44 protein-coding genes, 1 tRNA gene and 1 pseudogene (1 of these 46 cut by a window edge) are annotated in these 55,165 nt (G+C 52.1%); 25 read left to right on the forward strand and 21 right to left on the reverse strand.

Annotated features, from left to right (window positions below; genetic code table 11):
• Both CIK95_RS03240 and CIK95_RS03245 read left to right on the forward strand, forming a co-directional pair.
• Nucleotides 1-150: the 3' portion of an SAM-dependent methyltransferase gene (locus CIK95_RS03240; protein WP_371591359.1), read on the forward strand. The gene continues 1,086 nt to the left of window position 1, outside the view; 150 of the gene's 1,236 nt are visible here — the last part of the coding sequence; its start codon lies off the left edge, out of view; its stop codon occupies nucleotides 148-150.
• A gap of 62 nt (nucleotides 151-212) precedes the next feature.
• A complete protein-coding gene (locus CIK95_RS03245) occupies nucleotides 213-1,166 on the forward strand; it encodes an N-acetyltransferase (RefSeq protein ID WP_254046405.1) in 954 nt (317 codons plus the stop codon).
• A 1,973-nt stretch (nucleotides 1,167-3,139) separates the two neighbouring features.
• On the opposite strand, the gene CIK95_RS03260 is transcribed toward CIK95_RS03245, so the two are convergent.
• Entirely contained in the window at nucleotides 3,140-3,322 is a 183-nt protein-coding gene (locus tag CIK95_RS03260) for a hypothetical protein (protein ID WP_094389225.1), read from the reverse strand.
• 303 nt (nucleotides 3,323-3,625) lie between these two features.
• Here CIK95_RS03260 and CIK95_RS03265 point away from each other — a divergent pair, with 303 nt between their 5' ends.
• The 5 genes and pseudogenes from CIK95_RS03265 (at nucleotide 3,626) to CIK95_RS03285 (ending at nucleotide 9,011) form a co-directional block, all read left to right on the forward strand.
• Entirely contained in the window at nucleotides 3,626-4,993 is a 1,368-nt protein-coding gene (locus CIK95_RS03265; protein ID WP_094466241.1) for an ATP-binding protein, read from the forward strand.
• Nucleotides 4,994-5,326: 333 nt separating this feature from the next.
• Nucleotides 5,327-6,364, forward strand: a complete 1,038-nt coding sequence (gene ruvB / locus CIK95_RS03275) for a Holliday junction branch migration DNA helicase RuvB (protein ID WP_022311211.1) — start codon at nucleotides 5,327-5,329, stop codon at nucleotides 6,362-6,364.
• Nucleotides 6,361-6,807, forward strand: coding sequence for a pantetheine-phosphate adenylyltransferase (gene coaD, locus CIK95_RS03280; protein ID WP_094389222.1), 447 nt, complete (start codon nucleotides 6,361-6,363; stop codon nucleotides 6,805-6,807). Before ruvB ends, coaD begins: the two co-directional genes overlap by 4 nt.
• Nucleotides 6,804-7,223, forward strand: a pseudogene (ybeY, locus tag CIK95_RS13275) (rRNA maturation RNase YbeY); the annotation flags it as partial. The gene coaD and the pseudogene ybeY, both read left to right, overlap by 4 nt.
• A 51-nt stretch (nucleotides 7,224-7,274) precedes the next feature.
• Nucleotides 7,275-9,011, forward strand: coding sequence for an alpha-amylase family glycosyl hydrolase (locus CIK95_RS03285; RefSeq protein ID WP_173849859.1), 1,737 nt, complete (start codon nucleotides 7,275-7,277; stop codon nucleotides 9,009-9,011).
• Between the two features lie 180 nt (nucleotides 9,012-9,191).
• Here CIK95_RS03285 and CIK95_RS03290 read toward each other — a convergent pair whose 3' ends face one another.
• On the reverse strand, nucleotides 9,192-10,214 hold the full coding sequence (locus CIK95_RS03290) for a helix-turn-helix transcriptional regulator (protein ID WP_158215070.1): 1,023 nt from the start codon (nucleotides 10,212-10,214) through the stop codon (nucleotides 9,192-9,194).
• A gap of 438 nt (nucleotides 10,215-10,652) precedes the next feature.
• Between CIK95_RS03290 and CIK95_RS03295 the strand changes: the two genes are divergently transcribed.
• The 8 genes from CIK95_RS03295 (at nucleotide 10,653) to CIK95_RS03330 (ending at nucleotide 21,467) form a co-directional block, all read left to right on the forward strand.
• Nucleotides 10,653-12,230, forward strand: a complete 1,578-nt coding sequence (locus tag CIK95_RS03295; RefSeq protein ID WP_158215071.1) for a hypothetical protein — start codon at nucleotides 10,653-10,655, stop codon at nucleotides 12,228-12,230.
• 80 nt (nucleotides 12,231-12,310) lie between these two features.
• Nucleotides 12,311-15,391 carry a SusC/RagA family TonB-linked outer membrane protein gene (locus tag CIK95_RS03300; RefSeq protein ID WP_094389218.1) on the forward strand — a complete coding sequence of 1,027 codons (3,081 nt, stop codon included), beginning with the start codon at nucleotides 12,311-12,313 and terminating at the stop codon, nucleotides 15,389-15,391.
• Nucleotides 15,392-15,404: 13 nt separating this feature from the next.
• Nucleotides 15,405-16,805, forward strand: coding sequence for a RagB/SusD family nutrient uptake outer membrane protein (locus tag CIK95_RS03305; RefSeq protein ID WP_094389217.1), 1,401 nt, complete (start codon nucleotides 15,405-15,407; stop codon nucleotides 16,803-16,805).
• Nucleotides 16,806-16,812: 7 nt separating this feature from the next.
• Nucleotides 16,813-17,271, forward strand: coding sequence for a Calx-beta domain-containing protein (locus tag CIK95_RS03310; protein ID WP_022310115.1), 459 nt, complete (start codon nucleotides 16,813-16,815; stop codon nucleotides 17,269-17,271).
• 1 nt (nucleotide 17,272) lies between these two features.
• On the forward strand, nucleotides 17,273-18,787 hold the full coding sequence (locus CIK95_RS03315) for a hypothetical protein (RefSeq protein ID WP_094387607.1): 1,515 nt from the start codon (nucleotides 17,273-17,275) through the stop codon (nucleotides 18,785-18,787).
• Nucleotides 18,784-20,286: a calcineurin-like phosphoesterase C-terminal domain-containing protein gene (locus CIK95_RS03320; RefSeq protein WP_094466245.1), complete on the forward strand. Its 1,503-nt coding sequence runs from the start codon at nucleotides 18,784-18,786 to the stop codon at nucleotides 20,284-20,286. Before CIK95_RS03315 ends, CIK95_RS03320 begins: the two co-directional genes overlap by 4 nt.
• 83 nt (nucleotides 20,287-20,369) lie before the next feature.
• Nucleotides 20,370-20,690, forward strand: coding sequence for a metal-sulfur cluster assembly factor (locus CIK95_RS03325; RefSeq protein ID WP_094387609.1), 321 nt, complete (start codon nucleotides 20,370-20,372; stop codon nucleotides 20,688-20,690).
• A gap of 12 nt (nucleotides 20,691-20,702) precedes the next feature.
• On the forward strand, nucleotides 20,703-21,467 hold the full coding sequence (locus CIK95_RS03330; RefSeq protein WP_022310111.1) for a UDP-2,3-diacylglucosamine diphosphatase: 765 nt from the start codon (nucleotides 20,703-20,705) through the stop codon (nucleotides 21,465-21,467).
• Nucleotides 21,468-21,551: 84 nt separating this feature from the next.
• Here CIK95_RS03330 and CIK95_RS03335 read toward each other — a convergent pair whose 3' ends face one another.
• The 5 genes from CIK95_RS03335 to CIK95_RS13550 all read right to left on the reverse strand — a co-directional run bounded on the left by CIK95_RS03335 (nucleotide 21,552) and on the right by CIK95_RS13550 (nucleotide 24,728).
• Nucleotides 21,552-22,607, reverse strand: coding sequence for a cell wall metabolism sensor histidine kinase WalK (locus CIK95_RS03335; RefSeq protein ID WP_022310110.1), 1,056 nt, complete (start codon nucleotides 22,605-22,607; stop codon nucleotides 21,552-21,554).
• On the reverse strand, nucleotides 22,604-23,281 hold the full coding sequence (locus CIK95_RS03340) for a response regulator transcription factor (protein WP_022310109.1): 678 nt from the start codon (nucleotides 23,279-23,281) through the stop codon (nucleotides 22,604-22,606). The genes CIK95_RS03335 and CIK95_RS03340 overlap by 4 nt, the downstream gene beginning before the upstream one ends.
• An 18-nt stretch (nucleotides 23,282-23,299) precedes the next feature.
• Nucleotides 23,300-23,716, reverse strand: coding sequence for an EamA family transporter (locus CIK95_RS03345; RefSeq protein WP_022310108.1), 417 nt, complete (start codon nucleotides 23,714-23,716; stop codon nucleotides 23,300-23,302).
• A 77-nt stretch (nucleotides 23,717-23,793) separates the two neighbouring features.
• A complete protein-coding gene (locus tag CIK95_RS03350) occupies nucleotides 23,794-24,414 on the reverse strand; it encodes a DsbA family protein (protein ID WP_022310107.1) in 621 nt (206 codons plus the stop codon).
• Nucleotides 24,415-24,593: 179 nt separating this feature from the next.
• Entirely contained in the window at nucleotides 24,594-24,728 is a 135-nt protein-coding gene (locus CIK95_RS13550) for a hypothetical protein (protein WP_256387368.1), read from the reverse strand.
• Between the two features lie 140 nt (nucleotides 24,729-24,868).
• Here CIK95_RS13550 and CIK95_RS03355 point away from each other — a divergent pair, with 140 nt between their 5' ends.
• The 9 genes from CIK95_RS03355 to CIK95_RS03395 all read left to right on the forward strand — a co-directional run bounded on the left by CIK95_RS03355 (nucleotide 24,869) and on the right by CIK95_RS03395 (nucleotide 38,692).
• Nucleotides 24,869-26,443: a glycosyltransferase family 39 protein gene (locus tag CIK95_RS03355; RefSeq protein WP_144007705.1), complete on the forward strand. Its 1,575-nt coding sequence runs from the start codon at nucleotides 24,869-24,871 to the stop codon at nucleotides 26,441-26,443.
• 3 nt (nucleotides 26,444-26,446) lie between these two features.
• Nucleotides 26,447-27,553 (forward strand): NAD-dependent epimerase/dehydratase family protein, encoded by a 1,107-nt coding sequence (locus CIK95_RS03360; RefSeq protein ID WP_094466248.1) that lies wholly within the window; start codon nucleotides 26,447-26,449, stop codon nucleotides 27,551-27,553.
• Between the two features lie 87 nt (nucleotides 27,554-27,640).
• Entirely contained in the window at nucleotides 27,641-28,381 is a 741-nt protein-coding gene (locus CIK95_RS03365) for a glycosyltransferase (protein ID WP_022310104.1), read from the forward strand.
• A gap of 37 nt (nucleotides 28,382-28,418) precedes the next feature.
• A complete protein-coding gene (locus CIK95_RS03370; RefSeq protein ID WP_094466249.1) occupies nucleotides 28,419-29,081 on the forward strand; it encodes a lipid-A-disaccharide synthase N-terminal domain-containing protein in 663 nt (220 codons plus the stop codon).
• A 225-nt stretch (nucleotides 29,082-29,306) separates the two neighbouring features.
• Nucleotides 29,307-31,082, forward strand: coding sequence for an L-fucose isomerase (gene fucI / locus CIK95_RS03375; RefSeq protein WP_094387610.1), 1,776 nt, complete (start codon nucleotides 29,307-29,309; stop codon nucleotides 31,080-31,082).
• 134 nt (nucleotides 31,083-31,216) lie between these two features.
• A complete protein-coding gene (gene fucP / locus CIK95_RS03380; RefSeq protein WP_094466250.1) occupies nucleotides 31,217-32,521 on the forward strand; it encodes an L-fucose:H+ symporter permease in 1,305 nt (434 codons plus the stop codon).
• A 213-nt stretch (nucleotides 32,522-32,734) separates the two neighbouring features.
• The gene (locus CIK95_RS03385) at nucleotides 32,735-33,544 is read left to right on the forward strand and encodes a hypothetical protein (RefSeq protein ID WP_144007706.1); all 810 of its coding nucleotides are present in this window, start codon (nucleotides 32,735-32,737) and stop codon (nucleotides 33,542-33,544) included.
• 822 nt (nucleotides 33,545-34,366) lie between these two features.
• On the forward strand, nucleotides 34,367-37,063 hold the full coding sequence (locus CIK95_RS03390) for a SusC/RagA family TonB-linked outer membrane protein (RefSeq protein ID WP_094466252.1): 2,697 nt from the start codon (nucleotides 34,367-34,369) through the stop codon (nucleotides 37,061-37,063).
• A 12-nt stretch (nucleotides 37,064-37,075) separates the two neighbouring features.
• A complete protein-coding gene (locus CIK95_RS03395) occupies nucleotides 37,076-38,692 on the forward strand; it encodes a RagB/SusD family nutrient uptake outer membrane protein (RefSeq protein ID WP_094466253.1) in 1,617 nt (538 codons plus the stop codon).
• A gap of 89 nt (nucleotides 38,693-38,781) precedes the next feature.
• Here the strand turns inward: CIK95_RS03395 and CIK95_RS03400 are convergent, their stop codons facing one another.
• From CIK95_RS03400 to CIK95_RS03410, 3 genes are read right to left on the reverse strand one after another with little or no spacing between them, the layout of a single operon-like run.
• The gene (locus tag CIK95_RS03400; protein ID WP_022310097.1) at nucleotides 38,782-39,615 is read right to left on the reverse strand and encodes a CPBP family intramembrane glutamic endopeptidase; all 834 of its coding nucleotides are present in this window, start codon (nucleotides 39,613-39,615) and stop codon (nucleotides 38,782-38,784) included.
• Nucleotides 39,612-40,544, reverse strand: coding sequence for a bifunctional riboflavin kinase/FAD synthetase (locus CIK95_RS03405; RefSeq protein WP_094466254.1), 933 nt, complete (start codon nucleotides 40,542-40,544; stop codon nucleotides 39,612-39,614). The genes CIK95_RS03400 and CIK95_RS03405 overlap by 4 nt, the downstream gene beginning before the upstream one ends.
• Nucleotides 40,541-41,155: an HAD family hydrolase gene (locus tag CIK95_RS03410; RefSeq protein WP_371591360.1), complete on the reverse strand. Its 615-nt coding sequence runs from the start codon at nucleotides 41,153-41,155 to the stop codon at nucleotides 40,541-40,543. Before CIK95_RS03410 ends, CIK95_RS03405 begins: the two co-directional genes overlap by 4 nt.
• Before the next feature lie 305 nt (nucleotides 41,156-41,460).
• On the opposite strand from CIK95_RS03410, the gene CIK95_RS03415 reads away from it, so the two are divergent.
• A tRNA-Ile gene (locus CIK95_RS03415) sits at nucleotides 41,461-41,534 on the forward strand.
• Between the two features lie 220 nt (nucleotides 41,535-41,754).
• Here the strand turns inward: CIK95_RS03415 and CIK95_RS03420 are convergent.
• From CIK95_RS03420 to CIK95_RS03470, 11 genes are all read right to left on the reverse strand, one after another.
• Entirely contained in the window at nucleotides 41,755-43,188 is a 1,434-nt protein-coding gene (locus tag CIK95_RS03420; RefSeq protein WP_094466255.1) for an ATP-binding protein, read from the reverse strand.
• A 36-nt stretch (nucleotides 43,189-43,224) separates the two neighbouring features.
• Nucleotides 43,225-43,617, reverse strand: coding sequence for a (deoxy)nucleoside triphosphate pyrophosphohydrolase (locus CIK95_RS03425; RefSeq protein ID WP_094466256.1), 393 nt, complete (start codon nucleotides 43,615-43,617; stop codon nucleotides 43,225-43,227).
• Nucleotides 43,614-45,680, reverse strand: coding sequence for a DUF2075 domain-containing protein (locus CIK95_RS03430; RefSeq protein WP_094466257.1), 2,067 nt, complete (start codon nucleotides 45,678-45,680; stop codon nucleotides 43,614-43,616). Before CIK95_RS03430 ends, CIK95_RS03425 begins: the two co-directional genes overlap by 4 nt.
• 15 nt (nucleotides 45,681-45,695) lie before the next feature.
• Nucleotides 45,696-47,810, reverse strand: a complete 2,115-nt coding sequence (locus tag CIK95_RS03435; RefSeq protein WP_094466258.1) for an AIPR family protein — start codon at nucleotides 47,808-47,810, stop codon at nucleotides 45,696-45,698.
• A 1-nt stretch (nucleotide 47,811) separates the two neighbouring features.
• Nucleotides 47,812-48,732 carry a PD-(D/E)XK motif protein gene (locus tag CIK95_RS03440; RefSeq protein ID WP_094466280.1) on the reverse strand — a complete coding sequence of 307 codons (921 nt, stop codon included), beginning with the start codon at nucleotides 48,730-48,732 and terminating at the stop codon, nucleotides 47,812-47,814.
• On the reverse strand, nucleotides 48,725-51,592 hold the full coding sequence (locus CIK95_RS03445) for a Z1 domain-containing protein (RefSeq protein ID WP_094466259.1): 2,868 nt from the start codon (nucleotides 51,590-51,592) through the stop codon (nucleotides 48,725-48,727). The genes CIK95_RS03440 and CIK95_RS03445 overlap by 8 nt, the downstream gene beginning before the upstream one ends.
• A gap of 4 nt (nucleotides 51,593-51,596) precedes the next feature.
• The gene (locus CIK95_RS03450) at nucleotides 51,597-53,096 is read right to left on the reverse strand and encodes an ATP-binding protein (protein ID WP_094466260.1); all 1,500 of its coding nucleotides are present in this window, start codon (nucleotides 53,094-53,096) and stop codon (nucleotides 51,597-51,599) included.
• Complete coding sequence (locus CIK95_RS03455) at nucleotides 53,083-54,165, reverse strand: DNA cytosine methyltransferase (RefSeq protein WP_094466261.1); 1,083 nt, start codon at nucleotides 54,163-54,165, stop codon at nucleotides 53,083-53,085. Before CIK95_RS03455 ends, CIK95_RS03450 begins: the two co-directional genes overlap by 14 nt.
• Nucleotides 54,166-54,247: 82 nt before the next feature.
• A complete protein-coding gene (locus tag CIK95_RS03460; RefSeq protein WP_371591362.1) occupies nucleotides 54,248-54,469 on the reverse strand; it encodes a hypothetical protein in 222 nt (73 codons plus the stop codon).
• Nucleotides 54,469-54,696: a DUF3791 domain-containing protein gene (locus tag CIK95_RS03465; protein ID WP_094466263.1), complete on the reverse strand. Its 228-nt coding sequence runs from the start codon at nucleotides 54,694-54,696 to the stop codon at nucleotides 54,469-54,471. The genes CIK95_RS03460 and CIK95_RS03465 overlap by 1 nt, the downstream gene beginning before the upstream one ends.
• Before the next feature lie 9 nt (nucleotides 54,697-54,705).
• Nucleotides 54,706-54,912 carry a helix-turn-helix transcriptional regulator gene (locus tag CIK95_RS03470; protein WP_094466264.1) on the reverse strand — a complete coding sequence of 69 codons (207 nt, stop codon included), beginning with the start codon at nucleotides 54,910-54,912 and terminating at the stop codon, nucleotides 54,706-54,708.
• Nucleotides 54,913-55,165 lie beyond the last annotated feature (253 nt).

The following is a 55,165-nucleotide window of genomic DNA, read 5'->3' on the forward strand; positions in this document are numbered from 1 at the left end:
CGTGCCAACGTCTCCGTGCGCAATTTTCCCCTGTCGGCCGACCAGCTCCGCCGTCGCCTCGGCCTGCGCGATGGTGGCCCCGTATATATCTTTGGCACAACCCTTTCGGACGGAGGTCACGTAGTGCTTATCTGTGAAAAAATCCGCTGATTTCTGCCGTTGTCTCCGTTTTATTTGCTATTTTTGCACTCTTAAAGAGTTTTTTTGTTAATATGTCAGACATACGTATCAAGCGTGTGGAAACCAAGAAAGACCTCAAAGCCTTTATTGAGTTCCATTACGATTTATATGAAGGCAACGCATACGATGTGCCCAATCTTTATAGCGACGAACTGAACACGTTGAGCCCTGAGCGCAATGCTGCCTTTGACTTCTGCGAGGCCGAATACTATCTGGCCTACCGCGACGGTAAGTTGGCCGGTCGCGTGGCAGCCATTATCAATCACCGCGCCAATGAGAAGTGGAACCGCCGCGATGTACGCTTCGGCTGGATAGACTTCGTAGACGACATCGAGGTGTCCAGGGCGCTGCTCCAGGCCGTAGAGGACTACGGGCGGGCCAAGGGCATGTACAGCGTGGTGGGCCCCTTAGGCTTTACCGACATGGATCCCGAGGGCATGCTTACCTTCGGCTTTGACAAGTTGGGCACCATGCCCACCATCTATAACTACCCCTACTACCCCGAGCACATGGAGCGCCTGGGAGGCTGGAGTAAGGACAACGACTACGTGGAGTACTACCTGGAAGTGCCCGAAACCATACCCGAGAAGTACACCAAGATAGCCCGGATGATAGAGCAGCGCTACAATCTGCACGTGCGCAAACTTACTAAGAAAGACGTGTTCGAGGGAGGCTATGGCCGTAAGCTCTTTGACCTGGTCAACGCCACCTATAAGGACCTCTACGGTTTCTCCGAGCTCACCGACAGGCAGATAGACCAGTACGTCAACATGTACTTCCCTCTGGCCGACCTCAGTCTTATCACCGTCATCGAGGATGGCAATGCCGACAACCGCCTGGCAGGCATGGGCATCACCATCCCTTCGCTCTCGCGCGCCCTGCAGAAGTGCCACCGCGGCCGCTCTGTGGCAGTGAGGCGTCGTCGAGTCCGATGGCACTGGCTGATGCGTCCTTTCCAGACATCTCCTTCACGAGCAGTGTCATGATGGAGCGCAGCTGTTTGCGGGTCACGGGTTTGGTGTAGTCGTTGCCGAGCACGGCGTCGTCGATGAGGTTGTCGCACAGGGCGCGGTTTACGCCGTCCTGCGCCCACACGCTCATCTTGGCTTCCGACTTGCGTGGCAGTATGAACATCTGGTCGCTCGGCAGCTCCGTCTCCAGCAGGCATATATCTTCCTCGCTCTTCATACTTTCGAGCGTTGAGACTTTGAAATCTTCGAAAGAGCCTTCCATACCCATCATTTTCTGGTCTCTGGGTGTGAGGTGTCTCATGTGATAGCTGTGTGAGATGCCGCAATAGATGCAGCTCTTCCAGTAGAGGTGCTCACCGGCTGCGTTTACGCCGATGTATGCCTGGTCGTTGGCTATGTTCTCGTTCATGTCGTGCCATTCCAGTACTTCGGCTGCCGGTCTGGCGCTGAAGGTGTGCGCTTTGTTTCGTTCGCACTTGCCGCAAACCTTGCATGAGTAGTACCATTTGAACGGTTGCTTGCATGTGTTGTACTGGCACACGCGGTCGGCAGCCTCTATCTTGGCTGTGAACACATGCTTGGTGCAGGTGAGAAGTTTGGTGGCTGCCACGCCAGCCTTCTGTGCCTCAAACACATCGCCGCGGTATGTGCGTATGGTGTATGTCGGCTCGGTGGCGTCGAGAGCCAGACAGTCGAGCACAGCCTTGCCTGCGTTCTCGGGGATGAACAATGTGCCCTTGGCGGTGTAGAGCTTTGTGCTCTGTTCCATATAATTGCGTCCCCATTTTGACAGCCGCTCGACGGTGGCCTCGTTGAGGTCTTTTACGTATTTCACGGCATCCACCTTGGGGCTAAGCCACACCTCTTTCAGATTGAATGTGGTGGAGAATGGGGCACCGAGTGTATTTGCGAATTCTGAGATGTTGTAGTTTTCCGCCCCGTTGCTTACGTCGATTATCAACTTGGTCATCAGCAGGGTGTTGTGATTTTTGTATGCATGTCCGCTCGACGAGATGTATTTCTCATGCATGAATTCGTAGAGCTGATCGATCTTGTCGACTACGAGCACATCCAGCGGGTGGTGGTGTGGATACACTTCGTCGGCCTCTTTGCGCGATATGTAGGGCAGGGTGGAGCGGTATTCCTTCTTCAGCACGTCGTAGTCGGAGAAATTGTCATCTTTCTCCTGCGGTCCGGCCTTGCCGCCAGGTATGGTGAATTTCACTTCCATAATGGGGAAGTAAGGGGCGCTTGTGAGCACGCGTGCCGGTATCCCGTTCACCGTGGCCTTGAAGTTTTCGGTCGACAGAACGTTGGAACCGTCTCTCTTTACCCATTCGGTCTGGTAATCTCCGTCCGGGTCTATCACTATCTCAATTGTGGCTATGTAGGGGTATCCAGCCTTCAGTGTGGGGATGCCCTCCTTGTTCTCGCCGAACTCGCCATCCCATGAGATGTCGCGCATTGTGATGACACCGCTCTTGAACAGGTCGCCGTAGGCGGTGTTCACCGCTTTCAGGGCGAGTTTTTCGGCTTTCTCTAAGTCCATTCCTGGAGTAGGGGCGTCTATCGTTATCTCCACCGATTTTATTTTCTTCTTGGCTGTGTCGGCCCACAGCGTGGCTGGTAGCAGAAGCAGAGCCGCTGCAAATGTCAAAAACAGCTGTTTCATATTGTGATTAATTTGATTGTGTTATGTTGAATTGTTATTTATGGTGTTTGGTTACTGTTAGTTCTTGATGGATACTGGTCGCATATGCAAACTTATCCTTAATTCCGCAACACTATTACAAATTAAACTCTTTAAGTACCTGAGCAACAAAAAGTTCTCAGACAAGCCAAGCGGCAGAGCCGAGCGCCCCAGGAGTTTGCCATGTCAAAGACTTCACTTATTTTAGTGTTGCAAAAATAAACAAGAGAATCTGACGATAGACATGGTAAAAATACAAATTAAATCTGAGAAACTCATTCTTTTTGGAGGAATGTTTTCAAGTAGGAAACTTTTTTAATCGTTTTTTCAAAACTGATAGACACATTGTGGCTGTCTGCTTGCTGTCTCCACTCCATATACTATCGATAACCGAGCCGATGACAAAACCGGCGATGGCTCCCAGCACACTCTGTGTCTGGGCAAATCCGCTAAAGAGTCCTATCCATTTGATAAATCCCATAGTTGTACTTATTTTGCCTGCAATTATATCGGTTTCTCATGTCATATCCAAACAAATCACCCGAAATCGTCCTTTCCCCGTGCCTTTAGGCCCCGTGTCGGCGCCCGTTTATCCTTGTTTTGGCGCCGATTGCGGTCTCGCCGACGCCCCCTGGCTCCGTATTCATTGCTCCGCCGATGGCGCAAGTCGATGGATAATAGTTAAATAATGAAAGAAAAGTCCCTTTTTGTTTGTTATTATGTTCCGAAAACATTATTTTTGCAAAACATAATAATTGTAGTCAGATATAAAGAGCGTAGAGTTATGAAGTTTGTAGACAGAATTGACGAACAGCGACGTCTCCACGACGCCCTCCATGGCGACCATCCATCTGCCCTTGTCGTGGTGTATGGCAGGCGAAGGCTCGGCAAATCCACCCTCATCAAGAAGGTGCTCCGAGATGATGATGTCTATTTTATGGCCGACAACTCCGAGTCCGTTCAGCAGCGCAGGCTGTTGGCCAAGGCTTTGAGTTATCATTTAGCGGGATTTGACAAGGTCGAATATCCTGACTGGGAATCGTTGTTCCAGCAGCTTAACTACCGCACTACTGGGCATTTCACCCTCTGTATTGATGAGTTCCCCTTTTTAGTGAAGGTAGATAGTACCTTGCCGTCTGTCCTTCAGAAGCTCATCGATACCAAGGCTCTGAAATACTCCATACTCCTTTGCGGTTCGTCGCAGCAGATGATGCAAGGGCTGGTGCTCGCCGCCGCCGAGCCACTCTATGGCCGCGCCGACACCATCATTCAGCTGACACCCATCAAGATTCGGTTCTTGCAGGAAATCCTGCAGAGCGACGCCGTGGCCACCATCGAGGAATATGCCGTATGGGGAGGTGTTCCCCGTTATTGGGAGCTTCGCGAACGCGAACTTTCGCTGATGGAGGCGGTGCGTTATCATATCCTTGACGTCAACGGCACACTCTATGAGGAACCTTCCCGCCTCTTTATGGATGACCTCACCCAGACCACGCTCTCTTCCACGCTTCTTTCTCTTATCGGCAACGGCGTCAATCGCTTGTCCGAGATAGCCGGCAAGATGGGTAAGCCTTCCACGGAACTGAGTCGGCCTCTGGGCAAGCTCATCAACCTGGGATTTGTAGAGCGCGACATCCCCTTCGGGGAAAGTCCGCGCAGCACCAAGCGTAGCATCTACAAGGTCGCCGACCCGTTTATGAACTTCTTCTACCATTATGTCATCCCCAATCGTTCGTTGATAGCTTTGGGCAGGTCAGAGATGGTCTGCCGGATGATACAGTCGGGCCTGTCCGATTATGTGGCAGCCTGTTGGGAGATGCTCTGCCGTCGTGCCGTGAGCGGAAATGTCATTGACGGAACGATATGGAATGTCGCCGGAAGATGGTGGGGTAGCGTTTCCCGCGACAAGAGTGTGGAACTCGATATCGTGGCCGAGTCGCAAGACAAGAAGCGCGTGCTTATAGGCGAATGTAAATGGACCGAGGGCGAATATGCCGAGCGCCTGTTTGATGACCTTAAGGAGCGCGCTCGTCTCTGTCCTTTCATCAAGGGTCGGCAGGTGGTTTATGTCCTGTTCCTCAAGCGTCCGGCTAAGGATGGCATCACCACCAACGTGTTCCTGCCCCAGGATGTAATCAACGACGAGTTCTAATAAGTGTCTCGTTACTTGTAGACGCTATGCCCGTCGCCCCCACGGCTATCACCGTGAAGTTAGGCTGCGTCTCTGCAATAAAAATAAACGAGTTTATTTTGTATTTCGCTCGACTTGCGCACTTTACGGCTGTCGCCGTGAAGTTAGGCTGCGTCTCTGCAATAAAAATAAACGAGTTTATTTTGTATTTCGCTCGACTTGCGCACTTTACGGCTGTCGCCGTGAAGTTAGGCTTCGTCTCGGCAATAAAAATAAACGAGTTTATTTTGTATTTCGCTCGACTTGCACTAACTTTGCACCATACATTATTAATTATTAAAATAAGACTATACATTGAGAGACGATTTTGATATACGGGAGGAGTCGATGTCTTCTTCTGAGAAGGAGTTCGAGAACGCGCTCCGACCACTTCGCTTCGGCGATTTCTCTGGCCAGAAGAAGGTAGTCGAGAACCTTGAAGTTTTTGTCGAGGCAGCCAAGTACCGCGGCGAGCCCCTCGACCACACCCTCTTGCACGGCCCTCCCGGACTGGGTAAGACCACGCTGAGCAACATCATCGCCAATGAGTTGGGAGTGGGATTCAAGATTACCAGCGGCCCCGTGCTCGACAAGCCAGGCGACCTTGCCGGCATACTCACCTCTCTCGAACCCAACGATGTGCTCTTTATCGACGAGATTCACCGCCTTTCGCCCGTGGTCGAGGAGTATCTGTACTCGGCGATGGAAGACTACCGCATCGACATCATGATAGACAAGGGTCCCTCAGCCCGCTCCATACAGATAGACCTCAATCCCTTCACCCTCGTGGGAGCCACCACCCGCAGCGGCATGCTCACTGCCCCGCTGCGCGCCCGCTTTGGCATCAACGCCCACCTGGAGTATTACGACCCCGAGACCCTGAAGCGTATCATCAGCCGCTCGGCGGGCATCCTGCGTGTGCCCATCGACGATGATGCCGCCCTGGAGATCAGCCGACGCTCGCGCGGAACGCCCCGTATCGCCAACGCCCTGCTGCGGCGTGTGCGCGACTTCGCCCAGGTCAAGGGCAACGGACGCATCACCACCGAGATTACCCGCTTTGCCCTCAGTGCGCTCAATATCGACCAGTATGGTCTCGACGAGATTGACAACAAGATACTCCTCACCATCATCGACAAGTTCCGCGGCGGACCCGTGGGACTCTCCACCATCGCCACCGCCATCGGCGAAGACATGGGCACCGTCGAGGAGGTCTACGAGCCCTTCCTCATCATGGAGGGATTCATCAAGCGTACTCCCCGTGGCCGCGTAGCCACTCCATTAGCTTACCAGCATCTGGGCCGCAACCCTCTGGGTGGCGAACCCCTCATGCAAGACTTGTTCGGACAATGAAGACAGCACTATTCACAGGCACTTTCGACCCCTTCACCATCGGCCATCACTCTGTGGTGACGCGCGCCCTGCCCCTCTTCGACCGCATCGTCATCGGTGTGGGCGTCAATGAGCGCAAGCAGACCCGGCTCAGCGCCCAGGAGCGTCGCGAGGCCATCGAGCGCCTCTATGCCGATGACTCCCGAGTCGAGGTAGTCACCTACACCGGTCTCACCGTCGAGCTCGCCCATAGCGTGGGCGCCTCGTGCATCCTCCGCGGCGTGCGCTCTGTCGCCGACTTCGAGTATGAGCGCCAGCAGGCCGACCTCAACCGCCGCATCGGCCACATCGAGACCCTCCTGCTCTATGCCGAGCCCGGTATGGACAGCATCTCGTCGAGCGCCGTGCGCGAACTCGAGCATTTCGGTTATCCTACAGACTCTTTTATTCCCCATAAGCAATGATTACATACAATGTAGAGGGCGTGCGCATGCCCGCCATAAAGAAGCGCGCCACCAATGCCTGGATCAGGGCCGTAGCTGCCAGCCACGGACGTCGTGTGGGCGAGGTGGGATATATGTTTGTTGACGACGAGAAGATACTCGAGGTCAACAATGAGTACCTCGGTCACAACTATTATACCGATGTCATCACCTTCGACTACGATGAAGACGACGTCATCAACGGCGACATTGTCATCAGCCTCGACACCGTGCGCTCCAATGCCGAACTCTTCGGCAAGACCTACGACGACGAGCTCCACCGTGTCATCATCCATGGCATCCTCCACCTCTGTGGCATCGATGACAAGGGTCCCGGCGAGCGCGAGCTGATGGAAGCCGCCGAAAACCGTGCCCTCGCCCTGCTCAGCGACATGCAGCGTCAGGGCAGAGGCTCCCAGCCCCGCTCTGGCTTGCTTTATCCTTCTTCCATGAAACGACAGTTTCTCCCCATCCTGCTGGCGGCATTTCTTGCAGCCTCCGGCGTCCAGGCCCAGCCATCCGCCAAGGGCCCCGAATGGCTTTCACGCGCCATTTTCTATCAGATATACCCTTCTTCCTTCCAGGATAGCGACGGCAACGGCATCGGCGACCTGCCCGGCATCATCTCCCGCCTCGATTACATCCAGTCTCTTGGCGTCAATGCCCTTTGGCTCAATCCTGTCTATGAGTCCGGGTGGTTTGATGGTGGCTACGACATCATCGACTTTTACCGTATAGACCCCCGATTCGGTACCAACAGTGACATGGTGCGTCTCATCGACGAAGCCCACAAGCGCGGCCTGCGCGTGTGCCTTGACCTGGTAGCCGGCCACACCTCCGACCGTTGCCGGTGGTTTGTCGAGTCGGCCACCGCCGACCCCAACAGCCGCTACAGCGATTACTACATCTGGCCCGACTCCATCTCTGCCGACGAGCGCGAGCAGATACGCCTCCGCCATGCTTCTGCCCATCCCGCCAGCGACACCCGTGGCCACTATGTCGAGAGCCCCTATCCCCGTGCCCGCTACTATATGAAGAATTACTTTGAGTGCCAGCCCGCCCTCAACTATGGCTACGCCCACCCCGACCCCTCCTGTCCCTGGGAGCAGGCCGTCACCGCGCCCGGTCCGCAGGCTGTGCGCCGCGAGCTGCGCAACATCATGGCGTTCTGGTTTGACAAGGGAATCGACGGGTTCCGTGTCGACATGGCGTCGTCGCTCGTCAAGAACGACCCCGACCGCTCTGCCATCCGCCAGTTGTGGCAGGAGATGCGGCAGTGGCGCGACAGCCACTACCCCCATTGCGCCCTCATCGCCGAGTGGGCCAACCCCGCCATGTCCATCCCCGCTGGCTTCGATGTCGACTTCTTCATGCACTTCAACCGCCCCGGTTACCCCTCTCTCTTCTTCGACCGCGACACCCCTGCCGGCAGCCGTTCGCCCTTTGAGTACAGTTACTTCAACCGCAACGGCCGTGGGCGCATCGACCAGTTCATCGACAATTTCTCCGAGTGCTACCGCCTCACCCGCGACCGTGGCTACATCGGTCTGCCCACCGCCAACCACGACTTCCAGCGCCTCCGTGCCGGCAGCCGCAATACCCCCGACCAGCTGCGCGTGGCCATGACCTTCCTGCTCACCATGCCCGGCATACCCTTTGTCTACTATGGCGACGAGATAGGCATGCGCTACCAGCCCGACGCCCCCGATGTCGAGGGAGCCACCGACCGTGCCGGTAGCCGCACCCCCATGCAGTGGGAGCCAGGCCCCACTGCCGGCTTCTCCACCTGCGCCGTCGACAGCCTCTATCTGCCTGTCTCTACCGATGGCGGTCTCCTCACCGTCAGAACCCAGGAGGCCGATCCCCGCTCGCTGCTCCACTACGTGCGCCATCTGCTTCGTCTGCGCCGCGATGTGCCTGCGCTGGGCAATGATGCCGGCTGGACGCTGCTCAGCGACAAGATGCGCCCTTACCCCATGGTCTACCGCCGCTCCACAGCCGACGATGTCTGCATCGTCGCCGTCAACCCCTCTGCCGCCAGTGTGAGCGCCTCCATCCCCACGCTCTCGGCGCCAGTCGAGGCCATCGCCCAGAGCGGCAAGGTCAAGTACAAGCGCGGCGCCACCACCGACCGCATCGTTATGGGCCCCGTCTCGGCTGTCGTCTACCGTCTTTCCCGCCCTTAGCCACCGTCACCATACAAGTATGGGGGATGACAAACCGCCTTTTCTGGCGAGGATGTCATCCCCCATATTCTTTTCGTAAGTTTTGCTGTCGTTGAGGCTCCAGCCGCTTGTCGCTTCAGTCCTCCGCCGGAGACCACTGGTGGTACTGGCTGTTGTCTTTCCTTTTCTTAGGGGCGGTTTTTACCCCCCCCCGTCGGCCTCGCTCTGCAGGTTAATTCTGTATTCACTCGGCGACATGCCCGTCTGCTCACCGAATACACGGTAGAAGGTCTGCACGCTTGCCATTCCGCACTCCTGCGATATCGCCTCTATCGTGTAGTCAGGGTGCAGTTGCATCAGTTCGATGGCTGCATCTATGCGCAGAGAGTTGATATAGTTCTTGAAATTGGTGTGTACGTAAGTCTTGAACAGGTTGGCAAACTTGTTTTTGGGCACATAGACCTCTTTGATTATGTCTTCGCGCGAGAGGTTGGGGTTCAGATACATTTTCTTTTCCACGATAGCCTTCATAATCTGGGCAAACAGATGGTCTTCTTCTGTCGCCCCCGGGCGCATCAGCCACAGTTGCACAGCCGACTGGTCGCGTGGCGCTTCCACCAGTTCACCTCTCTCATAGCCGTAGAGCAGTCGCTTGTAGCGCTGCAGTCGTCCCAGTATCTGCATCTGCGCCTTGTCCTTGCGGCGGGCCCTGTGTATGTAGTACGAGAGGAAGCCTGTGGCCATCACAGCGTAGATGAGCGCCAGCGCGCAAGCCACGGCGAGCACATAGTCGATGTCGTAGTCGTCGCCCTCGTCCTCTGCCGCCTTTACCGGTGCTTTCGTCACCGCTTCGGTCTTCCTTTGTCGTGTCTCCCTATTGTTGGGCTGAATTTCCGACCGTGTTGCCTTCTTGCGGTTAATCATCATGATGCGGTAGCTTATGTAGGTGGCTTCCTCGTAACGCTTCATCATGCGGTAACACTCAAATTGAGGAGCCAGAAACACTACGATGAAGCTCGCTGTCAGCGTGTCGTTGTTTGCCGCATACGTCTTCTCGGCTTTCTGAAGCAGCTTCAGCGCCTCTTCATACTCCCCCCTCTCGATGAGTCGGTTGGCCTGGCTGCTCATAATCACGCTGTTGGCCTTGTCGTCCTCGCGTTGCTGCGCATACAGGTTGTTGGCAGTCATGAGGAAGATTATAATCAGTAGTCTCAGAGTGTACATGTGTGTTCTATTACGGATAAACAGTTCTCTTTGGATTGTAATTCTTACAAAATTAGAAAAAGATATCCTATAAACCGTTGTTTTTACATTATTTAAGAGTATCTCCTTCTGTTTTGCAGTCATCTTCATGTTTTTTGCGAGACTTGAAACCATCATTTCGCGTCGTGCAATACTGGTTTCGCATCGTGCATTATCCGTTTCGTGCCTTGAAATATAGATTCAGACCATCCCGGCGCAGCCCGCGGCGACCCCGCCCGTATCGCGCGTGCCCGCCCTGCTTCCGACAAGGGTCATCGTCGGCGCCCGAATTCACACTTTTTGTATGAAAAGTCGATAAATAATCAAGAAATGTACATAAAAACGGCGAAAATCTAACAAAAAATCATAAAAGTGCGTGAAATTATGTATCTTTGCATGGTCAATAGCAACTACAGGCATATGGAAAAGCTACCCGAGAGTAACAGTAACCGTTGGCCGAGGCCCGTCCAGATGCGCGGTGAGACACCTCGCACAGGATTGTTGGCGCTTCGCCGAGGCTGTAGGTGCATCGCTTTTCTTGCCGCTTGCTGTTTCGGTCTTACGGCTACAGCCCAGAACCCTTCAAGTTATGTTCCCACGAAGGGCGAGATAGTCTTCAGCCTCTACCAGTCGTCAGAGGGAAAGCCTATCCACACCCGGCCGAGCAACCCCTTCACCTCCCATCGCCGTGCCAACCAGTTCTACATAGACCTGGACAACGCCCAGGTCATGCAGACCTACGACGGGCTGGGCATAAGCCTTACCGACGCGTCGTGCTGGCACCTCTCGCAGTTGCCCCAAGCCCGTCGCGACAGCCTGTTGCGTATGGTCTTCACCGCCGACGGGCTCAATATGTCGATGATACGCCTCAACTGCGGTTCGAGCGACTATGCCACCCAGCCCTACAACTATGACGACCATGCCGGCGACGAGCGCATGCGCCACTTCAGTATCGGCCGCGACGCCATCTACATGATACCCGTCATCAGAGAGGTGCAGCGGCTGCGCCCCGACATCTTCACCTTCTCCTCGATGTGGAGTGCACCGGGGTGGATGAAGGACTCGGGGCTCATGTATGGCGGCAGCCTGCTCGACCGCTGGCTTCCCGCCTTTGCCAACTACTGGGCCAGCTATCTCAACGCCTATCGTGCCGCCGGCGTCAGGGTCGATGCCATCACCGTGCAGAACGAACCTATGACCGACCAGCAGGGCTTGAGCGTAGCCACCCTCGTGTCGGCTGCGCAGGAGGCCAAGCTCATCTCCCGCCTGCTCCCCGACGCCTTTGCCCGCTATGGTCTCACTCCCCAGATATGGATGCTCGACCACGACTACGACTATGCCGACAGAGTCTTGCAGACCCTCGCCGCCCCGGGCGTGCTGGAGCATACCGGCGCTGTGGCATGGCACCCGTACACGGGCAATGCCCGCGAGATACTGGCTGTGCGTGAGCGTTATCCCGACCTCAAGTTCCATCTCACCGAACGCGGGCCCGCCATCAATGAGCGCGACGTGCGCGACGAGAAGTGGTGGACCGACATGGTCTTCGACGCCTTCAACTGCGGTTGCAGTTCGTTCAGTGGCTGGAACCTCCTGCTCGACGAAAACGGCACCCCCAATATCGGTCCCTTCGGCTGTGGCGGCCTTGTCACCGTCGACAGTTCCACCGGCGCCCTCACGCCCGACTGTATGTGGACGGTGCTGCGCCATATCGGCCCTTACGTGAGCCGTGGTGCCCGGGTCCTCGACATAACCCCCACCCAGGCCGAGCACTGGGTAAGGATGGCGGGCGAGAAAGACGCCCATATGCGAAAATACAACGTACTGGCTTTCCGCAATCCCGATGGCAGCCATGTCATCGTTATCGGCGGCGGACACTACAAGTGGCCCCGCCAGGTCAATGTCAAGTATCGTGACCAGTATATGACCGTGCAGCTGCCTATGGGCACATGGTCCCTGACCACCATCGTCATCCCCGCTGCTGGGGACATGGCGTCGTGACACTTAGCACAATTAATGTATGACCCTGCATCGACGAGCGTCGGTGTATGGTCCAAGTCGAATTCAGTTTATATAATGTTATGAAGAAGATTGTTTATTTATTCTTGCTTCTCATGCTTGCTCTGGCATACCCGTCGGTATCGATGGCGTCGCCCACAGGCATGGAGACAGGCACCGACCAGGATGGCAACAATTCCATCTCGGGTATCGTGACCGACCAGAATGGCGAGCCGCTTGCCGGCGTTACCGTGCTGCAGCGTGGCACCCAGAACAAGACCATCACCGACCTCGAAGGCCGCTACACCATCCGTCTCAAGGCGGGTAGCGGGCGTACTCTCGTCTTTACCTATATCGGTATGGTGTCGCAGACCATCCCTGTCAAGGGCAGCGTGGCGCGTGTGATGATGAAGGAAGACGCCACCGCTCTGCAGGATGTGGTGGTAATCGGCGCCTATGGTACCGCCCAGAAGCGCAGCGACCTCGTGGGTAGTGCCTACCAGGTCAACGCCGACCAGCTCAAGGGCTTGCCCCAGCAGCGCCTCGACGTGATGCTCGACGGACTCATCCCCGGTGTCAAGATAGACCCCAATACCGCCGACCCCGGCAGCCCCCGTACCCGCTACGAGGTTCGTGTGCGCGGTGAGGCTTCGCTCAACGCCTCCAACGAGCCCCTCTGGGTTGTCGACGGCACGCCCATGTACACCGGCGACCGCACCAACCTGATGCCCGGTACCAGTTATACCGTGAGTCCGCTGTCATTCCTCAACCCCGAAGACATCGCCTCTGTGACCGTGCTCAAGGACGCCACCGCCACCTCTATCTACGGTGCCGACGGAGCCAATGGCGTAATCCTCGTCACCACCAAGAAGGGCCGTCAGGGCAAGATGCGCATTACCGTCAATACCCAGTATGGCATCGCCCATATCGACGAGAGCACTGCCCCCAAGGTGCTTGGCGCCAAGGAGTGGCTCTCGCTGGCTCGCGAAGCCTACGCCAACTCGGGCAAGGACATGCGCACCTTCCCCTTCCAGGACAATGAGCTCAACCAGTACTCCACCACCGATACCGATTGGCGCGACGTCTTCTACGACACTGGTACCACCTTCCTTACCAATGTGGGTGTAAGCGGCGGCAACCAGAAGTCAGACTACTACGTCTCGGGCCAGTACTACCAGAACGACAAGACCGTCAAGGGCAATACCCAGCAGCGTCTGTCGCTCGCCACCAACATCAACCTCAAGCTCAACAAGCGCCTCAAGGTGGGTGTCGACATCTCAGCCTCTTACAACAACAACGACCTCTTCGCCCTCGGCCGCGAGTATTATGAGCTGCTGCCCATCTATTCGCCCTACAATGCCGACGGCACTCTGCGCCTCTACAATATGGAGGTCGACGGTCTCAATGCCGACGGCACTCCCCACTTCACCAAGAAGCGCTTCATCAGCAACTCAGTCCTCGAGCGCGAGCAGAACGACAACAACCAGAAGACCTGGTACCTGCGTTCCAACTTCACGCTCAAGTATGAAATCCTCAAGGGCCTCACCTATACAGGCCAGTTTGCCTACGACTACAACAGCACCCTCGAAGAGACCTACAGTTCGCAGAAGAACTGGACCGGTATGGACTCCGACGGCACGCCCATCGGCTATGCCCGCCGCTCATCCGTAGACATCACCAACTGGAATACCATCCACCGTCTCAACTTCAACCGCACCTTCGGCCGTCACTCCGTGTCAGCCCTCGCCGGTTTTGAGGCCGGTTCGCGCGACTACACCACTATGTATGTCACCGGTTCGGGTTTCATCAACGACAATATCCGCGACGTGAGCCAGGCCAACACCACCAAGGGCTACAACTCGAGCAGCCGTCGACGCAAGGTGTCGCTGCTGGGTCAGGCCACTTACTCCTACGACCACCGCTACTACCTCACTGTCAACGCCCGTAAGGACGGTAACTCCCAGTTTGGCAGCGATGTGCGCTGGGCCAACTTCGCCTCTGTCGGCGCTTCGTGGAACGTGCACAACGAGAAGTTCTTCAACATCCCATGGGTCAACGTCCTCAAGCTCAAGGCCAGCTATGGTGCCAACGGTAACTCACGCCTCGGCTCTCAGGAGTCGCAGGGTACCTACGTCTACAGCAGCTCCTACTCCTACAACGGCGAGCTCGGCGGTGTGCTCGGCACTATCCCCAACAGCCGTCTGAGCTGGGAGACCACCTATATGACCAACCTCGGTCTGCGCCTGGCTGTGCTCAACCGCATCGACTTTGAAATCGAGTATTACCACAACCAGACCAAGAACCTCCTGAGCCGTCTGCCCATCTCGCTCCTTACCGGCGACACCCGTGCCTACCGCAATGTGGGCGAGATCGTCAACAAGGGTATCGAGATCAACCTCACCACCCGCAACTTCGTGCCCAAGAAGGACGGCGACTTTGCCTGGACCACCGACTTCAACCTCGCCCACAACCAGAACCGTCTCACCAAGTCGTACAACGGCACCCAGGTCAACTTCGGCGAAATCTCCTGGATAGAGGGACAGGACACCAAGACCTACTACATGGTGCGCTGGGCAGGTGTAGACCCCCTCGACGGCAGCCCCATGTGGTACGATGCCAACGGCAACATCACCAAGGTCTATGACAGCACCAACAACCGCGTGCGTGGCAAGAGTGCCAATCCTACCGTCACCGGAGGTATGACCAATACCCTCAGCTACAAGAACTTCTCGCTCCGCTTCCTGCTCAACTACCAGTTTGGCGGCTACGCCTACAGTTCGTTTGCCAGCATCATGAACTCCGACGGTTACAATGTGCTGAGCTACAACCAGGCCATCGAGCAGCGCAACTACTGGCGCAATCCCGGCGACATCGCCATGAACACCCGTCCTCAGGCGGGCGTCTCTACCGGTTCGTCGCGCACCTCTACGCGCTATCTCTACAAGAAGGATCTGGTGCGCCTGCAGAACGTGGTGTTCACCTACCAGCTGCCCCGCAGCCTCGTCAATGGCTGGAAACTCTCCAATGCCTCGGTATCGCTCATCGCCGACAACCTGTTGGCCTACAGCCCCTACTCAGGCAGCGACCACAACTCCTACAAGACGCTCATGAGCGGCTATCCGCTCGAGCGCACCTTCACCCTGTCACTCAATGTCGGATTCTAAACCCAGTATCACAATGAAGAAAACTATTATATATGTCGCTTTAGCGATGGTCACTCTGCTCACCTCGTGCGACGGCTTCCTGACCGTCGATGAGAAGGGCAAGGCCACCATACCGTCGTTCCTTTCCGACCCACGCGGTCTGCGTGCCGGTCTGTTGGGTGCCTACACCCAGTACTACAACAGCTACGACAACGAGTTCTTGAAGTATCCCGAGGTAGCAGGCAATATGACTTCGCTCAACCTCTCCTCCGGATCGTCCATGCTCGACCAGTACAACTATGTGCCCAACCCCGTGTCGGCTACTACCTCCTATTACATCTGGTACCGTATCGGCGAGGCTGTAGCCAATGCCAACAACATCATCAAGTATGCCCCTGCCGTGGCTGCCGACTATCCCACCCAGAAAGATGCCATCGACAATATCCTGGGTCAGGCCCTCGTGCTGCGCGCGCTCTGCCACTTTGACCTCGTGCGTGTCTACGGCCAGCCCTACAACTACAGCGCCGATGCCTCTCATCTCGGTGTACCCAAGGTAGACCGTCCCCTCGGCCCCAACGACATCCTCGGCCGCAGTTCGGTCAAGGACATCTACGCCTTCATCCTCGAAGACCTCGGCAAGGCTGCCGCCCTGCTCAGCGACAGTCACGCCGCCGATGTACACTACGTGTCGCTCCAGGCTGTCAATGCCATGTACTCGCGCGTCTATCTCTATATGGAAGACTGGGACAACGCCCTCAGGTATGCCCAGCTCGCCCTCAACGGCGAGAGTCTGGCGCAGGGTGCCGACTATATCAATATGTATGACAACCTGAGCACCCGTGGCGAGGCCATCCTGCGCCTGAGCGGTGCCGACCTCACCGGCCGTCAGAAGGAGTTCTATGCCAGCGAGTGTCTGCCCGCCGACACGCTGCTCTCGCTCTACGACGCTGCCGACCTGCGCCTGCAGCTCATCCACAAGGACGGTGTGAAGCAGTGTGTCAAGTACACCGCCACCACCATCCCCGACAATCAGCCCAAGCGCGAAGACCCCATCGTCTTCCGTCTCTCCGAGATGGTGCTCAATGCGGCTGAGGCTGCCTGCCACATCAGCGGCAAGCAGGGCGATGCCCGCCAGTATCTGCGCCAGTTGCTCGAGCGCAACGTGGGTGCCGAGAAGGCTGCCCAGGTGCTCGACGCCACCGCCGATGGCGACCTGCTCGCCCTCGTGCAGCGCGAGCGCGTCAAGGAGCTTTGCTTCGAGGGCCACAACTTCTTCGACATCACCCGCTGGAAGCAGAACCTCGTGCGCGAGCACAACACCAACTCTACCGTGCGCTCGCTCGCTTACCCCAACGATCTCTTTGTGCTGCCCATCCCTCAGTATGAGCTCGACGCCAATGAGAATATGAAGCCCAACCCCACTGTAAACAAGTAGAAACGTCATGAAGAAAATCATAGTAATGCTCCTGGCTCTTGTCGCCCTGTGCGGCTGCCAGAAAGAAGAGTTCGAAGGCTTTGATATGCCCTTCGTCAAGGTGACAACCACTACCGGCGCTTCACAGACGGTGGTGCTCTCCAATGTAAACAATATCAATACCTACGTGGTGTCGGTAAGCAGCAAGATGCTTACCACCGCCCTCGTGGTCAACTACGAGATTGTGGTGGGTGACGGTCTGCAGGAAGGTGTCGACTACGAACTCGTCACCACCGGCAACCAGCTCACCTTCGAGCCCGGTATCTACGACATGCCCATCCGCATCAAGTGGCTTGCCCATCCCGTCGATGAGACCAAGGACAATACCCTCACCATCCGTCTCACCGGCAACAGCCAGAACCTCCATTTGGGTGTTCCCGGTCCCGATGGTCTCCAGAAACAACTTGTAATCGAAAAAAAGAACTGATATGAAACACTTAGGATATATCATAGCGCTGCTGGTGGTGATGCTTGTCCCCGCCGCCTGTACAGACAGCAACAATTATGTATATAATGATGTCAACGCCCCCGCGATGCTCAGCTTCGGTTTCTACAAGGCCGACAACCCCGGTGTGCTTGGCTCCGACTATGTGGTAGAGCTCACTGCCGACCAGACAGGTGGCGCCGCCACCCAGACCGTAAGCGTGGCGCTGCCTCCCACGGTAGAGAAGGACAACCTCGTGGCACGCTTCACCACCAGCGAGGGCACCACCGTCAAGGTGGGTGGCGCCGAGCAGGTAAGCCAGACCACCGCCAACGACTTCAGCCAGCCCATCGACTACATCCTCACCCGTGGCAGCGTGAGCCGCCGCTGCGAGGTCACCGTCACCAAGGCTTCGCTCCGCTGGGTTGAGACTGCCCAGGTGGCAGGCATCACCACCTACGGCAACCCCGTGCTCAAGATTAGCCCCGTAGACCAGAAGCCCTACATCGGCTTCAAGACCCGTGCCGGCAACTCTGCCACCGCTGCCAACCACAGCACCGTGCTCACCCTGGGCGACGACGGCGAGTGGACAGCCGTGGGCGGCGAAGGTTTCGGCCACACTGTCAACTCTTCTTACTTCGACTTCGACATCGCCCCCGACGGCACACTCTATGTGGCTTATGCCGACCAGCAGGCCACCGTGCTCAAGAACGGTATGAGCGTGATGAAGTATAACGGCAGCGACTGGGAGTTTGTAGGCACCGACAAGGGCCTGCTCAAGGCAGTGTCCAACTATGTGGGCTTCTGTGCCCTCGACGGCGAGCTTGTGGGCGCCCAGGTCAACAACTCTTCCAAGGCCGACTATCCCAACCGTACCCTCGTCGTGTCCAACTATAAGGACGGAGCCTGGAACAGTCAGGTGCCCGGCGCCATCACCAACCAGGTGTATATGGCCAATGTGGCTGGCGGCAAGGACGCTGCCTATGTCATCAGCATCAACCGCGGCGCTGTCAATGGCGTCAACTATGGCTACAACGTGCTGCGATACCAGGGCGGAGAGTGGACACCGATGATTGTCAACTATCTCGAGCCCGGCAATGCCACCAACAACATCGCCATGATAGGCGTCACCGTGACCGCCGACGGCACCCCCTACATCTGGACTATGGACGACGCCAGCGGACAGCTCGGCGTGCGCGTCAAGTATTATGACAAGACTCAGGACGCCTGGCTCACCCTCGGCGGCAACGTGCTGCCCCTCGGATTCACCCCCGACCGCCATACCGAGGTGGCCCTCGACACAGCCCCCAACGGCACGCCCTATGTGGTCTATACCAACACGCTCGACCAGGGCTTCCCCTACATGATGTATCTTGACCCCGACACCCGCCAGTGGAGCAATCCTGCCAAGCTCGCCGACCTGGACGCTTCTGGACTTAACCTCAAGTTTACCTCCGACGGTGTGGGCTATGTCACCTTTACCAACAGCAATCACTTGCATACATTACGTACCGAATGACAAAGACTTTTTCAACCTTATTGATACTCGTGCTCTCGGTAGTGGAGGCTGCGGCGCAGCCCACTGCCGGGGGCAGAGTGTTTATAGACGCCAATGGCAACGGGCGCTACGACCGTGGTGAGACGCTGCTTGCCGGTATTCCCGTCTCCGACGGCTGCCGTGTGGTCACTACCGACGCCAAGGGCCGTTACCGCATCGAGGTGGGCGAGGGGAGCAGCCTCTTTCCCATCCTGCCTGCCGGCTACACCATGCAGGGCCACCGCCTGGTCAACAGTGCCTTCGTCTATCCCGCCGTTGCCGGCTCCCGCCACGACTTCGCCCTCGTCACCAAGCCCGTGAGACAGCGCTTCAGACTCAACGCTATCGGCGACATCCAGGTAGGCAACTCCCAGGAGCTGGAGTTTGCCTCGCGCACCATCCTGCCCGAGCTCATGACCAAGGACAGCACCGATGTCAATATTTTCCTTGGTGACCTGGTCAACAACAACCTCGCCCTCTATCCCCACCTGCAGCGCATGATAGCCCAGTTGCCCTCGCGCTCCTATACCGTGGTGGGCAATCACGACCGTGACGCCGACAGCCTGCTCTGGCGCCAGACCGCCACCTACAGCGCCTCCTTCGGCTCGCCGGTCTATGCCTTCAACGAGGGCGACGTGCACTTCATCGTGCTCAACAATGTCTATGGCCGTGGCGCCCGTGGCTATGAGGACCGTGTGAGCGAGCGCCAGCTCCAGTTTGTGCGTGCAGACCTCGCCCATGTCAGCCCTTCACGCCTGGTAGTGCTGGTGATGCACATCCCCCTCGCCGTGACCCGCAACCGCGACGAGCTCTTCGCCGCCGTGGGAGCGCGCCCCGTGCTGGCCCTCACCGCCCATCTCCACCGCGTGATGCGCGACTTCCACCGCTACGACGGCCGCACCATTCCCGAGTTGGGCGTCGGCGCCACCTGCGGCTTCTGGTGGGTCGGCGAGCGCGACTGGGAAGGCGTGCCTATGGCACTCCAGCAGGGCGGCACTCCCCGCAACTACTTTGTGCTCGACTTCGACGGTCCCCGCTACACCTTCCGCTGCAAGGGCGTGGGCCTCGACGACCACCGGCAGATGACGGTGCATGTCGTGGGCATAGACAGCCTCGACCACCGTCTGCGCGACCTTCGCGATGTGGCTCCCCGCCAGGCCCTCATCACCGTATGGGGCGGCTGCGACTCCACCCGCGTGCGCTGTCGCGTCGATGGTGGCGCCTGGACGCTCTGCCAGCGTGCCGACGTGCTCGACCCCAATGCTGCCCGTGTGCGCGAGCAGAACCTCTCCAAGGGTTATCCCACCCCCTACAGCCGCCGCAACCCCATCCGCCATCTCTCTTCGCCCCAGATATGGTCGCTGCCCCTCAGCGAGGCTCAGTGTAAGGGTGCCCATGTCATCGAGGTCCAGGCCGACGACAGCTACGGACTCCGGGCCCACGCCCTGCGCCCCTACTGCTATGTAGAGCCCGCCCGCTGACGCCGCTGCCGAAAAAACAAGCTGAAAAGTTTTGTCCTTTGGGCCTTTTCCACTAATTTTGTCGTATCAATCAATTCACAGCTATGACACAAGAAGAGAAAACCCAAATAGAGGAGCGCATCGTGGAGGTGCTCAAGACCGTGTACGACCCCGAGATACCCGTAGACATCTGGAACCTCGGCATGATATACAAGATAGATGTCAAGGACGACTACACCGTAGACCTCGACATGACCTTCACCGCCCCCTCGTGCCCCGCCGCCGACTTCATCCTCGAAGACGTGCGCACCAAGGTCGAGAGCCTCGACCAGGTCAAGACCGCCAATGTCAATCTGGTCTTCGACCCCGCTTGGGACCAAAGCATGATGAGCGAGGAGGCGAGGGTTGAGCTCGGCTTCGATTAAAACGGAATGGTTATGAAGAACGTCTATTTCCTCTCCGATGCCCACCTGGGCTCGCTCGCCATCCCCCACGCCCGTATGCAAGAGCGCAGGCTGGTGCGGTTTCTTGACAGCATCAAGGACAAGGCTGCTGCCATCTACCTCTTGGGCGATATGTTTGATTTCTGGAACGAGTACCGCTACGTGGTGCCCAAGGGCTACACCCGATTTCTCGGCAAGCTCTCCGAACTCACCGACAGCGGCGTAGAGATACACTATTTTACCGGCAACCACGACCTCTGGACCTACGGCTACCTCGAGCAGGAGTGTGGCGTCAAGGTTCACAAGTCGCCCATGACCACCGAGATTTACGACAGCGTCTTCTACATGGCCCATGGCGACGGTCTGGGCGACCCAGACCCCAAATACCGCTTCCTGAGACGCGTTTTCCACAGCCCTCTGTGCCAGCGGCTGCTCAATATGATGCATCCGCGCTGGGGCATGTGGCTCGGGCTCAACTGGGCCAAGCACAGCCGACTCAAGCGAGCCGACGGCCACGAGCCCCCGTATATGGGTGAAGACCGCGAGTATCTCGTGCGCTATGCCAAGGACTACCTCGCCACCCACAAGGATATAGACTACTTCATGTTCGGCCACCGCCACATCGAGCTCGACCTGATGCTCTCGCGCAAGACCCGCCTCATGATACTCGGCGACTGGATATGGCAGTTTACCTATGCCGTCTTTGATGGCGAGCACATGTTTATGGAGACCTATGTTGAGGGCGAGAGCCAGCCTTGACCCTTCCCCGAGAATTACATTTAACCAGATGCGCCATATATGCAGCGTGGTAACTGTTGCCACTGCATATATGGCGCATTTTCATTATACAAACCTTATTATAAAGCTGTGGATGCCTTCATGGTATTGGTATTCCACGCTCCAGCCATGATAGTCGCATATCGCCTTGACGATGGCGAGCCCCAGCCCGTTGCCGCCCTTCTTCTGCGTAGGGCGGTAGAACCGGTCGAAGATATGTTGGCCCGACAGTTTGGGTTCGTCCGACGTGTTGGATATGTACAAGGTGCCAGCGCCGATGCAGATGGTGATTTTCCCGTTTTCGTTGCAGTGCCTTACAGCGTTTACTATCAGATTGCTCATCATGCTCTCCAGCAGCGCACTGTTGGCCTGGACATACAGAGGTTGTGGCGAATACTGCCGTATGATATGCAGGTGGCCCGATATGCTCTCGAGCAGAGGCAGCAGGTTGTCGATAAAGGTGTCGAGTCTTATGCACTCGCGGGTGTCAAACTGTTCGTTGTCTATCTTTGCCAGCAACAGCAGATTGCGGTTCAGTCTTGACAGCCTCGAAATCATGTGGAAGAGGTCTTGTATTATCTCTGCCTGTTCGGCTGTCAACTCTGGCTGCTGCATGAGCAGCTCGAGTTTTGCCTGGAATATGGCTATGGGTGTCTGCAGTTCATGCGAAGCGTTCTCGGTGAACTCTTTTTGAGCCTGATAGCTGTCTATGTTCTTCTTCATCAGCCGCTGCAGCGACTCGTTGAGTTCTGCAAACTCCTTTATGTCTGTCTTTGGCAGTTCTATCAGCTTGGCCTGTTCCAGCTTGAAGGGCTCTATACTTCTGAGAGTGGCCTCGAATGGACGCCACAAGTTCTTGGATACGACTCGCATGGTCAGCACCACGCCCACGCTCAGCAGCACTGTGATGAGTATATACTGCAGCATGATGCCCGTCACGATGTCTTCTTCCAGGTCGAACGCCGGTAGGCTCTCTCCGGATTTGACTGCCTCGATGAGGTCTTCCATGTCCTCGGCGTAATAGTTCTTGGTGAGGTAGTAGAACGCAGGTGCAGCCAGTGCAAACAGTACGGCGATGCACAAGATGAACTGCGTCATAGACTTTCTGAGCAGACTTGTCATAATTCTATCCATTTATAGCCCATGCCATAGACATTCTGTATGCAGTTGGGCATACCTGTCTGAGCGAGTTTGGCCTTAAGGTTCTTGATGTGAGTGTATACGAAGTCGAAGTTGTCCATCATGTCGGCAAAATCACCGCTGAGATGCTCGGCTATTGCTCCTTTGGACAGCACCCTGTTGCGGTTGCCGATAAAGAAGAGCAGCAGGTCGTACTCCGACTTGGTGAGCGTCACAGGCCGACCGTTGGCCTCGACGCTCTTTTCGAGCAGATTAATTTTTATGCCATTGTTCTCGAGCGTATTGCTGGCTCCAAACTCCTTGCGGCGTATGATGGCGTAGACACGCATACCGAGTTCGGCCAGATGGAAAGGCTTGGGCAGATAGTCGTCAGCCCCAATCTCCAGCCCCTTGACCTTGTCGTCGAGCGAGTCCTTTGCCGACACGATGATGACGCCGGCAGGGTTGTTACGACGCTTGATGTCGCGCAGTATGTCGAGTCCGCTGCCGCCGGGCAGCATCAGGTCCAGCAGCACACAGTCGTAGTCGTAGCCGCGCACCTTTTCCAGAGCTTCGTTGTAGTCGAAGGCCTGCTCGCACAGGTATTTCTCAGATTTCAGATAAGTCACAATGCTGTCAGACAGCTTGTGCTCGTCTTCTACTATCAGTATTTTCATCTTCTTTATTGTTTATCCTTATTTGTAAAGCATCATTATGCTGCCCGCCGTTATGAACAGGGCGCCCACGATGACCCTCGCGCTGACGGTCTCCTTGAGAAATATCAGCGCCAGGCCGATGGTGATGACCACACTCAACTTGTCTATCGGCGCCACCCGCGCCACATCGCCCGTCTGCAGCGCCTTGAAGTAGAAGAGCCACGACAGCCCCGTGGCTGCTCCCGATAGTACGAGAAACAGCCACGTATGGGCCGTTATGCCTTTAGCCTCGCCGACATGGTTGCCAGCTACGACGATGCCCCATGTGATGCACAGCACTACACTGGTGCGGATGGCGGTGGCCAGGTCCGAGTTGATGTCCTTTACTCCTATCTTGGCGAAGATTGCCGTAAGCGCGGCAAACAGGGCCGACAGCAGTGCATAATATTTCCACATAGTCTATGTCATTAATTGTTATTGACAAATATACGGCGCAATTTTGGGGAAAGTCTGTAGAACCTCCCATTTTTCTGCTATTTGCCGTTCTCTGCCGGTTGGGCCAGGAAGTACACGCGCGAGTTGGCCGCTCCGTCCCTTCTCAGTACCCCCGTCTCGGTGAAGTGGCGCAGCCATTTCTGCGCAGTCGTCTCCCTCAACTTGAATTCCGTCTTCAGTACGCGCGCCGTGATGGAGCCGTTGGTGGCGATATAGTCCTTGATTTTTGCCAGCAGTTCGGCTTCGGTGTACTGCCGCGACCGGGTGGAGTATCGGGCACGTTCAAATCGCGCGTTGCGCTTCACGCGGGCGAGCAGTCTGGCTTCGGGGCGAAACTTGATGCCGTCTACCTTGATTTGGTTGCCCCTGACCTTGTCGTCGGCAGCGTCGTCGGCCTTGTCGAGCCTTGCGCCCAGCGAGAAGTAGCCTATGCCGGGCAGATGGAACCGCGTGCCCCCGGAGAGAGCGTGGGCCATGCAGTCGCCGAGGGTGTCGAGCACGCCATGCAGCGCTCCCGGAGTCAGCATGGTGTGGTTGCGGATGTGTTCTTCCAGTTGGTTAGGGTTCAAGGGCGCATTCTCATAGAGGCGTACATATCTGCGGTCTCTTCCGGTGCCCTCCGAGTTTTTGATAGATTCGATGTTGTACTTTATGTTCATTGTAATAGGTATTAATTGCCGCCAAAGTTAACAATTAATACCCAATCCACCAAATTGTCGATGGCCGTAAGAGCCGTTTTCTGTCATCGTTGCCGATGCGCTTCGGCCGGCATCGGCATCGCCGTTGTCCGACAGCGACATTGATACCGTCTGAAGCGGATGTCGATACCGTCCGATACTCATCGACGGGCGTAGTCGCCGTGGCGGCGATGCTGGTGGCAGCAGTCTGCGCTGCGGCTCACGCTGTCTTCAAAGTCTGCCACTCTTGTCGTGTGGGGCGTGGCTGTCGGCGTGTTGCCGGCTGCCGTGTCCATAGGGCTGTGGCCCACCGACTTGTCGGCGGTCAGGGCTTGTCGGCTTTATATTCCTGAAAAACTATTAACCTTTGCTAAAACCGCCAAATCTTCAATATTTCCACAAAGTCTGTTCCCAACTTTGCCGGCAGAACATAAAAATGACAAGTATGCAATCCAAAGGGCGACTTCTACTCTTTCTGGCTTTCCTGTCGGCCATCATTCCTGTAATGCTGATGCGCGATTTCACTCCCGGCGACGAACTGCGCTATCTCAGCATTGCCGACGAGGCGCTGCGCGACCATCATTTCTTCGCCTTCTACAATCACGGCTTAGCCTATGCCGACAAGCCCCCTCTCTATATGTGGCTCGTCATGCTCTCCCGTGTGGTCTTTGGCACCCACTCCATACTGGCCCTGTCACTGCTGTCGGTGGTTCCGGCGCTGGGCGTGGTCTGCGTGATGGACTCCTGGACCCGCAACGAGATGGACGGCCCCACCCGCAGCCTGGCGCGCATGATGCTGCTCACCTCGGGCCTCTTTACCGGAGTGGCTCTCATCGTGAGGATGGATATGCTCATGTGCCTCTTCATCGTCCTCGCTCTACGGTCGTTCTGGCGCATGTATACCGAGGAGTCTGCCTATGCCGGCGAGCGATGGCTGTTTCCGGTCTATCTGTTTCTTGCCGTGTTTACCAAGGGGCCGCTGGGCCTGCTCATCCCGCTGTGCTCCATCTGCACCTATCTCGTCATAGTGCGTCGGCCGCGGCTCATCCCCGTCGTATGGGGATGGCGCACCTGGAGCGTGCTGGTCGCGGGCTGCGCCCTGTGGTGGGGGCTCACCTGCCATGAGGCTGGTACCGCCTATCTGCGCAATCTCCTGTTTCACCAGACCATAGACCGTGCCATCCATGCCTTCCACCACGAGGAGCCGTTCTACTACTATGCACGCTGTATATGGTTCTGCATGGCTCCCTGGGTGCTCTTTGTCGTGGCGTCGATAGCCAGCGCGTTGCGCCGTGGGGTGGTGCGCAGCCGGCTCCACACCTTTCTCATCGTCGCCTCGCTGTCATCGCTGGTGATGATATCCTCTCTCAGCGGCAAACTCGAGATATACATGCTGCCGGTCATCCCCCTTATGGTCTATGCCGCCGCCATCTACATGCCACGGGCTTCTGACGAGTGGTGGTACAGGCCGGCGCTCGCCATCCCTGCCGCCATCCTGACCTTGGCTTTTCCCGCTTTGGCTCTGACCCATTGTGCCGGACTGCTGGGGCAGGCCCTGTCGCAGCAGAGCGACATCGTGCTGATATATCTGGCTGCGCTGGTACTGACTCTCTGCGGCATCGCCTCACTCAGACGCGTCTCGCACGCCATACCGCTCATCACGCGCGGTGTGTTGGCGGCGATATTCATCGCCTCGTTTGCCCTGCCCGCGTTCAACAGCCGCATAGGCTACCGCGCCGTATGCGCACAGGTGCAGGCCATGAGCTGTCGCACGGGCATCACCCATATTGCGGCATGGAGAGTGAAGAATGCTGCCGACATGGATGTCTATCTGCATAGGTCGCCCGACGTGGTACCCCAGGAGGCCGACCCCATGACCTACTACACTACGCCCACCCTGATGGTGGTACCCGGTGGCGGGCGAGGCGTCTATACTGTCCGCGTGTGTCGTGGCGGCGGTCGCTCAGAGCGGTCGGTAGCCCAGTCTGGACCCCTTAACCCACAGAGATAAGATATGAAACCTACAACTATCGATATGCACCCCAAGACCATCCTGGTCACCGGTGCGGCTGGATTTATAGGCAGCCGTCTCGTAGAGCGCCTCCTCCGCGGCAGCCATTGCTCGGAAACAGGCGGCGGTTCACGGTTGCGCGTCATAGGCGTCGACAATATGAACCACTATTATGATGTGGCGCTCAAGGAGCAGCGCCTCAAGCCGCTGCTTGCCCATAGTGGTTTCACCTTTGTCCATGCCGACATTGCCGACCGTGACGCCGTAGACCGCATCTTTGACAGCTGTTCGCCCGACATCGTCGTCAATCTTGCCGCCCAAGCCGGGGTAAGATACAGCATCGATTCGCCCGAGAGCTATATCCACAGCAACATCATCGGCTTCTTCAATATCCTCGAGGCTGCCCGCCACAGTTATGACCACGGGCGCCACGGTGTAGAGCATCTCGTCTATGCCAGTTCGAGCAGCGTCTATGGCATGGACAGGCACACTCCGTTCTCGACATCCGACCCTATAGACAGTCCGGTGAGCCTCTATGCAGCCACCAAGAAGAGCGACGAGCTGATGGCTCATGCCTATGCCAAACTCTACGACATACCCTGTACGGGTCTGAGGTTCTTTACCGTCTATGGTCCCGCTGGCCGTCCCGATATGGCTTACTTCAGTTTTGCTGAGAAGTGGCGCCGTGGCGACAAAATCCAACTGTACAACTATGGGCGCTGTCGCCGCGACTTCACCTATATCGACGATATCGTCGAGGGCATCGTCCAGGTGATGGCCCATGCCCCCGCCCGCTGTGTAGGCAGCGATGGTCTGCCGCTGCCTCCCTACAGGATTTACAATATCGGCAACGGACATCCCGAGAGCCTGCTCACCTTTGTCCATACTCTGTGCGACGAATTGGTAAGGGCTGGAGCACTGCCGTCGGGGTTTGATTTGGACAGCCATTGTGTGCTGGCGCCCATGCAACCGGGCGATGTGGTGGAGACCTATGCCGACACGGCGCCGCTGGAGCACGACCTTGGCTACAGGCCCACGACTCCCCTGGGCGTAGGGCTACGCCGCTTTGCCGAGTGGTTTGCCGCCAACCGTACAGACCAGCCTCTATAGCCAGCCTCAACCGATGGCGGCAGCCCATATCATGACAGCCTGCCACTATAGATTATCATGATAACAATCAATATAAAGATAACGACAATGAACAAGACATCAGCCTACAAGATGACCATCATCGTACCCGTGTACAATGAAGAAGACAATATAGACGCCCTCAACCAGCGTCTTGGAGATTACCTCAAGAGCAGCGCGTGCAAGTCGTGTGTGCTCTTTGTCAATGACGGTTCGAGAGACAACAGTCTGGCATATATCAAAGAGGTGTGCCGCCACAACCCCGACTTCTACTATATCTCTCTGGGCAAGAACAGCGGACTGAGCGCAGCCCTGAAAGCCGGCATCGATGAGGCCTGCTCGGAGTATGTGGGTTATATCGATGCCGACCTGCAGACCGACCCCGACGACTTTGACCTGCTACTCGCCCAGATTCATGACCATGCTCTCGTGACGGGCATCAGGGCCAATCGCAAGGACACCGCCTTCAAGCGACTGCAGTCGCGCATCGCCAACGGCTTCCGCCGCATGATGACCGATGATGGCGCTGCCGACACAGGTTGTCCGCTCAAGGTGATGCGTACCGACTATGCCAAGCGCATACCCTTCTTCAAGGGTCTGCACCGATTCCTGCCCGCCATGATACTGCTGCAGGGTGGCACCTACGCACAGGTGGCTGTAAGACACTATCCCCGTACGGCTGGTGTGTCCAAGTATCATCTTGCCAACCGTCTCGTGGCGCCCTTTGTCGACTGCTTTGCCTACCGCTGGATGCGCAGCAGGTATATCAACTATACTATAGCCCAGAGCAACGTCGGCGACAACGACTGAGGTGCTCTCGGGTATAAACGGATAATAGATAAAACACATGAAAGTACAACTCTTAGTCACGGCGATAGGATTACTGGCGCAGGGGTTCTTCTCGGCACGAATCCTGGTGCAATGGGCCATGTCGGAGAAGGCCCGGCGGGTGCTGTCTCCCTCTCTCTTCTGGATATTCAGCATTGCGGGGTCTTACCTGTTGTGCCTCTATGGATGGCTCCGTGATGACTTTGCTATCGTCTTTGGACAACTTGTGTCCTATTACATCTATCTGTGGAATCTCAAGACCAAGGATGTGTGGCTGTACATACCCAAAATAGTGAGGTGGACGCTGGTGGCTACACCCATAGTGCTGTTAGGTGTAGTGGGAGAGTATGCCGACGAGTATATAGGGCGGTTCCTGCACAATAGCGACGTGCCGCTGGGTCTCCTGCTGTTCGGCTCGGCGGGCCAACTGGTCTTTACCATGCGCTTTGTGTGCCAGTGGTACTGCTCGCGCAAGGCAGGAGAGTCGCGGTTGCCCCTGGTGTTTTGGCTGTTGAGCCTTGTGGGGTCGGTATCCATCATCGCCTATGGCGTCATGCGCTGTGACGTGGTGCTCATACTTGGTCAGTCGTTTGGCATCGTGGCGTATGTGAGAAACATCATGCTGCTGGCAAAGACTGACGTTTTGCCCCATGGCAGAACGCTGGCTGCCGGCAAGCGTTAGCCCACCGATACCGACGGCGAAGATAGTCGGGCTTGCCCTCCCGATACCCTCGGCGTCGGTATTTTGTTCTTTTAACATTAAAAAGGGTATGAAAGACAAAAAAAATGGCTACTTTTGTTTCCATCTACACAAGAGTAGCCATTGCCGTGTCACCGAGGGTGGTAGCGTCGATGGTCTCTCTGCTAAAGACCGGTAAATCGTTTAACATTATAATACATAAAAACCATGAAGTATCCTAAAATTGGAATCCGCCCCACCATCGACGGTCGTCAGGGTGGCGTTCGCGAGAGTCTTGAAGACAAGACTATGGCCCTGGCTCAGGCTGTGGCTGATCTCATTTCGACTAATCTTAAGAATGGCGACGGTTCGCCAGTAGAGTGTGTCATCGCCGACAGCACCATAGGCCGTGTGGCTGAGAGCGCCGCTTGTGCCGAGAAGTTTGAGCGCGAGGGCGTGGGCAGTACCATCACCGTTACCTCATGCTGGTGCTATGGTTCGGAGACCATGGATATGAACCCCCATTATCCTAAGGCTGTCTGGGGCTTCAACGGTACCGAGCGCCCCGGCGCCGTGTATCTGGCTGCCGTTCTGGCTGCCCATGCCCAGAAGGGTCTGCCTGCTTTCGGCATCTACGGCCATGATGTGCAGGACCTCGACGACAACACTATCCCTGCCGACGTGGCAGAAAAGATACTGCGCTTTGCCCGCGCCGCACAGGCTGTGGCTACGATGCGCGGCAAGAGCTATCTGAGCATGGGTAACACCTGTATGGGTATTGCCGGAAGTATCGTCGACGCCGACTTCTTCCAGGACTATCTCGGCATGCGTACCGAGTATGTGGACCTGGTCGAAATCCTGCGCCGTGTGGACGAGGGTATCTATGACCCCGAGGAGTACAAGAAGGCCATGGCTTGGACCGAGAAGTACTGCAAGGCCAATGAGGGCCACGACTACAACGAGGAGATAGGCAAGGCCAAGACCCGCGAGCAGAAGGACAAGGACTGGGAGTTCACCGTAAAGAATATGCTTATCATCAACGACCTGATGCACGGCAACCCTCGTCTCGAGGAGCTGGGCTTCAAGGAGGAGAGTCTGGGCCACAACGCCATCGCTGCCGGTGTGCAGGGCCAGCGCCAGTGGACCGACTATATCCCCAACTTTGACTTCCCCGAGTCGCTGATGTGTACCTCGTTTGACTGGAACGGCACACGCGAGGCCAACGTGCTGGCCACCGAGAACGACTCGCTCAACGGCGTGGCTATGCTCTTCGGTCATCTGCTTACCAACAAGGGTGTGATGTTCTCTGACATCCGTACCTACTGGAGCCCCGAGGCTGTGAAGCGCGTCACCGGCAAGGAAGCCACCGGTCTGGCTGCTGGCGGTTTCATCCACCTCATCAACTCGGGTGCCACGACGCTCGACGCCACTGGTGCGATGACCGATGCCGAGGGCAACCCCACCATGAAGCATCACTGGGAGATGACCCAGGAAGATGTTGAGGCTTGCCTCAAGGCCACGACATGGTATCCTGCCTGCCGCGACTACTTCCGTGGCGGTGGCTATTCAAGCAACTTCCTCACCCGTGGTGGTATGCCTATGACCATGATACGCGTGAACAGAGTCAAGGGCTTGGGTCCCGTCATCCAGCTCGCCGAGGGTTGGAGCGTAGACCTCGACCCCGAAATCCATGACATCCTCAACAAGCGCACCGACAAGACCTGGCCTACCACATGGTTTGTGCCACGCCTCGACGCTTCGCGCGACGCCTTCAAGGATGTATACTCAGTGATGAACAACTGGGGCGCCAACCACGGTGCCATCGCCTATGGCCACATCGGTGCCGACATCATCACCCTCGCCTCTATCCTGCGCATCCCCGTATGTATGCACAACGTGGCCGACGACCAGGTGTTCCGTCCATCGGCATGGAATGCCTTCGGTATGGACAAGGAGGGTGCCGACTATCGCGCCTGCCAGAACTTCGGTCCTGTGTACAAATAATGGGTCAATGAACAATAAGTAGACAATCATAGAGAGAGGAGAGACGCCGTGGGGCATCTGGTCTGTAACGGCCACGGTGCCGGTGGCGGCTCCCCTCTCTCTGTCGTTTTAATCGTGTAATAGAAATTGAAGCAATGAACAAACCTCGATTAGTGGAGAAGAAGTATCTCTTGCCCTTCGTGCTCCTGACCACCCTCTTTGCCCTCTGGGGATTTGCCAATGATATCACCAACCCCATGGTGGCAGCCTTCCAGACGGTGATGGAGCTCAAGGCCAGCGAGGCGTCGCTTGTGCAGTTTGCCTTCTATGGCGGCTATGCCACCATGGCGGTGCCTGCGGCGCTCTTCATACGCCGCTACAGCTACAAGAGCGGCATCATGCTGGGTCTGGCGCTCTACGCGTTGGGCGCATTCCTGTTTATACCGGCTGCGGCGTATCAGGAGTTCTCTTTCTTCTGCATCTCGCTCTATGTGCTTACCTTCGGACTGGCGTTTCTGGAGACCACGGCCAATCCCTTTGTGCTCTCGCTGGGCAGCAAGGAGACGTCGACACGCCGTCTGAATCTGGCGCAGGCGTTCAACCCCCTCGGTTCGCTCATGGGCATGGGCGTGGCGTCGTTTATTGTGCTGCCCCACCTGTGGTCTGACCGTCGCGACGCCGCCGGTGCCATCATCTTCCCGACCCTCACCGAGGCAGAGAAGTCTGGCATACGTCTGCACGACCTGGTGGTGATACGCGACCCCTATGTGGCTATCGGACTGGTGGTGCTCATCATGCTGGTGGTCTTCGCCCTCACGCGGATGCCACGCACGGAGAGCACCGGTGAGCATGCCCGCGTGGGCGACACCATGCGCCGGCTGCTGGACAACAAGCCCTACATGGCCGGCGTGGTCACACAGATGTTTTATGTGGCTGCGCAGATTATGGTGTGGACCTTTATCATCCAGTATGCCGACCGTCTGGGCATCAACAAGGCTACGGCGCAGATCTACAACATCGTGGCGATGGTGCTCTTCCTCAGCGGACGATTTATCAGCACCTTCCTGATGCGCTATGTCAACACCCGACTGCTGCTGGCTATCTTTGCCACCGGCGCCGCCCTCTGCACGCTCGGCACCATCTTCATCCAGGACATCGTGGGCCTCTACTCGCTGGTAGGCATCAGCGTATTCATGTCGCTCATGTTCCCCACCATCTACGGTATAGCCCTGGAGAATGTCAATGCCGAAGACGCCAGTCTGGGTGCCGCCTTCCTGGTGATGGCCATCGTGGGCGGAGCCATCATGCCTCCGCTCCAGGGTATGATCATAGACCGGGGCGTGGTGATGGGTCTTCCCGCCGTCAACGCCTCGTTTGTGCTGCCTCTCATCAGCTTTGTAGTGGTTTTCACCTACGGTTTCTGCCAGTATCAACTGAGCCGCAAGCATGGCGGTGTGTAACCGTGTGACACTATAAATAACGACAAGGGCCATCCACACCAGCGGATGGCCCTTGCTGTTGATGGCGGGCGGAGGGGGCGATGGTTAAAAACGATTAACGGTATTGATTTTTAACGGAAAAGACTTGCTCCGTATCTTCCATTTTCCCTATCTTTGGGCTGTAATCTATCAAGAGAGAGTTATCCCAATGTGTAACATCCAATGTATTTGCCTATGAGAAAGTGTTTGATGACCGGCATCCTCCTGATGGTGGCATGCCTGGCGTTTGGGCAGACGCCCAAAGTGTTGGTGTATAATCCGTATACGAAGAAGGGCGACTTGCCGCCCGAGTGGTTGAAGAACAAGGTGACCCAGCAGCAGTATGACTCGCTGGCACGCCTGTCGCAGCATTATGCCGTGAGCTATGACCACTTCAAGGCGCGTGGGCTGACTCAGGACGACATACGTCGGTATGTGAAGCGTACGGAGGTGCTGCTCAGCGAAGCGCAGCTCAAGAACATCACCGGTGGCTCTGGTCCTGAAGAGTGGAGGAAGAAAGGCATAACGCTGACCGACACCTGTCATTTCAAAGTGCAGCCTCTGCCGGTGGGTGTGGAGCCTCTGATGCAGGCCAAGAATGACGAGGGCGACGAGGTGGTGCGCTACATCCTCTATTCTGACATCGACGGCTATGACGCTCACGTGATGGTCGAGGTAAAGCTCTCCAAGGACGATAAAGGCAATACGCAGTTTGTGGTGAGCAGGCTGCTTCCCTACAGCGTGTCGGGACTCAGAGTAGAAAACCGTGCTACGCTGAGGCGTTCCGGTGGCGGTGCCATGCGTGAAGTCAGCAGCGGAACCTTTGATGCCGGTGGCTGTACGCCCGTCTACTTCCTGCAGGGCTTCTTCAGTTTTGATGATGCCAAGGGCTACAAGCACATGTGCAGCCTCAACCATCAGTTCTTCCTGAAGCTGGGCCCCGACAGTGACTCCCGTCCTGCCAATGTTGCTCCCACGGAAGGCTGGGGTGCCGGCGGCAGTTAGCGGTCTGCCTCTGGGTGTGGGCAAGGGAAGTGTGAGTGACCTCTATATAATATAATGTATAGGTATAGACTTGCTCCCGCTTTAGAAAGATTGGGATAGGGTCTTCCCGTGGCATCTCCCTGCCTATCAGCTTTGTGCCGGTTGCCTCCGATTTAGAATTATTGCTGGGAGAGTGGCTCCTAAAAGCCCCTCTCCCAGACGCATCTCAAGAGAAACGGAGTCATACTCTCGGACTTCGTACCACGCCCTGCGCCGTGTGTCATCTGCGGTGGCTCAGATATGACCAATGCAGTCGTAAACGGAGAGAAACAGTAGACAACCGCAGTGTTATTGATTATGTAGACTTGCATAACCACTATGAAAACATTTTTCTATCACTGACAAGAAAACCACAAAGTGTCTTTCGTGGACTCACTATAGTATAACTCTCCAAATGAAAGATGCCGGCGCGCACTCTTGGCATGAGAATGAAACTGCCAACGAGATGTAGAACACTTACACTTTAGAGCTCAACGTATTCTCTCAGTACAATCATCGTCTCTTGAAGTTGCAGAACTTGTAATGCAGAGTATCAGTAAAATAAGGGAAAAATCCAATAAATGCATAAACTTAGTGCTAATTACATTCTCTTTACATAAGAGTAACAGCCTCAGTTTCTTGTTTTGTACTGACACCATGTAATTAACAAAAGATAATGCGACTATTAATGGTTTCTATCGTTAATAAAGCATAAATAATGGAGCCTTTATACTTTTTTTCATGCGTTGCGCCTTATCTTTGTTTCTTGGAAATCATCCTTAACCTAAATAATAGAAATAGAAAATGGCAAATGGCAAAAAAACCACATTACTTCTTCTATTGCTCTTTTGCAGTTCTTTGGCTCATGCACAAAAGCAAGTTCCTATAGAACGGAAAGATACCATTGCCAATGAAAGTAATATAATAAAGATAGTTGGAAATCATTCCAACAAGGGTGCTGCCAACAACGCCCTCGACGTGTTGAGTGGTCAGGCTGCTGGTGTCAATGTGACATCCAACGGTCTGGATCGTATGGCTATGCTCAATAGTGTGCGAGTACGTGGTACAACCTCCATCATCGGAGGTAACGACCCTTTGGTGCTGATTGATGGTGTCACATCCGATGTGTTTACACTTTCTACCATCTATCCTGCAGACATCGAGAGTTTTCGTATATTGAAGAATGCTGCGGAGACCGCCATGTATGGTTCACGAGGAGCTTCGGGTGTCATAGAGGTGAAAACCAAGAAAGGCACAGGAAGAGGATTCCAAATCTCGTATGAGGGTAATGTGGGGTTTGAGCAGATGTACAAACACCTGGAGATGCTCAATGCTGCTGAATATGTTGCAACGGCAAAGGCATTGGGTATCTATTGCAACAACGGAGGTTTCAATACCGATAACTACAAGGTGATAACACGCACGGGTATGGTGAACAATCATTACCTTGCATTCAGCGGAGGTACGCCACAGTCTAACTATCGTGCATCTTTCGGAGTGATGGACCACAACACCATCATCAAGAAGATGGACTATAACGTTTTTGTTGCCAAGGTTGATGTAACCCAGAAAGCCTTCAATGACAGACTAACCGGAGAATTCGGAGTTTTTGGCTATTCATTCAAGAACCATGACATCTTTGATACGCAGATGCTGTTCTATTCCGCAGCATGCCAGAACCCAACTTTCCCTGCTGGTACTGACGAGCATGGAAACTGGCTGAAAAACGAATCGGCAACGCATGTCAACCCACCCGGAATATTGCTTGAAGAGAAAAACGACTCCAAGGATTTGAACTTTGACGCACACATAAAGCTGAGCTATGACTTCAATCCAAACTGGCGCATTTCCACATTCGCATCATATCTGTATGGTTCTACGGAAAACGGAATGTTCTGCCCTACATGGGTATGGGCACAGGGCAACGTGTACCGTGGCGAGTTCAAGAAGGAGGAATGGCTGGGCAATGTGGCCCTCAGTTTCAACAAGCAGATAGGCATACACAGAATATCCGCAGAGGCAAGCAGCGAATACCGAAAATTGACAAAGACAGCCTTTTGGATGTATGCCAAGGGCATTCCGACAAATGATTTCGGTTACAACAATCTGGGTGCTACCGCAGCCCGACCTTATGGCGGTACAGAAAGTACATACGAAGATCAGTCCTTGGCTTCCGTGATGGGAAGCGTCACCTACTCTTTGCTTGACCGCTACCTGCTGTCGGTTAATGCACGTGGTGACGGTTCTTCAATGGTTGGCGACGACAATACATGGGGATTTTTCCCGTCCGTATCATTCACTTGGGATATGAAGAAGGAGAATTTTCTTGCCAACGTGAAGCCGTTGTCCATGCTCAAACTCTGCACAGGTTTGGGACAGGCTGGCAACCTTGGCGGTATCTCTGCCTACACAACCATGAACACCGTAAGGCAGACGGGTATAGTACCTGTAAAGAGCTCGCCAACAGTGACACTCGGAATGGTGAGAAACAACAATCCTGACTTGAGGTGGGAAACAAAGACCACCTTCAACATCGGTGCTGACTTCGGTTTCTTTGCCAACCGCATTATGCTCACGGCAGAGTACTACTATTCAAAAACCTCCGACATGCTCTATGCCTACGAGGTTCCCGTTCCACCATTCGCTTATAACACATTGCTGGCAAACATCGGTTCCATGTCCAATCGCGGATTGGAGCTTGGCTTGTCAGTACAGCCCATAAGCAAGAAAGACATGGAACTGAACATCAATATGAATCTGTCGTTCCAAAGTAACAAACTTATCTCTCTGAGCGGAGATTACAAGGGAATGAGCATGACGGCAGCAAACATCACCGCTATTGGATCATTGGATGGTGCTGGTCAAAACGGCGGCGACAACAATGTGGTCTATCAGATAGTAGGACAGCCGCTTGGCGTTTTCTACCTGCCACATTGCAAGGGACTCGTCAAGAATGAGAATGGCAGTTATTTTTATGACATTGAGGACCTTGATCACAACGGTAAGGTTGACTTGAGCGATGGTGGCGACCGATACATTGCCGGACAAGCCACACCAAAGGTGACTCTTGGTTCAAATATTAGTTTCAGATACAAGGACATCTATGTCGCGTTGCAGATGAACGGTGCATTCGGGCACAATATCTTCAACGGAACAGGACTGGCTTACACAAGTATGGCGTGCTTCCCGGACTACAATGTCTTGAAGGATGCTCCAAAGAAGAACATCGTAGACCAGAGAGTCTCAGACTATTGGCTCGAAAAAGGCGATTATCTGAACTTTGAACACTTGACATTAGGATATAATGTACCTTTGAAAAGCAAGTTTGTACGTTCCTTGCGTTTATCATGCAACATTAGCAACCTTGGAACAATCACAGGCTATAGAGGTTTGACCCCAATGATAAACAGCTATGTTGTTAACAGCACGATGGGTATTGACGACAAACGCAACTATCCATTATACCGTACTTACTCATTGGGATTGAGTGTACAATTTTAAAACGAAAAGAGCATGAAGACGATTATTAAATACATATTAGCAGTACCGCTAATGCTTTGCTTCAGTAGCTGTCTGGATGAGCATCCCAAAGACCAGCTGGACCAGGAGGCAATCTACAATAATGCAGATAATATATACAAAAACGCAGTAGCTTCCCTGTACAACTACATAGGGAGCAATCAGGAGTCTGAAGGGCTTCAAGGAACTTGCCGGGGTATTTACGACTACAATACTTTGACTACCGATGAGGCTATGATTCCGATTCGTGGAGGAGACTGGTATGATGGCGGTTTGTGGGAGAATATGTACCAGCACAAGTGGACTGCCAATGATATTAACTTATATAATGTATGGAAATACCTCTTCAAGGTAATAGTTATATCTAACCAGTCGCTTTCTATCATTGATAGCCATAAGAGTCTGCTTTCTACAGAACAGACAAGAAATTTCACGGCCGAGGTAAGAGCTGTACGAGCCTTGTTCTACTATTATGCGATGGATATGTTCGGCCGTGTTCCTATTGTGGCATCATACGACGTGAAATTGGAGCAAGTGGTGCAAAGCGAAAGAAGCGAGGTATTCAAGTTTATTGTTGACGAGTTGCAGGATGTTGCCCCACAGCTCGCCGATGAGCATTCCAACAAGGAGGGGAACTATTACGGACATGTGACACGCCCCGTCGTAAACTTCCTGCTTGCAAAACTTGCCTTGAATGCGGAAATATATACGGATGACAATTGGACCGACGGCAAGCGACAGGATGGGAAAAGCATTTACTTCAATGTGAATGGCGAGAAGAAGAACGCTTGGGAAACCTGCATCTGGTATTGTGAGCAACTGCGGCAAGAAGGCTATGAATTAGAAGGCGATTACGCTTCAAACTTCGCTGTTCACAACGAAAGTTCAAAGGAGAATATTTTTACTATTCCGTTGGACAAGAACCTATATTTGAATGAATATCACTATCTTTTCCGCTCACGCCACTACAAACATGGTGGGGCTTATGGTGGTTCTTCCGAAAACGGCACATGTGCAACAGTCTCAACCGTCAAGGCTTTCGGTTACGGAACGGACAATGTTGACAATAGATTCAAGACAAACTTCTATGCTGACACCGTGCTTGTTGATGGAAAGAAGATATATCTGGACAACGGGAAGCCGTTGGTGTACATGCCGCTTGAGCTGAAACTGAACCTCAGTGACAGTCCATATAAACAGACGGCAGGTGCCCGTGTGGGCAAATACGAGGTTGACCGAACCGCCTATTCGGACGGACGGCAGGTTGACAACGACATCGTCCTTTTCAGATATGGTGACGCACTGTTGATGGAAGCCGAGGCGAAAGTACGCAATGGTGAGGACGGTTCAAGGGAGCTGAACGCTATAAGAGATCGAGTTGGAATGCCTCATGTGGAAGCTAATTTGGACAACATTCTAAAGGAGCGTCTGCTGGAATTGGTTTGGGAAGGTTGGAGACGTCAAGATCTCATCCGTTTTGGTGAATATACCAAGGCATATGATCAAAGAACTCCATTAGAAAAGGAGTTTACTGGGTTTACAACGGTTTTTCCAATACCACAAAGATGTTTAGATTTAAACAAGAAATTAAAACAGAATCCAAGTTATTAATATAATGGTTTTTGATTAAGTAACTTTATATGCCAAGCGGGGTATCGACATCCATCGATACCCCGCTTGGTTTGTGGCTGTTGATGACTTTATGCCTTCTTGAGCCTTACTGCCAACTGGAAGAGGGCAGGGATGAAGAGGCAGAGGCTGAATCCCACAGCCATCCATACGTGCTGCTGGGTGCCGAAGACGTCGATGAGGCGCGCTTCGGGATTGGCGGTCACGAGATTGGTAATGATATATACGGCAGAATTGTTGATGGAGTGCATGATGACGCCGGGCACGATGCTGTCGGTGCGATAGTAGAGCCAGCCGAGCAACAGTCCCATGGGTACCACGTGGAGCATTTGGGCGAGGTTGCCGTGGACGGCGGCGAAGAGCACTGCCGAGATGGCTATAGCCACCCAGTGGTAGCGGCGATGGGTGAGGGTGAGCAGGGTGCGGAGGATGGCGCCGCGGAAGACCAGCTCTTCGGCAAGCGGCACGAGTACGCCCAGGACGGCGTAGCTCACGGGTTCGCGCAACATGGCCGAGAAGGCGCGGAGGGTGGCTTCGGGCATCTGTACATCGGTCAGCTCTTCGATAAAAGCGAAGGGGATGAGGGTACCCAGAGAGAGGATGACTACCCAGAAGAGCACGGCCCACGGACGTGACTGCAGGTAGCTGCGAGAGACGGGCGCCCAGCCTCGGCGCACAAAGAGCAGCGAGGCGAGCACGGCATTGATGGCGAAGAAGATGCAGAGCGTCTTGCCGTCGGACAGCATGCTGCCGTCGTTCATACGGGTGATAATCTCTGAGGCGTTGAAGCCCTGGGCCAGAAGCGAGCAGATGCCTACCACCTGCATGACCACAATCTGGATGACTATAAATACGAGCAGATAGATGCCTATCTGAATCAGTCCTTTGGCTATTTTCTTGTTCATATCGTGTGAGTTAAAAGTTGTCGGGCTTGGCGCTCGTCGTCGGCGAGCTGGGCAGCGAGGGCGGCTTCGTCGGCAAAGCGCTGTTCGTCGCGCAGCCGATGGCAGAAGGCCACCTCAAGGCTGTGGCCATAGAGGCTGGCGTCGAAATCGAAGATGTAGGTCTCTATGGTGGTGTCGGTGCGGCCGAAGGTGGGGCGGCATCCCACATTGGTCATGGCGGGGAGCCATGCGCCGGTATCGTCGATGCGCACGCGGGTGGCATAGACGCCACGGGCAGGCAGCATCTTGGAGATGTGGGTCATGTCGAGATTGGCGGTGCGGAACCCCATGCGCCGGCCTTCGGCATATCCGCTTACGATGGGGGCTCGGAGCGAGTAGGTGTAACCCAATGCCTGTCGGGCGCTGTCGACATCGCCCTCGGAGAGACATCGCCGTATGAGCGACGAGCTCACCCTCATGCCCTCATGCTCGAAAGGCGTGCCAGCCATCACGTCGATGTCCAGCTGTCGGCCGTAGGTTACGTAGTCGTCGAACCCCTCGGCACGGTTGTGTCCGAAGCGGTTGTCGTAGCCGGTGACGAGTACTCGCGCGTGGACTTGCTCGCGTAGCACCTGGCGCATAAATTCGTAGGCAGAGAGTGCGGCGAGACTGCGGTCGAAGTGGAGCAGTACGCAATAGTCGACGCCTGTGGCTGCGAGCATCTCCAGTTTCTCGTCGGTGGTGCTGAGCAGTTGGGGGATGAAGTCCTGCTGCAGCACCTGGCGCGGATGAGCATCGAAGGTCACCACCGCTGTGGCCAGCTTGCGCTCGGCGGCAATGGCGCGCACGTCGTCGATGAGGTGGCGGTGGCCCAGATGCACGCCGTCGAAGAAGCCTATCGTGGCTACTGTGGGCTGGGGTATGGTGTCGGTATGGGTGATGATTTTCATAAGCGTTGCATCCAGTCGTTGGCCGCAGACTGCAGCAGTGTGTGTATGCCCAAGGACTGGGCTGCGCGGCAGTTGTCGGCATTGTCATCGATAAAGAGCGTCTCGTCGGCCTGTAGACCGGCGTCGGCGAGCACATAGCTGAAGATGGCGGGGTCGGGCTTGGCCAGATGCAGCCGGTAGGAGAGATAGATGCGCTCAAACATGTCGTCGGCACGCCAGGGGCCATAGTTGAAGAGATGGTCGGCGCAGAGTCGCCAGTGCATATCGTTGGTATTGCTGAGTAGGAACAAGCGGTAGTCGCGGCGCAGACTGAGCAGGCGTTGTTTCTTCTCGTCGGCGATGGTGGTGAGCAGCGCGTTCCAGGCTCCGACAATCTCGGCGTCGGTGGCTGGCACAGCGGTGATGCGTCTCACCTCACGGCAGAACTCGGCGGTGGTGGTGTGGCCTATCTCTATGTCGTAAAACAAGTCTTCGGTGCGGTGGAGGCGCACGTAGTCGCTGATGGCGTGGCAGCCGATGGCATCGAAGGCATCGATGCAGCGCTTTCCGTCGAGGTCGACGAGCACGCCGCCCAGGTCGAAGACTATATTCTTAATCCCTGTTAGCATCATTATTATAATATTGTGGTGCAAAATTACTGAAAGTATAGAGCAGAACAAAGCAAGTTACCCTATTTTTTTGCTCGGGCGCACTGTAATTTGTTCAAAATTAACCAAAGTCACTGATTCCGGGCGTCGGCATACCCCTGCCACAGCCCGCGTTGGCTATCATTTTGTCAACCATCGTCTTAATGGTTGATACCAAATGCGGAAAGTAGATGCCCTTTTCAACTTTTTTGCCGAAAAATTTGGTAAATTCCATCCAAAGCAGTATCTTTGCAACCACAAAAGCGAGTACGTATCTACGTATGAGCCCCGGACTTGTAGCTCAGTTGGTTAGAGCAACAGACTCATAATCTGGAGGTCCCAGGTTCAAGCCCTGGCTGGTCCACGCTGAAAATCAAGGAGTTACATCAAAAATGTAGCTCCTTTTTTTTGTTTTGCGAACAATTTGCGAACAAAATTGCATTTCGCGAACACCAATATAATCTTTCTGCAATAATAGATTCTCTCATTTTGTTCGCAAATCCCATTATTTTTGTTCGCAAAGCATTTTTCGGCATATTATTCGGTAATATCAGTAATACGAGTAAGACTATTTTTTCATCAACTTATCCTTCCTCGTTGGCATCAACTTCCCAATGGCCACTATAACCACTACCCACATATCGAACGTGTGGCATTTTTGCAATATGGCGCTTGATTGTTCTAAGTCCCTTTTTACTCATTTTGGCCAGTTCCTCTGTTGTAATTTGAGGATTCTCTCTGATTTGGTTTTCTATCCATTTATCAAGATTTTCTTCTTGAGTGCCACCTTGAGTGCCATCTTGAGTGCCATCTTGAGTGTCACTTTGGTTATCACCCTTTATTGGTCTCATAAATGTTACCACAACAAAGCCACCATTGATAGACCATGTAGGTGCAGCTACACCTCTCTTTTGGCAAGCCTCCATGATGCGTTTCACACCCGAACCCCAGTTCTCAATATAGGTTGTACTATACAGTACATTAGCTATTAGCGGATTGTATGGATATGATATGTGGGGCTGGCGAATATTCTCTGGAGTAATCTGCGGAGGCAGAATGCCAGGATTCTCAATCTCAATGCGGTCATCGTAGATAGCGATACCTATGGTCAGGTTATACCGTTCGTACTGACGATGGCAAAGTGCATTCAGAACAGCTTCACGTAAGGCTTCTGCGGGCACTTCCAAATACTCATCACGTACCAGTCCGACTATTTTCCCGTGCATATTCAAGTGTTTGCGGAAGAAGTTCATTGCCTCATTGAGCAGTACGAAGATGTTCCCCTCTACTCGTTGATTGTCGATAAACTCATTTTTGTCAGTTCCTCGGAAACGAGCTAGACGCATTATAAACTGCGTGTACATGCCAGTATCATTCGTAAAGAGTGCCGTAGCGGCATTCAGAGGTCTTTCACCTGTGGTCAACTTCCATTTACCCAGCACATCTTCGATAGGTTCAGTGAGAGCCAGTTCTGACAATCTGCCCCTCTCAACGCCAAGACGCACGACGCCACGTATCAGTTTCTCATCCAGGGAACTTATATCTGTAAACTCCGAAGGTTGCCGTTCCCATGCGAACAAATTAGGCTTACTCCTACGTAACCGCTCCTCATACATGTCACGCGGCATCTCCTTCGTCGTACTCTCCACTTTGTAGTAAGGACAGCCATGATAAGTATAAGGTACCATGCCCCAAGCCCATCCATCAAAGTGCATGGCAATCACCTTATGGCCTGGCCGATTAGGAACATCGATATACTCTACTCTCACATCAACCTGCGGCTCCATATAACTCAGAGCCTGGGCAATCTCCCTTTGGGTGTTGTCTGTAACTTGCTGGCCCAAAATCTTCAGTGATGTTGGAGCAATGCCAAAAAAGAGCCAGCCACCTTCGGTATTCAAGAAAGCACAAGCAGAATGCATGCCATCCTTCAGCTCACCCGTGGTTTTCTTCAACTCCAACTGACGATGTTCATCAGTCTGTATCAGTACTTTTAGTTCATCTATTGTAAGTGCCATATACTTATAACGCCTTTACTCGTCTTATATTATTGCTTATATTATTTCGCATCTCACTTTCTCTATTACCTTCAAATCCGCTGGCAACCAGTTGACGCTCTCCAGTTCATCCTTGTTGAGCCACTTCGCTGCCTCGTGTTCTTTCAGTTCCAGATGTCCGCTCTCCACATGACAGAGGTAGCAATGCATAGAAAGATGAAATTGAGGATAATCCCATTCCACCGTCTCCACGAATTTCTCTACCACAATCCGCGTTTCCAGCTCTTCCCATATCTCACGCCTCAACGCCTCTTCTGGTGTCTCACCCGCTTCCATCTTCCCACCAGGAAACTCCCACCAATCCTTATAGTCGCCATATCCCCGCTGCGTAGCAAAGATACGACCTTCGGAATCGTAGATGATTGCCGCTACTACTTCTATCTGTTTCATATTTCCTCTAATCCTAGAGATTTCAAGTAACTGTATATTCCATCATACCATTCGGGCTTGCGCGTCTCATCTGGAGGAACGCTATTGTCACCATTGGGTACGACAATCACCATTCCCTGTCTTGCCCTGGTCAGTAACACGCGATAAGCATTTATCTGATATTCCTTGTTTATCTCTTTATTGATTTTCTGCCATTGGGTGCCACTACGGAGTTGGAAGTGCTGCCAAGACATCCCATCTTTACTCAATCGTAAATCTGCATCCCATGTTACACAGGCCCAATCTATTTCCAGCCCTTGTACCTTAAACTCTGTCAGTGTATCTTCCAGACAGTTGCTGCTCCTGATGTCAGAGTCGTCCTCCAGGAACCAATGCACGAAGTCAGGCTGATACCTCACATTTATGCCGATGGCTTTCAACCTTTCCGCTTTACTGCTGGCCAAAAGTCCAAACCTTTCGCTCCCTCGTGCATGACTACGCAACCATTGCTTTGCAGTATCCAGACTTCGGGTCAGCACTATAGGGTATTTCTCCAGTTCGCACAATGTTGCGGCGGCCTCTTCCTTCTGTAAGTCCAGTAGCTGATTCACAAATAGGCTTACCTTTTCAGAGCGGAACGAACGCATCGACATTGTTAGGTGCAACTCTTCTTTTGCTATCAGTTGCTTATGTATCAGTGCCAGATCCTCCTTGCTTACGTCATTAGATGTCACCAGAAAGTCTGACATGTACACATCCCAACTTGGATAACTGCGATGCACAGATTCTATCCACTCCTTCAGGCCAGCTTCGCCTTTGTTAATGGCCTGTCCGTTGCCAACCAGACAAACTACAAGTCCCCAGTCCGTCTGCCGGTCCATACATGAAATCAGGTATTCCGGTTCCGAATACGGGAAATCCTTTATACCTTTCTTCTCGCGCATGAAGCGCTTCAGTTCCGCCTGTGTCCAGGCTCGTTGTGCCTCATCGAAGATCGCCACGTGTTCAACAGGAATATATGCCTTGTCAGTATGACTTTGAAAATACCCTTCTATCGGCACAATCCTTCCATCTTTTACTTCTGTACCTTCCAAATATAAATCACGGTAGTGGTGAATCATCTGTATGAAAGCTTTCACCTTGCTTTTTGCCTCTGCTTTAGTGTAAGCCTTGCGCTTCTCAGCCTTAGCTCTAATCTTGTCTCGTCGCACATAGTCGCGTGTCAGAGCCTCTTGCAACACCTCCACCAAAGGAAAGTTGCCTGAAAGATAAACAGCCTTCTCTCCTCTGTTGAATTGGTCGATAGCTGTGTTGAGACCTATCAGTGTTTTTCCAGCACCTGGTACACCTGTGATGAAACAGATGGCCTTACGCTTTTTCTCCCTGCAATGGTCGATAATATGGCATAACTCCTCCGAAGCCTTGTCGATATCTCCACCATGCTTTGTGATCTCCTCCACTGTATTCTCTTCATACAGAGCGATTGCCGCCTCTATGATAGTAGGTGTGGGCGAGTATCCACTCTTAGCCCACTGGTCGTCGTCAAGTGTTGGTTTATCTTTGTATACTACTCCTTCAAGAACTGACTCAAACACCTCTGATAACTTTTTTCTGTTTACCATCAGTGGTTCATATACCATATCCTCGAAATGCTTCAGCGTAAGGTGGCAATGTGAGTCCTTTTCCTTCGGAGCCACTAAGATGGGAATCAGAATTCTGTCCAGACACCCTTCCTGAAAGTTCTTAAGATCAAGTGCATAGTCCCACACCTGCACCATCGCTTCGCGTGTGAATCGCTGCTCAGCTGTTTTGTATTCCACGACAAACACGATGCCGTCTATCAGCACTATTACATCCGCCCTGCGACCCATTCTTGGGATATTGTACTCAAAGTATAAACTCCCACGCCCAGAATATGCCTCCAGCGCTTCGCGTAGCGTATCGATTTCCTCCACCCATGACTGCGCTGTTTCATCGTTAATATCGTGTTGTGATGCCAGAGTCAAATCTCCTACTATCTCGTTTGTACTACGAGACAGGAAGTCTGTGATGGAGTCAGAATAATAATATCTTTGTGCAGCCATAATACATAATATTTTTTACGGCATAATATATCCCTTTTCTTCTGCTTTTTCTACGATTTTCAGGAGCCTACGGCATTGAGCAGGACTTGGCAGAGAACCTCTTCCGATATAAGATGCTATGCTCCTAATAAAATCACAATCACCATAGGAGAGGAGTTCTTCTTTTGCTAGAGCATTATAGACTCCCATCCAATACGGTGCGCCAAGTTTGAAAATCTCAACTGAAGCGTCAATCTTGGAGTTGAACTTGTGAGCACGTTTGGCCGCCTTTTCTGTTGCCTTTGTTTCTTCTTTCGAAATTAACGAACTAATGAAGGCATCCGACAAAGTAAATTCTACTGACTTGAAGTCGTTCCATGTTCCGACAAGACGAGACAAGCTACGCACAAGTCCCCCATCAGCTTTTTTCTCTAAATAGCGATGTGTAAAGTATGCTAGGCGAAGAAGCTCTGTTGCTAAAGCAGGATAAAGAGTTTGCTTATTCCAAATGCTCACCCAATCTAGGTCAGAGCCTTTGGGCAGAAGCGTCATCAGTTTGGATATGGTATATGGCGTAATCTGAGCTTTGTTACCGCCTTTTGGATACCACTCTTCCTTGCTGATGAGTTTGTCAAGTTTGTCAAAGATGATAATCGAACAGACACATTTCTTGAAAAATTCGTCATTGATGCTATCACGGTCATTCTCATAAATGCCATCAATAAAAGGAGCAAATATTTTGAAGTTATCAGCAGAACTCTTGCAAACTTGGTCAGGGTGCATGAGAATCGCATTATAGCATTTTGCTAGTTTCTCTTTTGTAATTAGTTGGTCTTTGGGATTCTTCTGCTTGAACAGGTCTCTTTGATGTGCGTTCAACTTCATCTGCTCTTGCTCCCACTTACCACGAGAACGCTCATAGAACCATACGGTTTGATAAGGATTGCCACCGACTGGTGGAGCCATAACTTTGCGAGATAACTGCTCCATCTTTACGTGGAACGGATGATTTGAGAAGAAGTCAGCTGGTTTAACCGCATTCTGACTGTTAGCACATTCTGAGATGGTCTTTGTCAGTTCATTGTAGTTTTGTACCTGTTCTTCCGACATGTCATCTTCAACATTCAGCACAGTTAACTTCATTGGTACAAATAGGTTATCCATACCTTTTGGAGCCTCATTCTTAATGATGGCACTCGCTAATGCAGCTGTGGTTTGTCCTCCATTGATTATTTGCAAATCCTTGAAATAAGTTATTTTAGAACCATCTGTAGAAAATTTTACGGAACGGGCAACAATAGCAATACCATTATTATATGTAAAGAAGTTCTCTGGTTGCTTCATAATGGTACTTCGTATGCCCTTATTTACATTACCTCTAAAACTCAAGAACGCACGTACATTTCCTTGAAGTAATCTACTTCCGTAGTCATAATATATTTTTGCAAGGAATTCTCCAGGAACAATTCCCAGATATGCATCATAATTACTCAAATTACCCAAATCAGCTTTCAGACATGGAATGCCCTCACAGTTATAATCCTTTGTCTCAATCTCTAGAATTTCACTGGAGTTAGAAACAAATGTCTGAAAGAATCGCTCTAATGTCCATACGTTCAATTCTACAGGTCTTCCCAAAAAATCTGGACGTTTTAGATTCTTAACCTGTTTACTCAGAGTATAGTTTGATATGATGATAAACTTAAAACGCAAGATTTCTGTTGCCGTCATTCCCTTGCCTATCTTCTTCTTAAACTCGCTGGCAATGTTTACAGCAGGGTCAGAATCATCACAGAAATTGCGAATGTTTCCATTGACAGCTTCTTCTATGAATCTCTGCATATACGATAGCAATTCCTCAATACGTGTATTTGTCAAAGTTGGAGCACTATCGCGCTGATTGGTAAATTCACTTACAATAAGAACCAATGCTCCGTCTGCTTCATCATATGAATATCCATCAAAGGCTAGAATTTGCCTTCTTGTATTCCTGATTTCAATTGACATAGGAATAGGATCGCTAAGTTCCCCAATATCTTCAAGATCTGTAAGGACACGCTCGATGAAGTAGCTTTCAGGATCAGAGCCTTCCAAGCTAGCATCATTTCTTATCTCATCTATAAACTGCTTGCGATATTCTTCAATTTCCATATCAGTTGAGTTTAAATGGTTCTATTTCTGTTAAAAGCAAATCATATTGAGCACGTGCAATTGCATTCGATAGCAAAGACCGATGCAATCGAGGGAAGTCTTTGGTGTCGACCTTGTATTTGTACATATTCTTCAACGCAAAAACTAGATTATCATTTTCGTTGGAGAATTCAAATCCAAACAATTGTAGCTTTGCCATAAAGGTCTCACGCTGATGAGCATTCACTAACAAAGCTATAATACTGTTGACGAGTTGATTTATCCTAATACCGTCAAAAGATGGACTCATTTTCTCCAGTTCATAAACGACCAATGTTCCATCAATGTCGCTGTCAAGTTGCTCAATGGAAGAAATACGGACACTCTCTTTGCCAAAACTGATGGTTTTCACTTCAAACCAGTCTTGCTGGTCTGAAAAATCTTTGTGTGTTTTCTCAGGCCCCATCCAACTATCAAGAGCGACGTCTATTCCTCTATCAGGTATCATGTAGTCTTTCAAAAAAAGGAGCTCGCCTATCAAGCCCATCATCTCGGTTTCTGTCATACGGGCATTGTCAGGTCGGAACAGTTGCCTCCATGAATAGTAACGTGACCTTAGAGTATGATATGCCGTTTCATCATCATTCGTCACGCGAACAGAATCCAAAAGGTCTTGGCAGAAGGTGCAAAAATACTCTAGTAGGTTATTGTCTTCAAGTGAGAATCGCAGAGTCAACATGTCTCCGTCTTTATACTGTTCAACAAAAATCACATCAGAACTGGAAATCCTGACAGGTTTGTACTTCCCTCTGAAATCAAAGGAATAGCGTGCATCATCATCACGCCCGATATAGAGACTCAGGTAACGATTATCACCAAATCTTATAAAGTGGCGGCTGGGAAAATCCTCCCTAAATGTTTTATAAATCTCGTTATTACTCATCGTCATCCTCCTCTTCGGGTTCTTCACCCTCTATGTTCAATTGTTGGAATATTTTGTTGACTTGATATTTTACAGCCTTGCCCTCTTCTTTAACGCCGGGGCATCCCACGGCAAAAGCCACGATACAATCATCACCAAGTGCTTCTCTGTATTTATGCAACATCTCTTCTTCCTCGCCGTCTGCCTCTTTTGGCTTGATGAACATAATAATCAACATGGGCTTTCGCTTGGGAAGAAATCGGAAATATGCCTTCACGGGGATGTCTCTGCCCAGGCTGTTCTCACCATCTTTCTCCCACTGGTTACGCTGAGCATCTTCTGCACTTTCAATATCTTCTTTTGACAGAGCAAAACGCCCCTCCATACTACCTGTCATTACACGACGACGTGTACTAATTTGTATGATGTTGCGAGTTGTACTACAGATGGAACGTTCCATACATTTTATCTGTCGAAGCCCTTTCACATTATAATGTGTTGTAGATTTGCCACTTTCAAATACAACATCCCACAAATCAACTCCTTCTGTATCCTCATCTTCCAAAAAATTGATGATGTTTTTCGCATCAAAACGAGGATTCGCCATTGAATATTTGATGCCACGCAAAAACTCAACCACAACTTCTTTAGGAACGTCGGCAAAGTATCGCGAACTGCCATCAGAAGTGTCGTTCACATCCTTATTAACTTTCTTGTAATCTGTAAACCTGAGCGAATATCCTTGTGCAAAAAGTTCTGAAGCAAGTTCCTGAACCCTTTGCATGTTAATCTTGTTATGCTCTATTTTTGATGTTATATATGGAGTATCATAGATATTACCATAGAAAGAATACATCATGTCTTTGCTGACAGCTGTCCTCATTTTGTTTGAAGCTGTGATTTGCAACTCATCACAGTTATCGCGAACTTTAATACCAAAATCCTTGGGAGTCAGTTGCTGGTCAAACATTTCACGAATGTCGTTCTTCAGTTCTGCAGAAGCTTTTGCGACTTCGGCATACCACAAGGCGCTTGTGTGGCTTGTCCATATCTGGAAAAGGTCTTCATATCCACGTCTATATCCAAACCACCGGCCCATTTGCATCAGTACATCAAAGGTGGCTGTATTCCGATAGAAATAGCTAACCATCAATCCTTCAAGAGTCAATCCACGAGACAGAGCAAGACCACCAATAGCAATTACCCGCAGCGATGGATTCTCTTTGTAATTAAGCGAAGCACTTTGTTTGGAACCGTTGACCATTTTAACCTCTATCTTCTCCAATGCTGCCAGAAGAGTAGCTTTCTGCGAAACACGAGCAAATGTTACATCATTGACTTGGCTAAAATGCTTCTCCCATAGTGAGCGCAATTCACCATAGAGCGGTAGATGATGGTTTTTGCTAGCATCTTCATTGAAGTTGACACGAATATCGTTGAATACTGCTTCGAACCATTCAGCGACATGTCCTGTTATCACTTTCTGAACATGAATAAAGCGGGACATGTTGACCAGCATGCTTCTTGGTTCTTTGCTTTGGCCACGCAAATCACGGACAACATTCGCCAAACAGAAACAAAGAATGGACTCACGCAAGGAGTCGGGCAAAATGCCGTCCCATTCCTTTTTGTGCTTATAATAGAAAGTTCCGGAATTAAGAACTTCAAGATTGTTTTGAACAAGGTCTTTATACTCCTCTGAGGCATAATCCGGTTCTGTGATGTCGGTAATATAACGTAGATTGTGATAGAAAGTCCCTTCAGGATAGAATATTTTGTCTGCACCCACATAGTTAGACGGTGCCTCTAACGCGTATATGAAATGTTCGGGGAAGAGATCTGCATGCTGCATAGCATCTACAGAGTCAGGATCAATAAACACGTTTGCAAATGGGGTGGCCGTAAATCCCACGTATGTGGAATTCATGAATAGGTTACAGATTTGCCGTATAAGCTTATTGGTACGAGTGGGATCTGTCTCATCTTTGCGAGTATTCACAGACGCATTGTCTGCCTCGTCGTCAATAAGTAGCATGGGTACATTCACATATCCTTTTACCGGGTCGATATTTTGTTCTCTCAACCAATTGAAAAGTCGCTGAAGTACCGAAACGTTCTTCTTTATGACAAACAACACCAGAGAGTTGCTTGCTAACGACATCGTTATCTTGTTACAGTTGCCAACAAAATCGTTAAGCGTAGACGTTACAGATGTGGCCTTTATTTGCTTGTTGTCTAAGCCAACACCGACTCGTGGATACTTCTCGATCTTGCCTTCTTTTTTTAGGGTAATACCAACAATGCCCTCATCTATTCGTTCCTGTGTCTGTCTGCGTAGGTTTTCCGTGATGCCGGTAAGCAGAATAACAACCTTGTATCCTGCATCTGCAGCCTTGCATATCAACCCCGTATAGGTTGCTGTTTTGCCAGATTGTACGTCACCGATAATGAGACCCCGACGAAGTCTAGGCTTATCCAGAGCATCGTTGGGATTGCCAAGACAATTCATAATGTCTGGTAATGTTATATCGTCAAGCAAGTTGATGCTAATACGGCTGATAGAAGAATGGTTGATAAGATAATCCTTGTATCTTGACCAAAAGAAATTGTCCTGTATTTTCAAGTTGGAGTACCATTCACGCTTTTCGCCATAATCGTTGAATATCGCTTGCCCTTTGTTGTGTACAATCTTATACTCATACTCCATATCGATGAAGAGGCGTGTTTTTGCGGCTTCGTCACAGTCCAGTTTGGAGAGCATGACAGCCTGATTGATATAGGAGTCTATATCTTCAAGTTTGAGTTCTTTTCCTTGTGATAAGGATAAATCAATGAAAGTCCTCGTAAACTGTTTTAGGATAGTATATTGGCTTTCTGTCATGTTATTACATTTTTTCTTTGAGTAGTTTCTCTTTTATAGCAGGATATTTACACCAAGGTTCTGAATTCATTAAATCATTGACAATAGCTTCCCATCCATCGGTACGAATATTCATCATGGTTGAAGCTAATGTGACCGCCATCTGGTAGACATCGTCGAGTCGTTCATTGGTCTCTTCTGGTACCGAGATGGACTCGTTACTCTTGTCTATATACAACTGCTGGATTGGTAAATTGTTCTCTATCTCGTTGAGAAGCATTTCCATATATCCATAATCTTCATCGCTCATTTTGTCACGAACGAACTGGTAAAGCTTGCTTTCACGATTTATCTGATAGAAGAATGTGTTGTTTCTACCTCTTTTCCTATCCCAGATGTAATCAAGATTCTCGTTTACCTTCTCCGTTCTTCCTCGGTATGTCTGTTGACGGACGGAGAATTCAAGCGCCTCCTCCACTGCCTTTTTCAGTCTATGAAGTATTTGCTTGGGGATAGAAGCCTGCTGCTTCTTAATGTCGATAGACCAAATATCATCAAGAGAATTGGGTATGTCAACACGAATACGGGCGTTCTTTGTCAATTCCGCACGTTGCTTCATGCCAAACCATGTACCCCAGATTATCAACCTCTTGTTGCGATAGATGTAGAATCCTTGTTTTGCTCGAAGGTTCTCAACACCACCGATGAGTTGCTTGTCCTTTTCTTTTAGCTCTGTTGCAAAAGGCAGAATAAAAGGGCGTATTTTTATCATTCTTTCAATTCCAGAACTGTCCATTATATCTAGCTCGATTTCCTTTTTGACGGTAGTCTTCGGATGCTGTTCAAGGAATGGATCTAATGGATTTATGTCGAGCTCATTGATAAAGATATGAAGGCGTTGTGTTCCAATGCCGGAGAGATAACGATGGTAAATTAAAGCAAGAGTATTTTCCAATGAGGAACGCAAATCGATCAATGTCGAATAAACTTGTCCGCCACTTGAATTGGACAATACATCGAAGTCCTGCCAGATAACAATAGTACCCTTATTTTGCTCCTTTAATTTCGCGATATAGGGTAGTGTGTCGATTTCTTTTGCCTCCAATTCTTTTATCATCCAGTCCTGAGTCTCAAGAATGTGATTGTAATCCCAGGTATATCCATTTAAAGTCTTGCCTTCATAGCTTACTACGGTAAGGCAACGACATTGTGATAGTGATGCTGACTTCATTCCCATCCCAAAGCGGCCCAAGTCTTCTTCTGCGCGTTCTTCCTCTGCCGACAAACATCCATAACGCATGGCTTCAAATAGGACATCAGCTGCCATTCCGTCACCATCATCAAGAATGCCAAGAGCCAATTCATCCATAGGATTAGACGGAAACAGTATACGGACATTCTGCGCGTGTGCACTGATACTGTTGTCAACGACATCTGCTACTGCAGACTCAAAAGAGTATCCCATAGAGCGCAGAGACCCCATTAAGGTAGAGGCTTTGGGAATATGTCTTCTATCTTTGCTCATGTTCTTTGGTTTGTTTGATTATTTGTTGGAAAACAGCTTTAGCCAACAGGGGTGGTACTGCATTGCCTATCTGCTGTTGGATGTGCATAAGCGGACCCTCAAAGATGAAAGTATCTGGAAAACTCTGAAGTCTTGCGGCCTCTCTCACTGAAATGCCCCTATCTTCGTAAGGATGTATGAGCATACTCTTTCTGTAATTCGAGATTACGACCGAAGGCTGGTCAGCTCTCAGACGCTTGTAGATTCCACTATGGCATCGACCTTTGTCCGCATAGTTCTGCATAAGGTGGTCTGGAATGGCTCGCCAGTTCTGACCCTGTCCAATGTATTTATAGCGCTCTATAACTAAATCATTATTTCTCGAGACATAGTTTTGACGCGCTTTGTCTGAACCTTCACGCATCAACCGTTCATATTCGCTTGCTTCTTCTAGCGACAGAGTATATGCTGCTTCCTCAAGCATCTCTCCATTTTGCAAGGAAGGAAGGTCACTTATGGCTTCATCTACAGTGACTTTTGTGGTGTGTTTCTCCGGGAATTTAAAGTCAATGCCCAGCCTGTTGCCAACCATAAAGAATCGATTCCTATTTTGAGGAACGCCATAATCTGAAGCCCAAAGGACAGAAGAAGTGATATTGTCATAACCCTCAATGGATCGGAAACAATCCTCAATCATTGATTGGGTCTTACCCTCGTTGATATTGGTTATGCCCCATACATTCTCCAGAACAAACCATTCAGGCCTTATCTCCTGCACAAAGCGTACGAACTCCAAGAACAAAAAGTTCTTTTCGTTCTTCATATTCCTTGTTCTTGTATTTGACATTGAGAATCCTTGGCATGGAGGCCCACCCATTATTACAAAGACTGACTTCCCTTTTCCATGCAACGCCTTCGGATCTATCTTTTGAATATCTCCCTGTAGAACCTTTGCTCCTTTATGGTTGCGCTGGAACGTTTTTGCCGCGTGCGGATTAATCTCAATGGCAGAGCTAATCCTTATCCCTGCCATCTCTGCCCCAAGGCTCAAGCCTCCAGCACCAGAAAATATGTCTATACCATATCTCATTTTATTCTTTTTACTACCTTATTTTATTCGTTTCAAAGAACGTTCTCTCGAATGTATCAGCCTACCTTACCCCACTTTAACATCACGTTCCTTTATTTCCTATTAGTTCCTGATATAAAGCCGCAGGTCCGAGGTGCCACATCTTGGTAGATTCATCTTCCAGTCGTTTGTACATATCGGAAGAGTATATCATCTTTATCGCTTCTACGATGCTGACATTCTTGTCTTCTGAAAGCAATTCGGCCATCCATGCCACCTTTGATGGCAGGAGCAGATAGAGATTGCTTTGGGTTATTTCTTCCATTATTGACGCCCCTCCTTTTCTCGGATGTTAATGAACTCATCTATATCCTCCAGAAGCCATTGGTAACTTTGGGTATGAAGCACTTCAAAATGCTCTTCGAGATATTCAAGCACGCCATAATAGTCAAGTTCCTTTGCTGCTTCTGCACCTGTCAGTCCTTTAGCATTCTTGTATTGTTCGATGCAGAACGATACGAAGTAGGCGATATCTTGTTTCCTCTTGTCCATGATAATCTATTATTCCAAAGGTCTCACCAAGTCGTTTACATTTACTTCAAGCACTTTTGCTATTTGCAGCAACATCTCCAGATTGGGTTGGGTCGTATTCGTGACCCATTTGGAAATAGTCGCAGGATCCTTACCCACTTGTTCTGCGAGCCACTTGTTGCTCTTCTGCTTGTCAACCAGAACGACTTTGATTCTGTTTAATCGTCTATTCTCCATTATTCTTAAAGTTATATTCTGTTTGCAAAGGTAGTGAATTGTTCGCAAAATCAATGAGATTTGCACCCTATTTTTCAATAAATTCACCTTTTTGATTGCGATTTTATCAATTATGGCTCGTAAGTATGACTATTCCTAAAATTAGTTGACAGAATTGGATGCGATTAACTAATTAGGTTTACTACTTTTATTCAGTTCTCTGTTTTACTTTACAAGTTCTGTTAGTTGAACTGATTTGTTTTACAAGATTTCA

Origin of the sequence: Prevotella sp. P5-108 (genome assembly GCF_002251385.1) — a bacterium.
In the GTDB taxonomy this organism is placed as follows: Bacteria; Bacteroidota; Bacteroidia; order Bacteroidales; family Bacteroidaceae; genus Prevotella.

Bases quoted from the DNA above. Each gene is read 5' to 3' on its own strand.
- CIK95_RS03350 (WP_022310107.1), bottom strand. From the start codon at position 24,414: ATGAACATAAAGTACAACATCGAATCTATCAAAAACTCGGAGGGCACC.
- CIK95_RS03420 (WP_094466255.1), bottom strand. From the start codon at position 43,188: ATGGCACTTACAATAGATGAACTAAAAGTACTGATACAGACTGATGAA.
- CIK95_RS03290 (WP_158215070.1), bottom strand. From the start codon at position 10,214: ATGTACACTCTGAGACTACTGATTATAATCTTCCTCATGACTGCCAAC.
- CIK95_RS03340 (WP_022310109.1), bottom strand. From the start codon at position 23,281: ATGAAAATACTGATAGTAGAAGACGAGCACAAGCTGTCTGACAGCATT.
- CIK95_RS03385 (WP_144007706.1), top strand. From the start codon at position 32,735: ATGAGAAAGTGTTTGATGACCGGCATCCTCCTGATGGTGGCATGCCTG.
- CIK95_RS03455 (WP_094466261.1), bottom strand. From the start codon at position 54,165: ATGAGATATGGTATAGACATATTTTCTGGTGCTGGAGGCTTGAGCCTT.
- CIK95_RS03440 (WP_094466280.1), bottom strand. From the start codon at position 48,732: ATGAGTAATAACGAGATTTATAAAACATTTAGGGAGGATTTTCCCAGC.
- CIK95_RS03345 (WP_022310108.1), bottom strand. From the start codon at position 23,716: ATGTGGAAATATTATGCACTGCTGTCGGCCCTGTTTGCCGCGCTTACG.
- CIK95_RS03405 (WP_094466254.1), bottom strand. From the start codon at position 40,544: ATGAAAATCATCACCCATACCGACACCATACCCCAGCCCACAGTAGCC.
- CIK95_RS03325 (WP_094387609.1), top strand. From the start codon at position 20,370: ATGACACAAGAAGAGAAAACCCAAATAGAGGAGCGCATCGTGGAGGTG.
- CIK95_RS03330 (WP_022310111.1), top strand. From the start codon at position 20,703: ATGAAGAACGTCTATTTCCTCTCCGATGCCCACCTGGGCTCGCTCGCC.
- CIK95_RS03465 (WP_094466263.1), bottom strand. From the start codon at position 54,696: ATGGACAAGAGGAAACAAGATATCGCCTACTTCGTATCGTTCTGCATC.
- CIK95_RS03470 (WP_094466264.1), bottom strand. From the start codon at position 54,912: ATGGAGAATAGACGATTAAACAGAATCAAAGTCGTTCTGGTTGACAAG.
- CIK95_RS03425 (WP_094466256.1), bottom strand. From the start codon at position 43,617: ATGAAACAGATAGAAGTAGTAGCGGCAATCATCTACGATTCCGAAGGT.
- CIK95_RS03430 (WP_094466257.1), bottom strand. From the start codon at position 45,680: ATGGCTGCACAAAGATATTATTATTCTGACTCCATCACAGACTTCCTG.
- CIK95_RS03310 (WP_022310115.1), top strand. From the start codon at position 16,813: ATGAAGAAAATCATAGTAATGCTCCTGGCTCTTGTCGCCCTGTGCGGC.
- CIK95_RS03370 (WP_094466249.1), top strand. From the start codon at position 28,419: ATGAAAGTACAACTCTTAGTCACGGCGATAGGATTACTGGCGCAGGGG.
- CIK95_RS03450 (WP_094466260.1), bottom strand. From the start codon at position 53,096: ATGAGCAAAGATAGAAGACATATTCCCAAAGCCTCTACCTTAATGGGG.
- CIK95_RS03300 (WP_094389218.1), top strand. From the start codon at position 12,311: ATGAAGAAGATTGTTTATTTATTCTTGCTTCTCATGCTTGCTCTGGCA.
- CIK95_RS03355 (WP_144007705.1), top strand. From the start codon at position 24,869: ATGACAAGTATGCAATCCAAAGGGCGACTTCTACTCTTTCTGGCTTTC.
- CIK95_RS03395 (WP_094466253.1), top strand. From the start codon at position 37,076: ATGAAGACGATTATTAAATACATATTAGCAGTACCGCTAATGCTTTGC.
- CIK95_RS03315 (WP_094387607.1), top strand. From the start codon at position 17,273: ATGAAACACTTAGGATATATCATAGCGCTGCTGGTGGTGATGCTTGTC.
- coaD (WP_094389222.1), top strand. From the start codon at position 6,361: ATGAAGACAGCACTATTCACAGGCACTTTCGACCCCTTCACCATCGGC.
- CIK95_RS03445 (WP_094466259.1), bottom strand. From the start codon at position 51,592: ATGACAGAAAGCCAATATACTATCCTAAAACAGTTTACGAGGACTTTC.
- CIK95_RS03410 (WP_371591360.1), bottom strand. From the start codon at position 41,155: ATGATGCTAACAGGGATTAAGAATATAGTCTTCGACCTGGGCGGCGTG.
- CIK95_RS03400 (WP_022310097.1), bottom strand. From the start codon at position 39,615: ATGAACAAGAAAATAGCCAAAGGACTGATTCAGATAGGCATCTATCTG.
- CIK95_RS03360 (WP_094466248.1), top strand. From the start codon at position 26,447: ATGAAACCTACAACTATCGATATGCACCCCAAGACCATCCTGGTCACC.
- CIK95_RS03305 (WP_094389217.1), top strand. From the start codon at position 15,405: ATGAAGAAAACTATTATATATGTCGCTTTAGCGATGGTCACTCTGCTC.
- CIK95_RS03245 (WP_254046405.1), top strand. From the start codon at position 213: ATGTCAGACATACGTATCAAGCGTGTGGAAACCAAGAAAGACCTCAAA.
- CIK95_RS03285 (WP_173849859.1), top strand. From the start codon at position 7,275: ATGAAACGACAGTTTCTCCCCATCCTGCTGGCGGCATTTCTTGCAGCC.
- CIK95_RS03460 (WP_371591362.1), bottom strand. From the start codon at position 54,469: ATGGAAGAAATAACCCAAAGCAATCTCTATCTGCTCCTGCCATCAAAG.
- CIK95_RS03295 (WP_158215071.1), top strand. From the start codon at position 10,653: ATGGAAAAGCTACCCGAGAGTAACAGTAACCGTTGGCCGAGGCCCGTC.
- CIK95_RS03265 (WP_094466241.1), top strand. From the start codon at position 3,626: ATGAAGTTTGTAGACAGAATTGACGAACAGCGACGTCTCCACGACGCC.
- CIK95_RS03390 (WP_094466252.1), top strand. From the start codon at position 34,367: ATGGCAAATGGCAAAAAAACCACATTACTTCTTCTATTGCTCTTTTGC.
- CIK95_RS13550 (WP_256387368.1), bottom strand. From the start codon at position 24,728: ATGGACACGGCAGCCGGCAACACGCCGACAGCCACGCCCCACACGACA.
- fucI (WP_094387610.1), top strand. From the start codon at position 29,307: ATGAAGTATCCTAAAATTGGAATCCGCCCCACCATCGACGGTCGTCAG.
- CIK95_RS03365 (WP_022310104.1), top strand. From the start codon at position 27,641: ATGAACAAGACATCAGCCTACAAGATGACCATCATCGTACCCGTGTAC.
- CIK95_RS03335 (WP_022310110.1), bottom strand. From the start codon at position 22,607: ATGACAAGTCTGCTCAGAAAGTCTATGACGCAGTTCATCTTGTGCATC.
- CIK95_RS03320 (WP_094466245.1), top strand. From the start codon at position 18,784: ATGACAAAGACTTTTTCAACCTTATTGATACTCGTGCTCTCGGTAGTG.
- CIK95_RS03260 (WP_094389225.1), bottom strand. From the start codon at position 3,322: ATGGGATTTATCAAATGGATAGGACTCTTTAGCGGATTTGCCCAGACA.
- CIK95_RS03435 (WP_094466258.1), bottom strand. From the start codon at position 47,810: ATGGAAATTGAAGAATATCGCAAGCAGTTTATAGATGAGATAAGAAAT.
- fucP (WP_094466250.1), top strand. From the start codon at position 31,217: ATGAACAAACCTCGATTAGTGGAGAAGAAGTATCTCTTGCCCTTCGTG.